Source organism: Pallidibacillus thermolactis, from assembly GCF_025660415.1.
Lineage (GTDB): Bacteria > Bacillota > Bacilli > Bacillales > Caldibacillaceae > Pallidibacillus > Pallidibacillus thermolactis.
In genome coordinates, this window is record NZ_JAOUSE010000010.1 from 1 (window position 1) to 57671 (window position 57671).

Consider the following 57671-nt stretch of genomic DNA (forward strand, 5'->3'; position numbering starts at 1 on the left):
TTCATGTTATTTGCTTATTAACTACCGCGCTTTCGCTTGGTGGCCCCCTCATTTGTTGAGCGTTCTAACGTTCCCTCAACAAATGAGGGGGTTAAATTTTGCCCACAATAATTTTACTCATACATTGACTTATTCATCATTATTATGTATGAGGCTTTTTATGTTCATCCATTCTCTCCCAAATTAAAATTTAAATTTCTGATGTATAAGATTGCTAGATTTGGTTAAGACTGTTTGACAGAAGGGAGAGGATTACATGAGAAAGAGACTAACCCATGCCATTGCATTTTTCTTTATATTACTTACTTTTGCTAGTATTTTAAGTTTATATATACCAAAAAGTTGGGCTGCCACAGAAAACGGTGATATTCAAATTATCCCCAACAATGCCATTCGTTTACGAATTTTAGCCAATAGCAATTCTGAAACAGATCAAGAGATTAAAAGGATGGTCCGTGACAGAGTAAACGAACAAATAACGGAATGGGTAAGTGATCTAACAAATTTAGAAGATGCGCGAACCATTATTGTTGAGAACTTAGATGAATTACAAGAAATTGCTTATGAAGTTTTAGAAGAAGAAGGTATAAACCAAACCATAGATATAGAGTTTAGTGAAGTTGCATTTCCTACGAAGTTATATGGAAATTTGTTATATCCTGCTGGAACATATGAGGCAGTTTTAATTACAATTGGTGAAGGTAAAGGTGCCAACTGGTGGTGTGTTCTTTTCCCTCCATTATGTTTTCTTGATTTTTCTAGTGGAACAGCAGTAAGCGAAGGGGTTGAGGAAGAAGCTAGCGTAGATAGTGAAATAGCGAAGGCAGAAAAGCGTTCGGAAAATGATGAGATTGAGGCAATAGATGTAAATGGTCAACCGGATAACGAGACAGATGCACAACCAGAAATCAAAGAGATTGTTGTTCACGAAGAGAAAGAAGTGGAAAAAAAGTTTTTCATCGTCGAATTATTTCAAAAAATCGTTGCTTTTATAGGTTCGATGTTTGATGGAATTTTGGGGTGACCAGGGAAGGCAAAGTTGCACTCTAGTTTCTTGGTTAAAATATAAGAAAAAGCTAACAAGCATTTTATAGACCTTGTTAGCTTTTATTTTTGTATAGGAGATACATATTTTAGGGAATTTATATGACTTAACCTGTTTTCCTCTTTAAATAAGTACATTTGAAAAAATAGCATTAGTATAATTTTCCATAGTTGTTCTCTCAGGATCGTTTCATCAACTGAATACAACTCGCTTTGATCAAAGGGATTTTGTGATTTGACAACTTTAAAGTTTATCTACCATGACTATTTTTGAAGACATTTTTGCTCAATTTCCTCCATTTTGTCCTCGCTCGCCATTCTCGAAGACATTTCACCACTTCATTAGGACAAACTAGTTCAGGAGAAACTTAAGACAAATTAAGCTTCCTTATCATCTTTGTTCAATCAACAATTTACTTTTGGCCTATCTCTATTCTATCCCTGGCCAATCTAAGACAAAATAATTGCCCATCTTAGCCTTACTCTACAAACGCAAAAACCATTCGTTCTTTCCCGTTAATATCCTGAACGACTTCAATATCTGCAAGGGGAAATTGTTCTTTCAGTAGGTTAGCTACGTCGTTACCTTGTCCGACTCCAATTTCAAAGCCAATTAAAGCCTGCTGCTTCATCACTTTCGGTAGTTGACGTATCATTTTTCTGTATAGTTCTAAACCATCAAGGCCACCAAATAAAGCCGATGCAGGTTCGTGATCCTTCACAACTTCAGATAAATCTTTTCGATCTGTTAACGGAATATACGGCGGATTAGATACGATCACATCAAAACGTTTTTTACCAATAAACGGCGTTAATAAGTCACCTTCTACAAAATGAATTTCAGCTCCTAGACGTTTTGCATTATCCCATGCAACCGTGAGTGCACCTTTCGAAATGTCTGTTGCTGTTACTTGTAACTCTGGCATCTCTAATTTTAATGTGATCGCAATAGCACCGCTGCCCGTACCGATATCGACACAGTCTAAATATGGCCTACTTTCTTCTACCTCAACATGTTCCTTCTTGTATGCAACGTTAAACCGTTTTTTCACTCGTTCTAGTATACCGTACACTAATTCTTCTGTTTCTGGACGAGGGATTAAAACATTCGGATTAACTAGAAACTTCCGACCATAAAATACCTCATAACCGATTAAATATTGAATTGGCTCCCCATTGGCATGTTTTAAAATTAAATTCTTAAAAGATCGCCACTCATCACTTGAAATTTCTTTTCGAAGATGGGCCAACAGTTGTGCTCGATCCATTCCCATAACATACCCCATCGCAATGTATGCCACATTTTCTTCTCGACCATGTTTCTTTAAAAAAGACGAAGCCCACTGGAGAGCTTCGTATACTTGTTTCATTTTATAATCCTTCATTTTCTAATTTAGCTGCCTGCTCATTCACAACAAGCGCGTCAATAATCTCATCAAGCTTTCCTTCTAAAATTTGGTCGAGTTTTTGAATAGTTAAGCCGATGCGATGGTCTGTTACGCGGTTTTGCGGGAAGTTATACGTACGAATACGTTCAGAACGATCACCTGTACCAACGGCAGATTTTCGGTTAGCATCATACTCCGCTTGTGCTTGTTGTTGATACATATCATAAATCCGTGCCCGTAATACTTTAAGTGCCTTTTCACGGTTTTTAATTTGAGAACGTTCATCTTGACATGTTACGACAATACCTGTTGGGATATGGGTAAGTCGCACAGCAGACATTGTCGTGTTTACGTGCTGTCCACCAGCACCACTTGCTGCATACGTATCAATACGGATATCACTTTCATTAATTTCTACATCAACATCTTCCATTTCAGGCAATACTGCAACGGTTGCTGTAGATGTATGAATACGACCGCCAGATTCTGTCGTTGGTACTCGTTGCACACGGTGAGCACCATTTTCATATTTCAATTTTGAATACGCACCATGACCATTAATCATAAAAATGATTTCTTTGTAGCCGCCAATGCCAGTTTGATTTGACTCAATGACATCAATTTTCCAGCCTTGAGATTCCGCATATTTTGTATACATACGGTATAAATCGCCGGCGAATAAAGCAGCTTCATCCCCACCAGCAGCACCACGGATTTCCATAATAACGTTCTTATCATCATTCGGATCTTTTGGAACAAGTAGTAGTTTCAATTTTTCTTCAAGCTCTTCAAGTTTCGGTTCTAACTCATGAATTTCTTCTTTCACCATTTCACGCATTTCCGCGTCCAATTTTTCGTCTAACATAGATTTAGCATCTTTTAACTGTTCTGAGATCGTTTTATATTCACGATAAGTTTCTACCGTTTCTTGAATATCGGATTGCTCTTTTGAATATTCTCGTAATTTTTTAGGATCACTCACAACATCCGGATCACTGAGCAATTCATTTAATTGTTCATATCGTTCCTCTACTGCTTGTAGTCGATCAAACATTGACAATGTTGTTCACCTCTTTATTCGATCATTTAAACATTATTCCACTGATTTTATCACTTTTCGTTGATTCATTTTATCTTCATTTGGATGGTCTGGTACATAATGATGATGACGACAACGAGGTTCGTAACTTTCACTGGCACCAACCATAATGACAGGATCATAATAAGAAGCAGGTTTACCATTTATTAAACGTTGGGTTCTGGAGGCTGGAGAACCACAGACTGTACAAACAGCTTGTAGCTTTGTAATCTGTTCTGCAATTGATAAAAGTACTGGGATCGGGCCAAAAGGTTCGCCACGGAAATCTTGGTCAAGACCTGCTGTAATGACACGAAAGCCACTATTTGCTAAATTCTGTGTAATCTCTATAATCTCTTTTTCAAAAAATTGTACTTCATCAATGGCAATCACGTCTGTTTCTTCGGTGATATGGTTATATATTTCACTCGCATTTGCAATGGGAGTCGCTTTAATGGATTCACCATTATGAGAAACAACTTCAACCGTACTGTATCGGTCATCGATTTTCGGTTTAAAAACAGCTACTTTTTGTTTAGCAAAATGACAGCGGCGTACTCGACGAATGAGTTCCTCAGACTTACCAGAAAACATACTGCCGCAAATAACCTCAATCCAACCAGATTGCTTCATTACATACATGGACGCCCTTCCTTCCAATAAGAAAAATTCTTCTCTATATTATACAAGTTGTTTTTCAACGACGATTTGACTGTACTATTATTTGTTCCATACTCTATCATAAACGATACGTGCAATCACGAAAACTATTTTTTTCATAATTAAATTTTCACAACATTTATTATAAGATATGTAAAACGATTTTTCACGAACCAGTATCCAATCGAACAATTGATCAAAATCGTATTTGTATCAACGTTTGTTAAAATTTCATGAACCAAGCGTTTAATACTAACGGCGTTTTTTTAATACGCTTGATTAACCTTTTCAACTAAAACTCATGTTATTATTATGGCCAATATAAAAGTATAGTGAATCGATGATAAAAATATATTTACAATTAATCGTAGATTCTCGCCATAAAAAAACAGGCAAGACTTAAGCATTCCTTGCCTGTTTTTATATAAAGTACAGATTGTTTTTGCTTCAATAAGCAATTAGTTCTTAATGCCGTATTTTTTGTTGAAGCGTTCAACACGTCCATCTGCTTTAGCGAATTTTTGACGACCAGTATAGAATGGATGGCATTCAGAACAAATTTCTACACGCACTTCATCTTTAACTGATCCACTTTCAAATTCGTTACCGCAAGCACATTTAACCATAACGCGTTTGTAATTTGGATGGATACCTGCTTTCATCCTTTTCAACTCCTTCTGCCCTGAATCATACTGAAACAGAGTTAATTTAAGTCTTTATTCAAAAAACACTGAGTCAATTATAGCAAGGTCAGTTTTAAAAATCAATATTTCTTTAAATTTGTCAAAAATTTCAAGTAAACATTTGCAAGTACAGTTTCATATCTTACATCTACGGAAACATGTCCACATTTCATTAACGACTTTTATGGACACCGTTGTTTTTTAGTTCATTTGTAACCATATCAATAAACTCATCATTTGTTTTTGATTGTTGCAGTTTTCTTAAAAATTTCTCAACAAAGTCTGGCGTGTCAGTCAATGATTTACGCAACGCCCATAGGATATCAAGGTGAGATTTTGGCAATAATAGTTCTTCTTTTCGGGTACTGGATCGTCTAATATCAATGGCTGGGAAGATTCTACGTTCAGCCAAGTTGCGATCAAGATGTAGTTCCATGTTTCCTGTACCTTTAAATTCTTCATAAATCACATCATCCATACGTGATCCTGTATCAATTAAAGCTGTTGCAAGTACAGTTAAGCTACCGCCTTCTTCAATATTTCTTGCCGCCCCAAAGAATCGTTTTGGACGGTGGAAGGCAGCCGGATCAATTCCTCCTGATAACGTTCTTCCACTTGGTGGAATCACTAAGTTATACGCACGAGCTAGCCTTGTAATGCTATCCATTAAAATGATAACATCCCGTTTATGTTCAACAAGACGCATCGCACGTTCGAGAACAAGTTCAGCAACTTTAATATGGTTTTCTGGTACTTCATCAAAAGTTGAGCTCACCACTTCAGCATCAACCGAACGTTCAATGTCTGTCACCTCTTCTGGACGTTCGTCGATGAGTAAAACAATCAATTCTGCTTCTGGATGATTTTTCGTGATACTGTTAGCTATTTGTTTTAATAGTGTTGTTTTACCAGCCTTTGGAGGAGCAACAATTAATCCCCGTTGTCCAAATCCAACCGGCGTAATTAAATCCATGATACGTGTCGAAATGATATGTGGATGTGTTTCTAATTTTATTTGACGGTCAGGATATAAAGGGGTTAATGCTGGGAAATGGACACGTTCTTTCGCAATCTCTGGGTTTTCACCGTTAACCGCTTCCACATGTAAAAGACCGAAATAACGTTCGTTTTCTTTTGGTGGACGAACTTTTCCCGAGACTTTATCACCATTTCTTAAATCAAAACGACGAATTTGTGAAGCTGATATATAAATATCCTCTGAGCTAGGTGAATAGTTAATCGGACGTAAAAATCCAAATCCTTCTGACTGAATAATATCTAAGACACCTTCCATGAAGAAGTATCCTTCATTTTCAGCCCGTGCTTTTAAAATCGAAAATATTAATTCTTTTTTTGTTAATTTGCTATAGTAGGAAACTTGATATTGTTTTGCAAGTTCATATAATTCCTTTAATTTCATATTTTCTAATTGAGCAATTGTTAAATTTGTATCTTCCAAATTTATATACACCACACTTTTTTATTTTTACAAAGGGTATGATCGAACTGGGTTTGTCAAAAGAGAAGGATAATAATAGAAGCTTTTTTAACAGGATGCTGTTGAGGCAGCTCACTATATTTTAACATTTTTAATAATCTAAATTCTCTCTATCTTACATGAAAACGTCCAACATAATATTAACACAATCTTCAATAGAGTAGAAGAGTAAATTTATAATGAATAAACAGAGTAAAGATATTGATATTGGTCAGTCCAATCAGTAGTGAAAAGTGATACGGAGTTAAAACACCCAATTATGTTCACAAAATGAACATAATTGGGGATGCATTGCGTTTTTATTATTTGATAACAAGGTTTGGTTTTTTCTTCAGACTATGTTGTCCTTCAATAAAGCGAACGGTACCCGATTTCGCCCGCATAACAAGAGAATGGGTAGTCCCATAAGTCCCTTTAAATTGGACACCTTTTAAAAGTTCGCCATCGGTAATACCAGATGCAGCAAAAATCGCATCGTCACCTTTTACTAAATCTTCCATTAACAATGTTCTTGTATAGTCTACGCCCATTTTCTTACAACGTTCAACTTCTTCATCGGATTGTGGGAGCAACTTACCTTGGAGTTCACCGCCGAGACATTTTAAAGCTACGGCAGCAATAACACCTTCAGGAGCACCACCACTTCCAAATAATATATCGACACCTGTATGATCAAAGGCTGTGTTAATTGCTCCTGCCACATCTCCTTCATTAATCAATTTAATTCGTGCACCTGCTTCTCGTATTTCATGTATTATTTTTTCATGGCGTGGTCGATTTAGAATGGTTGCTACAACATCTTCAATGTCTTTATTTTTTGCCTTGGCAACAGCTCTTAAGTTATCAATCACCGGTGCATTGATATCTATTTGACCTACCGCCTCAGGTCCGACAGCAATTTTATCCATGTACATATCTGGTGCATGCAATAAATTACCACGATCAGCAATAGCAAGTACGGCTAATGCATTCCAACCGCCTGACGCAACAATGTTTGTTCCTTCTACAGGGTCAACGGCAATATCTACTTCTGGTCCTACACCAGTTCCTAACTTTTCACCGATATAAAGCATTGGAGCTTCGTCCATTTCCCCTTCACCAATAACGACCGTACCTTTCATAGGAACAGTGTTTAATACGTTCCGCATAGCTGTAGTTGCAGCATCATCCGCCTCATTTTTCATACCTCTCCCCATCCATCTTGCAGAGGCTAATGCTGCGGCTTCAGTTACACGTACTAGTTCCATTGATAAACTTCTCTCCATATTTGCTCCCCCTGGCCTATTAGTTATACGTTATAATTCGTAAACCATTATAGCACAATATTTCCATCCTCGAACATCGGATTTTCAGTCATTGGAATTTTTATCTTGGGGTACGTCTAAAACTTGCCTTATGATTGTTCTACTTGTTTCATTTCCTGTTCAGTTAGTTTTTCTCGCCAAATATCAACACCAATCCCTTGTAGCTTCTCAACAACATGGCTATATCCTCGGTCAATATGTTCCACACCGGTAATTTCCGTTATACCATTGGCCATTGCTCCAGCAATTAGTAAAGAAGCACCTGCCCGTAAATCACTTGCCTTTACTTTTGCTCCTTCTAATGGAACTGGACCTGTAATGATTGCAGAACGACCTTCCACTTTAATGTTGGCATTCATTCGTCTCAATTCATCAATATGTTTAAACCGTGCAGAATAGATAGTATCCGTAACAACGCTTGTCCCTTCTGCCATTGTTAAAAGGGTTGTCATTGGTTGTTGCAAGTCTGTAGGGAAACCAGGGTATACTAACGTTTTCACATCTACCGGATTATATTGACTTGCCCGTGATATAAATACTTGATCAGCAGATGTTTCGACAAATACGCCCATTTCTTGTAACTTGGCAATGAGTGATTCTAGATGATTAGGGATTACATTATCAATTAATACGCCATCACCTTGTGCTGCAGCTAATATCATATATGTACCAGCTTCAATTCGGTCTGGGATAATCGTATGTCGACAACCACTTAAATGTTCAACGCCTTCAATTCGAATCGTATCGGTTCCTGCACCTTTAATTTTCGCACCCATATTAGATAATAATGTCGCCACATCTATAATCTCTGGTTCTTTTGCTGCATTTTCGATAATTGTTTTCCCTTTTGCCCGAACGGCAGCTAACATAATGTTGATTGTGGCACCGACACTAACGACATCTAAATATATACGCGCTCCCCTTAGTTCTTCTGCACGTAAATAAATGGCTCCTTGTTCATTCGTCACTTCTGCACCAAGTGCTTCAAAACCTTTTATATGTTGATCAATGGGACGCGGTCCAAGGTGACAACCACCCGGTAAACCAATGACGGCCTTTTTAAAACGACCAAGCATTGCTCCCATCAAATAATAAGATGCGCGTAACTTTTTTACCTTCCCATTTGGAAGAGGCATAGATGTCATCGTTGTTGGATCAATGGTCATTTCATGATTATTCAACGTTACACGTCCGCCAATTTCTTCTAGCAAATCTTTTAAGATTTCAACGTCAGAAATTTCCGGTAAACCTTCAATTGTTACTGGCGATTCTGCTAAAATACTTGCAGGAATAAGAGCTACGGCACTATTTTTTGCCCCGCTGATTTTAACAGTCCCTTTTAAAGGACGACCGCCTCGAATTTTTATTTTTTCCATTTGGACTCCCCTTTTCAGCATTAAAAGATATGTTTAACGTTTATTGCATTCATTTGTATTGCCAAGAGTATATATTCATATTTTAGCCATAATCTAGATCCATAAAATTAAGACTCATTTTGTTTATAACATTTCTTGCACTGTAGTTCAACTTATCCATTTTCTATTATCAACCGAATTCGTTGTTTGTACACAATCTTATAACAATTTTTACATTTTTTAGCAATTTGCTTGTTTACATGCGTTTTATTACCCATTTCATTTATTCGGGGTAGTCTTTCAATAAATAAATTTGGAATTTATGAGAAGGAGGAAGAAGATGGCTAAGGAATCAAAGATCTTTTCCATAAAAAAAGGTGAAAGCAAAAAAAGTCAAAAACGGAGCGACCTCGAGTTTACTCTATCGTTTGTTCCAGTCAGCTAAAAATTTTTTAATACCTTGATCGGTTAACGGATGGGTAAATAATTGATGTATAACTTTGTATGGACAGGTAGCGATATGTGCACCTCTTACTGCTGCTTCAATAACATGCATTGGGTGGCGGATTGATGCAGCAATAATTTCCGTTTCAATTTGATGGACAGCAAAAATTGAAGCAATGTCCGAAATTAAATCAAGACCGTTATGTCCGATATCATCGAGGCGTCCTAAAAACGGAGATACGTAAGTTGCTCCAGCTCGAGCTGCCAACAACGCTTGTCCTGCAGAAAAAATAAGCGTGACATTTGTTTTAATCCCTTCCTTCGCAAAGGTTGCAACAGCCCGTAATCCATCCTTTGTCATCGGAACTTTTATCGTTATGTTTGGAGCAATAGCAGCTAATTCTCTTCCCTCTCTTAACATACCTTCCGTATCAGTTGCAATGACTTCGGCACTAACGGACCCAGTTACAATTTCCGAAATTTCCTTAAGCCGTTGTTCAAAAGTAACATCTTTCTCTTTAGCCACAAGGGAGGGATTGGTCGTCACACCGGAGATAAAACCATATTCATAGACTTCTTTAATTTCGTCCAGATTAGCCGTATCAATAAAAAATTTCATGTTGACTCCTCCTATTTTCTCTGAAGTACCCATTTCTTTTTCTGTCAAAGGGACTGGTGACTCCCATTGAGAAGAGAGGGAAAAACGGGTTAAAAGTGCTTTGTTTCATGTTTAGAGTGAGTCAACATGATGCTTTTTATTCTAAAGATAATATTCGTGTAGATAAATCTTTTAAGATAAAGTTTCAATATTGATATAATTTTTTACTGCTTCTTTTACTTCATTTATATCAAAAGGTTTAGCAAAATAGGTCAGTGCACCCGTTTCAAGGGCTTCATTAATTAAGTCTTGTTCGCTGTATGCCGTCATGATAATCACTTGTATTGACGGATTAAACTCTTTCAGCTTTTTTAAAATTTCTAATCCGTCCATACCTGGAATTTTAATGTCAAGTAAAACTAGGTCAGGGTTATGGGTCTTCGCAAGTTCAATCGCTTTTGGACCATTGGCAGCTTGATACGTTTGATACCCTTCCAACTGAAAAACTTCATTTAATAAAATCCGTATCCCGAACTGATCGTCAACAATTAATATTTTGCCTTTGCTCATCACTTCATTCTCCCTTCAACCGTTTCAATAAATTTTTTCAAATCCTTTTTCCTGCCTACACTAACTTTTTCAATACAAAAAGGGAGAGACTCCGCTTTTCTTTATTTTTCCACCGTATACTAATTTCGACAATGTTACCTTAAATCCTTTTTAGATTTCAACAGTTTATGAACGAAATGACTTTTTCCTTATGCTTGAACAATTAAGTTGAAACGATCGTTCAAGTGTTTATGTTTTTGTCACATTCTGTACCATTTTGTTCCCTACGTCTTTTTGCTAGAATATAGATGAAGGAGTGGATTAACTTGGAAAAAATTTTCACTACCCAATTAATTGGGCGTTTACAAAAAATTGATCAACAGGAATTAGATATTGAAGATGGGGCAAGGCTATTAGCACAAGCAATCGTTGGCGAGGGTTCCATTTACATATATGCAGAAGAGGAATTAGAAGGGATTTATTTACAAGCAAAATACGGAAGAGATCCTTTTCCAAAAGTCGAACAGTTGACAGAGGAGAACTTGCCGAGTTTATCAACAGCTGATCGGGTTTTAATCGTGACCAAAAATGCACAAAGTGAGAAAGTTTTAAAACTTGCACAGGCATTACATGAAATGCAAGTCGGCTTCATGGTTATTGGGGTCAAGGATCCGAAACAGGAAAATCCTATTGAAGATATTGCCCAAGCTTTCGTTGATCTGAATTTAGATAAAGGACTTGTGCCGACAATGACCGGTGAACGAAAAGGATTCCCATACTTACTTGCTACTTTATATGTTTATCATCATATGAAATTAATCATTGATGATATGGTAGAGGATTATGAGTAGTATCTAAAATAAAGGGATTGACTCTATTTGTTGAAGAGCCAATCCCTATTAATTACCCGTTATTATGTTTAAATAGATCTTCAAATATATTCGTGGCAGACCATTTATTTATTTTCTTTATTTTTTAAAGAAGCACCAATGAAATCTCTAAATAAAGGATGTGCCTTTGTTGGTCTTGATTTAAATTCTGGATGGAACTGGGAAGCAACAAACCATGGATGGTCTTTTAGTTCAACTATTTCTACTAATCGGCCATCTGGGCTGATACCAGAAAAGACAAATCCTTTTGCCTCCATCATTTCACGATAATAATTATTAAATTCATAACGATGACGATGACGTTCATAAATTAGTACATCTTCATAGGCTGCATACGCTTTTGTACCTTCTTGTAATTTACAAGGGTATAACCCAAGGCGTAAAGTTCCCCCGATATCTTCTACATCTTCTTGTTCTGGTAATAGTGTAATGATCGGATTTTTTGTATCAGGTTTTAACTCACTGGAATGTGCATCTTCTAAACCTAGTACATGACGAGCAAATTCGACCGATGCCAATTGCATTCCTAAACAAATACCTAGGAATGGAACTTTGTTTTCTCTAGCAAATTTGATCGCGGAAATTTTTCCTTCTACACCACGATCACCAAAACCACCTGGCACGATAATGCCGTCTGCATCTCGAAGCAAATCAGCAACATTTTCATCATTTACATTTTCTGCGTTAATCCAATCGATATCAATATCTGTATCAAAACAATAGCCTGCGTGCTTCATTGATTCAACAACAGATATGTAGGCATCTTGTAATTCAACATATTTACCCACTAAGGCAATTTTTACAGTTTTTGATAGATTTTTTACTTTATTTACTAGATTTACCCATTCCGTCATATCCGGTTCATGAGTAACGAGTTTTAGGTGATTACATACAAGGGTATCTAATCCTTGTTCTTGCATTGCTAGCGGAATATCGTATAAGGTTTCTGCATCCCTTGATTCAATAACTGCATTCGCATCAATATCACAAAAGAGGGCAATTTTATCTTTCATTTCTTGCGGCATTGGCATTTCTGTCCGAACTACAATCACATTCGGTTGAATACCTAACTCGCGTAATTCTTTTACACTGTGTTGAGTTGGTTTTGTTTTCATTTCACCTGCCGCTTTAATATAAGGGACAAGGGTACAATGGATATACATAACATTTTCTGAACCTAACTCACTTTTTACTTGACGGATTGTTTCAAGAAATGGCAAGGATTCAATATCACCAACTGTACCACCGATCTCCGTAATAACAACATCAGCATTTGTATCTTTACCCGCGCGGAATAGATGTTCTTTAATTTCATTCGTGATATGAGGAATAACTTGAACGGTCGCGCCTAAATATTCACCACGACGTTCTTTCTTTATCACACGGGAATAAATTTTTCCTGTTGTTACATTGGAGTATTTATTTAGGTTAATATCAATAAAACGTTCGTAGTGACCTAAGTCTAAGTCCGTTTCTGCACCATCATCGGTTACAAATACTTCACCATGTTGATAAGGACTCATCGTTCCAGGGTCCACGTTAATATATGGATCAAATTTTTGAATCGTCACTCGCAAACCACGATTTTTTAATAGACGTCCTAAAGAAGCTGCAACAATCCCTTTTCCTAATGAAGAGACTACGCCTCCTGTGACAAATACATACTTTGTCATGTTAAAACCTCTCCTTAATAATTACTTATCTTATTTTTTACAAAAACATGAAAATGATACAGGGGGACAGGATCACTGTTATAACGTTAAATTTGTTTGAAACAGTTATCCATCGTCCCCTTTTAAAAACAAAAAAACTCCTCTTACAAATGTAAGGGAGCTGATTTTGTATTTTTCATTCATGTTATCCAATTTTACTGAGCCCAAGTAAGATAATACCGATTTAATGATAAAATGTCAAGCTACGATTTTCCTTCCGTTCGCTTTCAGTCAAATCAAACGTTAATCTTCTTCATTGATGTCTTCATCTAAATCTAATTCTTCATCATCAAATTCATCATCGATTAAAAGATCATCCTCTTCATCAAATTCATCGTCGACATCGTCTAAATCCTCTTCAAGGTCATCATCAAGAAGATTTTCATCATCTAATTCATCATCATATAGATCTAAATCTTCATCGTCCAGTTCATCAAATTCATCATCGAACTCATCATCCAAGATTTTCGCTTTTTTCTTCTTCCGTTTGACAGTTGGTACGATATCATCTTCGAATTGATCAACGGAGTACCAAGCTTTTATACCCCATGTATTTCCTCCAACATTTAAGAACCGTCCATCAATGTTTAAGTCCGTGTAAAATTGGGCAATTTTATCAACAATCTCTTCTTTCGTACTACCTAACAATTCAGCGATTTCATCTACTAAATCATTAAATGCCATTGGTTGTTTTTTTTCACTTAAAATATAATATGTAATTTCAATTAAAGACAATTCATGCAACTCTTCTTTCGTCAATTCGCTAAAATTCACTTTTGCACGTCCTTTCTATCTTAACAAAAGCTTTTGTTCTCTAATTATATCTAGGAATTCTTAATTCGAAAACATTTTTACCCGAAAAAATGACATATTATTCATTATAAACAAAAGTTTTCCATTTATGCTACATAAACTTTATAGAAACTATTTATTATTTTTTAAAGTCTTCACAGATTGGTAAATTAAAAAAACGGCAAGTAATAATAAAGGAATAGCACCGAGTTGTTTCTGATAAAAGAAAATTGTAATGAAAACTGTGATTATAAAAATACCTACGCCTAGAAGGTTTTTTTTCAAAAAACATTCACTTCCCAATTTAAAAGATTGGTTCATATTTAGCCCTTCCATTCTCAAAAGATTATTCAACATATAGTTTACATCATAAAGTTAAATAATCAAATGTTTTTCGAAACACCTTTTTCAAAATAACGACGATTATGACTGTCCTTTTGATACAATGAAAGAATAGGACACTGTCAAACAAACGATTGATCAGTGCCCACTTTGTATTAAATATTTCTTCGATATTGTCCGCCAACTTCATACAAGGCATTGGTAATTTGACCGAGGCTAGCTACTTTTACGGTCTCCATTAATTCTTCAAAAATATTACCGCCAGAAATGGCAACCTCTTTTAATTTGTTCAATGCAGCATCGACTTTATCTTTATGTTTTTCTTTAAATTCATTCAAGTTACGAATTTGAGTTTCTTTTTCTTCTTTTGTTGCCCGTGCAACTTCCATATTATCGATTTCTTCCTCAGAAGGAGGATTAGGATTTAAGAATGTATTGACTCCGACGATTGGCAGCTCTCCTGTATGTTTTTTCATTTCATAGTACATCGATTCATCTTGTATTTTTCCGCGTTGATACTGATGCTCCATTGCACCAAGGACACCTCCGCGGTCGTTAATCCGTTCAAATTCTTGTAAAACAGCCTCTTCAACAAGATCTGTTAATTCATCAATAATAAAGGAACCTTGTAAAGGATTTTCGTTTTTCGCTAAACCGTATTCCTTAGTAATAATCATTTGAATTGCCATTGCTCGACGTACAGATTCTTCCGTTGGTGTAGTAATCGCTTCGTCATAGGCGTTCGTATGCAAGGAGTTACAGTTGTCGTAAATGGCCATTAACGCCTGTAGTGTTGTCCTTATATCATTAAAGTCAATTTCTTGAGCGTGCAGTGAACGACCTGACGTCTGAATATGGTATTTAAGTTTTTGACTGCGCTCATTAGCACCGTATTTTTCCTTCATCACAATTGCCCAAATACGTCGTGCTACCCGGCCAATGACACTATATTCTGGATCAAGGCCGTTAGAGAAGAAGAAGGATAAGTTTGGTGCAAAATCATCAATATGCATGCCGCGACTTAAATAATATTCTACATACGTAAAACCGTTCGCTAGTGTAAAAGCCAGTTGGGTAATTGGGTTGGCACCTGCTTCTGCAATATGATAACCAGAAATAGAAACCGAGTAATAATTACGAACATTGTTGTCAATAAAGTATTGTTGAATATCCCCCATCATTCGTAAAGCAAACTCTGTTGAAAAAATACACGTGTTCTGGCCTTGGTCTTCTTTTAAAATATCAGCTTGGACCGTACCGCGCACCGTTGATAGTGTATACGCCTTAACTTTTTCATATTCTTCTTTTGTCAGTGGACGACCGAGTTCTTTTTCTTGAATTTCCACTTGTTGGTCAATAGCGGTATTCATAAACATTGCAAGAATGATCGGTGCAGGACCGTTAATTGTCATAGATACCGATGTTAATGGATGACATAAGTCAAATCCTTTAAATAGTTTCTTCATATCATCCAGTGTACAAACGCTAACACCACTTTCGCCAACTTTCCCAAAAATATCTGGACGCCAATCTGGATCTTCCCCATACAATGTTACAGAATCAAAGGCTGTACTGAGACGTTTGGCAGGATCGTCTTTTGATAAGTAATGAAAACGGCGATTCGTCCGCTCTGGTGTTCCTTCACCGGCAAATTGACGCTTTGGATCTTCACCTTTCCGCTTAAATGGGAATACACCAGCGGTAAACGGAAAAGAACCAGGGACATTTTCCTTATATACCCATTTTAAAATTTCGCCATAATCTTTGTATTTTGGTAAAACAACTTTTGGTATCAGTAAACCAGATAAACTTTTCGTTTTTAGTTCTGTAACAATTTCTTTATCGCGAACTTTTGTAACGATTTGATCTTGGTTATATTTTTCCTTTAACTCTTCCCATTTTTGTAAAATTTTCTTTGACTGCTCCGTTAGTTTTGCTTCCACTTCAGATTTTAACACTTCTAACGAGTGGATGATGGCTCCGCTATCACCTTTATCCTTTGCTAGATTAATAGCCCCTTCTATTTGGAATAAGTTGCGAGCATACTCAACCTGTTGTTCCGCCTTTTTATGATAGTTTCTTACCGTATCCACTATTTCACGTAAATAATGACTTCTGCTTGGCGGTATGATAACATCGCGTTTACCTGAAACTTCTTCTTTTGAATATTTTGTTTCCCAATCAAGATCGCATTTCTCATTTAATTGTTCAATGAGAGCAGCAAATAGAGCGTTTGTTCCTGGATCATTAAATTGACTTGCGATCGTTCCATATACCGGCATTTCGGAATAATCACGATCAAATAATTCATGGCTGCGTTGATATTGTTTTTGAACCAGCCGCTTTGCATCTTCTGAACCTTTTTTCTCAAATTTATTAATGGCAATTAGATCCGCAAAGTCTATCATGTCGATTTTTTCTAATTGGGAAGCAGCCCCGAATTCACTTGTCATTACATATAGAGCAACATCACTAATATCCCGAATTTCAGCATCCCCTTGGCCAATTCCGCTTGTTTCAACGATAATTAAATCGTAGTTCGCCGCTCTCACAACAGCAAGGGCATCTTTAATCGCAAGTGAAAGTTCACTTCTTGAATTGCGCGTTGCCAGTGAACGCATATATACTCGTGGTGAGAAAATGGAGTTCATGCGGATACGATCACCTAACAGAGCGCCCCCCGTTTTTTGTTTTGTTGGATCCACCGATAAGATAGCAATCTTTTTATCTGGGAATTCGTTTACAAAACGTCTGACAAGTTCATCTGTTAATGAACTTTTACCTGAACCACCTGTTCCTGTTATTCCAACTACTGGAATGTTTTTTGCACTTTGCTTGATCCTTTCTAGCGTTTGTTCTGCCGTTGTAGCTAGTTCCTTTTGCACTCCTTGTGAACGTTTATCTACTAAATGTTCAGCAAGGCTGATAAATTTGGCAACGGTATAACTATCAGCTTCCTTTAACTGTTCAATTTTGGCAGATAAATCCTCGGTTACTGTAGAAAAATCACATTCTTCTAGCATTTTATTAATCATACCTTGAAGACCAAGATTCCGACCGTCTTCTGGTGAGAAAATCCCAGCAATTCCGTATGCCTCTAGTTCTCTTTTTTCCCTCGGTAAAATGACACCGCCTCCGCCGCCAAAAATACGAATATGGCCGGCACCTTTTTCTTGTAAAAGGTCATACATGTATTTAAAAAATTCCATATGACCGCCTTGGTAAGAAGAAATCGCAATTCCTTGCACATCCTCTTGAATGGCCGCATTAACAATTTCTTCTACTGAACGGTTATGTCCCAGATGGATGACTTCTGCACCTGAAGCTTGTAATATGCGGCGCATTATATTAATGGATGCATCATGACCATCGAAGAGGCTGGATGCGGAGACAAATCGGATTGGGTGCTTTGCTTTATATACAACTTTACTCAACCTCACCACTCCTTCTCATACTTTCTAAAGCAGGGATTCGTTTTGAATATCCGTTAGGTAATTGTTTTATTTTGGCAAAATAAAATTATCTATTATATTTTTCTTAACTTCGTAGGTACGAACAGAACAGATTGGTCATTTATTCGCTATGGCAAAAGATTGAAGTGTTTGAATAAAAAATTCCGTTTGTAATTCCGTATATTGTTGTAATGAATATTCCTTGTGTAATGCCCAACGACGGAATCCCCACATTTGCCCTTGTACAAATAAATTGTGGGCCAATAATTTAATTTGATGTTCTTGTAATTCAATTCCAATGTAATGTGTGTATTCTTTTATTAATTGTTCAAATAACGCTACCATTTTTAATTCCTTTTTTAAAACATAAGGAAGTGCATCCTTTGATAACGATTTCGCTTCTTGATATAAAACAAGCACTTCATCTTGCATTTCATCCATAATACGGAAATAAGCAGCAATTCCTAACCGGATTGTTTCCGTTGTTACTTGTTTTAAGTTGAGAACGTTTTGAATTTTTTCCTGTACTTCATCATAAATTTGATCACAAACTAAATAGAGAATATCTTCCTTTGAACGGATATATTCGTATAGGGTACCAATGGAAAAACCAGCAAGTTTAGCTATTTCTCTAGTCGTGGTACGGTGAAATCCTTTTTCTTTAAATAGAGAAATAGCTCCTTTGACAATTTGTTCTCTACGTAATTGGATCAGTTTTTCATCTTTTACATTGGCATGAACCTTTTGTTTTTCGGACAAATAACCACCTCACATTCCTAGGTAGGTTGACAGACAAAAGGCCACTGAAAAAACTACCTACGATAGTTCTAAATTTTTAAGTCTTTAGGACAAGATTTTGTACATTTTTAATTTAAAATGAGCTTTTTCAAGTGGCTTAAAAGAGTTAGACCATCGTTTTTGTGCGAACTAGCCTATTTTTTGTGCGATTTCCATATTTTTTGTGCGAAATAGCCTTCTTTACGTGCGATTTCCTCATTTTTTGTGCGAAATAACCATTTTTGTGTGCGATCTCTTCATTTTTTGTGCGAATCGAACCTTTTCGTCCTTTATTGCAATCTTACAATCTATAACATTCTCGAAATAACCAAACGTTGAATTTCTTGTGTTCCTTCATAAATCTGAGTAATTTTTGCATCACGCATAAAACGTTCAACAGGGTATTCTTTTGTATAGCCGTAGCCACCAAATACTTGAACTGCTTCAATCGTTGTTTTCATCGCTGTATCCCCTGCAAATAGTTTAGCCATGGCCGATGCTTTTCCATAAGGCAGACCTTCTGATTCTAGCCAAGCTGCTTGATAGGTTAATAGTCTCGCTGCTTCAATATTCGTTGCCATATCCGCTAACTTAAAAGACACACCTTGATTTTTCATAATTGGTTTACCAAACTGTTCACGTTCTTTTGCGTAAGACACTGCTGCATCGAGGGCTCCTTGGGCTATGCCAACTGCTTGGGCAGCAATGCCGTTACGCCCGCCATCGAGGGTCATCATTGCAATTTTAAAACCATCTCCCTCCTCACCGAGTAAGTTTTCAGCTGGTACGATACAATCTTCGAAAATTACTTCTGTCGTAGGTGAGGAACGAATGCCGAGCTTTTCTTCTTTTTTACCGACTTTAAATCCAGGGAAACTACTTTCGACAATAAAAGCACTTGTTCCTTTATGCTTTAATTCTGGATTTGTTAGAGCAAAAACAATATAAATATCTGCTACACCACCATTGGTGATGAAAATTTTTGATCCATTTAAAACGTAATGATCGCCTTCTTTTCGTGCGATAGTTTTCATATTTCCAGCATCAGAGCCTGACCCTGGTTCGGTTAAACAATAAGCACCAATTGATTTTCCTTCAGCCATTGGTCGTAAATATTTTTGCTTTTGTTCTTCCGTACCAAATTTGTATACTGGCCATCCTGCCAGAGAAGTATGGGCGGATAACGTAACCCCTACAGATGCATCGACACGGGATAATTCTTCTACTGCGATTGCATAAGCTAAAAAGTCACTACCGATACCACCATATTTTTCCGGCCATGGAATACCGGTTAAACCAAGTTCACCCATTTTATCGAAAATTTCACGATCAAACCGTTCTTCTTCATCCCGCTCTGCTGCAGTCGGACCAACTTCATTTATGGCAAAATCACGAACCATTTTTCGAATCATTTCATGTTCTTCTGTTAGTTTAAAATTCATATCCTTTTCCCCCTTGATTGGTGCAAACTTACAAATATTGTTCTATACAATCATTGTTTATAGATGTCTTGCGATCACGATTTTTTGAATTTCATTTGTTCCTTCATAAATTTGAGTTACCTTAGCATCTCGGAAATACCGTTCAACATCGTATTCTTTTGTATATCCGTAACCCCCATGAATTTGAATGGCTTCCGTCGCCACATACATCGCCGTGTCCGAAGCAAACATTTTTGCCATCGAAGATTCTTTGGCACAACTTTTCCCTTGATTTTTCAATCCCGCTGCATGGTAAACTAATCGTTTAGCCGCTTCAATTCTCGTTGCCATATCCGCTAATTTAAAGCCAACACCTTGATTAACGATAATAGGTTTACCGAACTGTTCACGATTTTTCGCATATGCTAATGCCTGTTCAAAGGCACCTTCTGCAATTCCTAAACTTTGGGCAGCAATGCCAATTCTTCCAGCATCAAGATTGGCTAAAGCAATCTTATAGCCGTCCCCTTCTTCACCAAGAAGATTCGTTGCTGGTACACGCATATGATCAAAGGTCAGTTGTACGGTGCGTGATCCTTTCAATCCCATTTTCTTTTCATCCTTACCGATTACAAGTCCAGGTGTACCTTTTTCTACGATAAATGCAGAGACACCCTTGCTTCCGGCTTTTGAATTCGTTTTTGCAAAAACAATGTAAACATCGGCCTCTCCACCGTTCGTAATAAAAATCTTGCTTCCGTTAATGATATATTCATTCCCATCCTTTGTTGCTCTCGTTTGGAGAGAGGAAGCATCAGAACCAGCACTTGGCTCTGTTAAACAAAAGGCACCTAAATATTGACCTGTAGCAAGTTTTGGTACAAATTTTTGCTTTTGTTCCTCCGTTCCAAAAAATAAGATGGGATTCGTCCCTACCGAAGTATGCACGGATAAAATGACACCTAGAGCAGGACTGACTTTAGAAATTTCATAAATCGTTAAAATATACGACATAAAATCCATTCCTGCTCCACCGTACTTAGTTGGGATGGGAATCCCCATTAGGCCAAGTTCTCCCATTTTCTTGATTAAATGACGTGGGAATTCACCCTTCTCCATATTTGGAACGAATGGTACAACTTCGTTATTCACAAAATCACGTACCATCGCCATAAGCATTTGTTGCTCTTCCGAAGCTAAGTTATCTTGTTTAGTGTTAGAAAGTATTGATTCCATATATATAACCTCCTTTCTTTCAGAAGATTGCAGAAGCAATCCTTTTGTTAACGTTTCCTAAAAAATTTCATAAAGAGGAAAGATTTTTTATCTATTGATATACGTAAAAACCGCGACCTGTCTTTTTACCTAACCAGCCAGCATTAACGTATTTCCGTAATAACGGACATGGTCGATATTTATCATCTCCAAGACCTTCATGTAAGGTTTCCATAATGTAAAGACATGTATCTAAACCGATAAAGTCCGCTAATTGAAGTGGTCCCATCGGGTGATTCATACCTAGTTTCATAATGTCATCAATGGCTTCTTTCGTTGCCACCCCTTCATATAAAGCGTAAATGGCTTCATTAATCATCGGTAGAAGAATGCGGTTGGCAATAAAACCAGGAAAGTCATTCACTTCAATTGGTACTTTATTTAATTTTTCACCTAACTTATTGACGATTTCATACGTTTCATCACTCGTCGCTAGACCGCGAATGACTTCAATCAGTTTCATAACAGGTACTGGATTCATAAAATGCATTCCAATGACTTTTTCCGGACGATTCGTCACAGCAGCAATTTCCGTAATTGGTAAAGAAGATGTATTGGTTGCTAGAATCGTTTCTGGTCTTGTCATTTCATCAAGCTGTTTAAAAATATCTTTTTTCACATCTATGTTTTCCACTGCAGCTTCTATCACAAACTGGCAATCGCGAGCATCTTGTAAACTTGTGGACTGTTGAATTCGATTAATGATTTCTTTTCGTTCTCCTTCACTCAATTTCCCTTTGCCAACTTGACGAGAAAGCAAATTGTATATATTAGCAAGTCCTTTACTTACAGCCTCTTCTTGAATATCATATAAAACAACTTCAAAACCGCTCGTTGCACAAACTTGTGCGATTCCTGATCCCATTTGTCCTGCACCGACAACCATAATTTTTTCTATATTCATGTGTAAAAACCTCCTTGAGTTTGCTCGAATACGAAGTAATCCTTATGAAGTAATTAAATTTAAATATTTATAGAAAAAAACTATGAAATTCGTAAATGTAGAGAAAGGTAAGTTGTATTTCTAAAGAGAAGGCATTATGCTGGAAAAATCTATTTGATTCCACGTCTTGCCTATCACAGGAACATTTATTGTTTTGGCACTTCGATTAAAATCGCATCACCTTGCCCACCGCCTGAACAAATAGCTGCGATACCTAGCCCACCGCCTCTTCTTTTTAATTCATAGGCAAGTGTTAAAATTATTCTTGCACCGCTTGCGCCGATCGGATGTCCAAGTGCAACAGCACCACCGTTCACATTGACTTTCTCTGGATCAAGTTTTGCAATTTTTATTGAAGCTAAAGCTACTGCTGCAAAGGCCTCATTTATTTCAAACAAGTCAATGTCGTCAGCTGTCTTACCAACTTTTTCTAAAAGTTTATTGATAACAAGTCCCGGTGTTTTAGGAAAATCTTTTGCTTCTACTGCGATCGATTCATTAGCCAAAATTTTGGCCAGTGGTTTTCTACCTTCCTGTTCTGCTTTTTCTTCATCCATTAATACGAGCGCACATGCACCATCGTTGACACCAGGGGCATTACCAGCAGTAATCGTACCTTTCGGATCAAAGGCTGGTTTTAATTTTGCAAGTTTTTCAATTGATGTATCTTTTCTTGGTGCTTCATCTACCGAAACTATCATAGGCTCTCCTTTACGTTGTGGGATTTCAACTGGAACAATTTCTTCACCGAGCTTCCCAGATTCGATAGCAGCAAGTGCTCTTTGATGACTACGATAAGACCATTCATCTTGTTCCTCTCGAGTAATACCTAATTCTTCTGCTGTACCGTTTCCGTAATTCCCCATATGAGCTCCAGTAAAGCTACACGTTAATCCGTCATAAATCATAAGATCAACCAGCTCGCTATGCCCCATTCGATAACCTGTTCTCGCCTTTTTTAAAACATACGGAGCATTGGACATCGATTCCATTCCACCGGCAACAACTGTGCTCGCTTCACCTGCCCGAATGAGTAAATCGGCTAAGGCAACACTGCGCATACCGGATGCACAAACTTTATTAATTGTTTCAGTTTTTGTTTCCCATGGAATATTAGCATTGCGCGCAGCTTGCCTTGATGGTAATTGTCCTTGCCCTCCTTGTAAGACCGTACCTAATAGTACATGATCAATCGTGTCTACTCCTATATCCGCACGCTTGAGTGCCTCTGTAATGGCAGTTCCTCCTAATTGGCTAGCAGATAAAGAACTTAATCCCCCATTTAGTTTGCCAAAAGGTGTTCGTGCCCCTTCTAAAATGACCGTCTTTCCCATAACCATCCTCCTTAAATTGTTATCGCTTACATTTTGCGAAAATTTTTTAATAAACTTGTTATCTTTGCTCTTGATGGAATATTTCACCTATCTAAAAAACATTATTTCTTATATGATTTTAATTCTGCTTAAACTAGATGACTGGAATGCTTGTAAGTAGAACATAGAAGTAGAAGTGTGGAAATCCCTATAATGCCTTTTGATTGTTGACTGAACGCTCGCTCGGAGTTCGTGGTGAAAAATTGGGGGATCATCTTCCCCCATAGCTCTCTAATATTAGATTAACAGATTGTTATAAATTTTCAATATTTTTTCAAAGATTTTTATGATGCAATTTCCATTTTTTCACCGAAAACAGCTTTTTCTAATACTTCAGCGACATCATACGTATTCACGGAATCTTCTACTTCAATGGCCTTCGTACCATCAGATAGCATTGTTAAGCAATATGGACAACCCGAACTTATCGTTGTAGCATTTGTTTTTAGTGCTTGTTCTGTACGAGCAACATTTATCCGATGTCCTGTTTCTTCTTCCATCCACATGAGACCGCCACCGGCACCACAACACATGGCATCCTCGCGATTACGCTCCATCTCAACCAACTTGACTCCTTTGATAGATTTTAAAATTTCACGCGGTGGGTCGTATACATCATTATATCTACCTAAATAACAAGAGTCATGGAAGGTAATCGTTTCGTTCACTTCATATTTCGGTACGAGTTTACCTTCTTTTACGAGTTTATATAACAATTCTGTATGGTGGTAAACTTCAGCTTTAAAACCAAAATCCGGATATTCATTTTTAAAAATATTGTAAGCATGAGGGTCAATGGTTACGATTTTCTCCACGCCATTTTTCTCAAACTCTTTTATGTTCTTTTCAGCGAGTTCTTGGAATAAAAATTCGTTTCCTAAGCGACGGGCTGTATCGCCAGAGTTTCGTTCTTTATTTCCTAAAATGGCAAAGGAAACCCCTGCTTCATTTAATAATTTTGCAAAAGATAGAGCAATTTTCTGGCTACGATTATCATAGGAACCCATTGAACCAACCCAGAGCAAATATTCAAATTCTTTCTCTTCTTTTTTCAATTCTTTAACTGTAGGAATATACACATCATCACGAAGTTCGCGCCAGTTTTCGCGATCCTTTTTATTTAAGCCCCAAGGATTACCTTGTTTTTCAATATTTTGTAGGGCCCGCTGTGCATCGGGTCTCATTTTCCCTTCTGTCATAACTAAGTAACGACGCAAATCAATAATTTTTTCAACATGTTCGTTCATAACTGGACACTGGTCCTCACAGTTTCGGCATGTTGTACAAGCCCAGATTTCTTCTTCTGTAATTACATCACCAATTAAGCTAACATCATAGATCGAAGTTGCTGCAGATTCCTGTGCGCCTAGACCGCTTGCTTGCATAGCCAATTGATTACCTGTTGTATTATTGAACATAAATTGTGGTACCCAAGGTGACTGGGATGTAACAGCGGCACCATAATTTGTTAAATGATCGCGCATTTTGACGATTAAATCCATCGGTGAAAGCATTTTTCCAGTACCTGATGCAGGACACATATTTGTACAACGTCCACACTCAACACACGCATACAAATCAATTAGTGATAGCTGTGAAAATTCATTAATTTTACCAACACCAAAAGATTCAGCATCTTCATCCTCAAAATCGATTGGCTTTAATTTACCTGGTTTATCAAGTCTGTGTAAATATACATTCGCTGGTCCAGCAATTAAGTGCGCATGCTTAGATTGCGGAATGTACACTAAGAAAATTAACAGTACAAGTAAGTGAATCCACCAAGCAATATAAAATACTACAATGCTAGCTGCTTCACTCATCCAACCGAACGCTAAAGCGATTACAGAGGCAATCGGTTCAGACCAACTTAAATCTTCACCAAACCAAATCATGGTCATTCCGTTGCCAAGTAATACCGTTAACATTAATGTTCCGATAAAAATAAGCACGAGTCCATTTTTTAAACCGCGTTTTAAACGAACAAGCTTTTCAATATAACGGCGATAAAATGCCCATATGACAGAGACTAAAATCATTAATGTGACAAGCTCTTGGAAAAATGTAAACCCTGGATAAAATGGTCCGAATGGTAAATGAGCTCCAGGAATTAATCCTTTAATGATAAAGTCAATAGCTCCGAATTGTACAAGAATAAACCCGTAAAACATCATTACGTGAATAGCGCCACTTTTTTTATCTTTCAATAATTTTTTTTGTCCGAAAACAAAAACTGCAATGTTTTTTAAACGCGCTTTAATATTGTTGTCAAATTCTTCCTTTTTCCCTAATTTAATATATGAAACTCTTGTTTTAATTAGGTATGCAAACAGATATGCTGCGTAAGCAACTACAGCAATGGTTGCAATCCAATTTACAGCTAACAAGGATTGTTCCATTTGTTCTCCCCCTTTTTTCGTGTTCTCCCAATCCTCTTATTAAGCGCTAATACAAATAAAAAGACTGTCCGATTGAACTGTACCCCTTTCACCTTACTTTCTATTATATAATGAATGAGCATTCAGTCAATGTATTTGCTTAATTTTTAAAAGATTCCCATTTACATGATATATACGACATTTATCTCCAAATTCCTTCAAAACTAAATATTTTTATTTACTAATAAGGAGGAGCCAATTGCATAAGAAAAAGATCATTGGGTAAACTATTCTTCTAGTCTGGTGAAGGGAGGCCCTCCTTTGCTATATTTATTCGGTACGGTCATTATATTGTTGTTATTGATTTTGATCGATTATGTTTTCGGACGACTTTACCACTTAAAACATGTGAAAAAACATGATTTTCCTGTTCGCCATAGTCATATTACAATTTTTACGAGCGGTCCCTTATTGTTTGAAAAAATGTTGGCAGATATTACAGAGGCAAAGCATCATATCCACATGCTTTTTTATATATTTAGAAATGATGAATTTGGTATGACATTGTTAAAGCTATTAGAACAAAAAGCGAGCGAAGGAGTTAAAGTCCGTATTTTAATTGATAGGATTGGCAGCCATCGGTTTCCAAGAAAACTCATGAAGAAAATGAGTTTAAAAGGTGTGGAAATGGAATACTGTCACACGCCTAGTTTCCCGTTTTTCTTTTTTCATTTGCAAAATCGGAATCATCGAAAAATAACAGTTATCGATGGTAAGATTGGATACCTTGGCGGTTTTAATGTTGGCAATGAGTATATGGATCTTCATGAAAGGTTGAGCCCATGGCGCGATTGCCATGTTCGCTTTACAGGTGAAGGGGTATGGGATCTGCAAAAACAATTCATGACCGATTGGACCGAAGCTACTTGGCGGGGAATCGAGCTAACAGAAAAAGAATTGTACTATCCTGACTTACCAAGAGGAAATGTCCAGCATCAGTTTTTTGCCTTTGAAGGAGATTGTTGGGAAGACAAAGTAAGTGAAATGATCTCGTATGCAAAAAAGAGTGTTATTATTGGTTCACCTTATTTTATTCCGAGTAAAAAGGCATTTGGTGCCATATTAGATGCCATCAAGCGCGGTGTGGAAATCATATTAATTGTACCTGAAATGAGTGATCACTTGTTTATTCAAGAGGCTTCCTACCGCTTCTTACGAAAGCTAATTCGCTTCAATTGTTGTTCTGTATATCGGTATCGTAATGGATTTTATCATGCAAAAATCTTTATTATTGATGATCATATTTGTTCGATTGGTACAGCGAATTTTGATAACCGGAGCTTTTATTTTAACCATGAGTTAAATAGTTTGTTTAAGGACCCTGACATGGTAAATGAAATGCTAGATATCGCCAAAATCGATTTATCAAAGTCCACAAAACTAACTGCAAATATGTTACAACATCGTAACCTAAGTGGAGTTTTGAAGGAGTGGGTTGCAATATTATTATCACCGTTGTTGTAACAATCACAAGTTAATGGAACTTACACACGATTTGAATTCATTTCATTAAAATACGATCCTTCTAGATGACCTTTATTATTGTTTACAGTACAGAAATCTTACATTAGCAACCTTGCCCGAAACCTGTTACAAACAAAGATCTGCGGGCAAGGGATACCTTAAATCATATTAAAATGACAACGAGTAAATTCAATTCTATATACCAAAATAGGATGTCCTATTACCAGTCTATACTTACATTCTTTCCGGTGCACTAACACCAACTAAGCGTAATGCATTTTTCATTGTAATTTGTACAGCTTTCACTAATCCTAATCGAGCTTTTGTTAATTCTACATTGTTGGTATCTACGACTTTCACTGCATTATAGAAGCTATGGAAAGCAGATGCTAAGTCGTGGATATAATTCGTAATCCGGTGTGGTGCACGTTTTTCTGCTGCTTCTACGATTACTTGTGGGAACTCACCTAATTTTTTCAGCAAATCGAATTCTTTTTCTTCACCAATTAAAGCAAGATCCATATCCTCTCCTGCGATTTTCTCAATATTCATTCCCACTTCTTCACTTTGACGTAAAATGCTACAAATTCGCGCATGGGCATATTGTGCATAGTACACTGGGTTTTCGTTAGATTGTGAGACAGCTAAGTCTAAGTCAAAGTCTAAATGAGTATCTGAGCTTCTCATAGCAAAGAAGTAACGTGTTGCATCTAAACCAACTTCTTCAACAAGGTCACGCATTGTAACTGCTTTACCAGTCCGCTTACTCATTTTCATTTTTTCGCCGTCTTTATATAGCTGAACCATTTGGATAATTTCTACTTCTAACGCTTTCGGATCAAACCCAAGGGCTTCCATCGCTGCCTTCATTCGTGGAATGTAACCATGGTGGTCCGCTCCCCAAATATTAATAACCGTCTCAAAACCACGTTCAAACTTATTTTTATGGTAAGCAATATCAGGCATGAAGTACGTATATGAACCATCAGATTTCCGTAATACCCGGTCTTTATCATCACCATAGGCGCTTGTTTTGAGCCAGATTGCACCATCTTTTTCAAATACTTGGCCTTTTTCACGTAAGACGTCTAACGCTTCTTCGACTTTCCCATCTTTATAAAGAGAAGTCTCACTGAACCAGACATCAAATGTAACTCGGAAATCCTCTAAGTCCTTTTTCAACTTGTCCAATTCAGCCTTTAAACCATATTGACGGAAAAATTCAAATCGTTCTTCTTCAGAAACATGGACAAATTTATCGCCATATTCTTCAGCTAATTGTTTCCCAATTTCAATAATGTCTTTCCCGCGATAACCATCTTCTGGCATTTCTTTCTCTAGTCCAAGGGCTTCAAAGTAACGGACTTCAATCGATAAAGCTAGGTTGTTAATTTGATTTCCTGCATCGTTTATATAATATTCACGGGTAACATCAAAACCAGCCGCATCTAATATATTACATAATGTATCTCCTACCGCTGCTCCACGGGCATGACCTAAATGTAAATCTCCTGTCGGGTTCGCTGAAACAAACTCTACTTGGATTTTTTTATTTTGACCAAAATTTGTACGACCGTAATCGTCACCGGCTTTCAATATATTTGGTATTAATTCCGTTAAATAGCTATTGTCCATAAAAAAGTTTATAAAGCCTGGACCAGCAATTTCAATTTTTTCAACATGTACTTTTTCCTTTGCAAAATGCTCAATAACACTTTCTGCAATTTGGCGTGGCGCTTTTTTGGCAACTCGAGCCAATTGCATTGCAATATTCGTTGAGTAATCTCCATGGGCTTTCTCTCTAGGGGTTTCAAGTATTATTTCTGGAATTAATGCTTCTTCAGCTAAACCAGACTTTAAAACCGCTTGTTTAATTTCGTCTTTAATTGTCTGCTCTACAGCCTGTGCAATGTTCATTTACCCTTATCCTCCTTAAAGTTAAATTGAAGTTGATAGGAGCCGACCTCAAGCTCTTCCATATAAAAATCGTAGTTGATTTTAATGGTCCCTGTTTTCGCTTCATCATCCTGTTGAAACGTTAATTTTTTTGTGATTGTTTTGATTTTAAAATGACCTACTTCAGTTTTATATGTACCGCCCATTATCTCCTTTTCTTTAAAATACATCATCATATTCAATGAGCCTTTACGAATAATTTGGGCTTGAGGAATTTGACCTTCAGTAAATTTGACAACTGTATGTATCTTCCCTTTTTTTTCATAATATTCATCGTAAATTAAATACGTTGTTTGATCTTTCCTAAACCATTGACCAAAAACGATTAGTTCGTATTTTTCTCTTTTCCCATCTCGGTTAATTTTTATAGTGGTCGAAATTTTGACCGGAGTCCCATTGGAAGGCACTTCCTCACATCCTCTACTTGTACACTATATTAACTATACCATTTTAGCGATTTCAATGTCGGATTTCAATGTCAAAAATTGTATCTATATTCGTATTTACCATGTTTTCAATGCGCTTGAAACTTTCTGTTTGGTCCTTTAAACCTTTAAAAACTTTCCCACTTCTTTATGTTTAAATATTGGCACCTATTTCCATACTAACTAATATAAGGAAAATCCTTCGAATGGTAAACCCTTACGAATCCGTTTTAATTTAGAATACACTCATTTTCACATAGGGGGAATGCATCAATGGAGCTGACATCTAGTCTTTTTTCTAGACGTACGATCAAAATCGTCAAATTTATCTTAACGATCACGAGTCTATGCGTCATTATCTTATTTTTAAGTCTAGTTGGTTTGTATACCTTTGCAAAAATCGCTGGACCCCCACCTATAGAAGTTCCACAATCTACCATCTTTTTCGCTGCAGACGGAACGAAGATCGGTGAAACAAATCATGGTCAAAAACGCTACTGGGTAGAATTAGAAGATATTTCTCCACATTTAGTCGAAGCAACCCTCGCCATTGAGGATCAACATTTTTATACTCACTTTGGTTTTGACTATAAAAGGATATTAGGAGCACTTGTAGCTGATATTAAAGCATTGTCAAAAGTACAAGGGGCAAGCACCATTTCGCAACAGTATGCTCGTAATTTGTTTTTAAATCATGAAAAAACATGGTCACGAAAGCTAAAAGAGGCATTTTATACAATCCGGTTAGAAACGAATTTTTCCAAGGATGACATTTTAGAAGGATATTTAAATACGATTTATTACGGCCATGGTGTTTATGGAATTGAAGCTGCAAGTCAATTTTACTTTAATAAAAAGGCAAAAGATTTAAATTTAAGTGAGGCTGCATTGCTTGCAGGTGTGCCAAAGGGACCAAGTTATTTCTCACCACTTGTTGCCTATGAAAATGCAAAAAACAGACAAGAGCTTATTTTACATGAGATGGCGAAACAAGGACGAATAACAAAAAAGGAAGCGTCAATTGCAGCTACCCAACCAATTGAATTTGCAGCACAAGAAGCCGCGACAATCCCTAAAATAGCTCCTTATTTTCAAGATGTTGTCAAATCAAAATTAAAAGAAATTGGTTTAGACGAACAAACCATTAATCTTGGTGGGTTACAGATTCATACAACATTAGATCCAAAAATGCAAAAAATCGCGGAGGAACAATTTGAAAAAACATTCCCAAAAAACTCCCAATTACAAGGAGCTTTAGTCGCAATGGATCCAAAAACTGGATTTGTCAAAGCACTAATTGGGGGACGGGATTACAATGCATCGAGCTTTAACCGAGCAATTCAATCTAAAAGACAACCCGGTTCAACCATTAAGCCGATTCTTTATTATGCAGCCCTTGAGAAAGGATTTACACCTTCATCGACATTTCGGAGTGAAGAAACGACCTTTACGTTTAATGATGGTCGAAAACCTTATACACCTCATAATTTTAATCATAAATATGCGGAAGATGATATTACACTCATTCAAGCACTTGCCTTATCAGACAATGTATATGCAGTAAAAACTCATTTATATTTAGGTATGGATACACTGGCAGAAACAACAAAGCGATTTGGTATTAAATCACCAACTGCGGAAATTCCTTCCGCTGCTTTAGGTACATCAAACGTTCGTTTAATTGAAATGGCAAATGCTTATAGTTTACTGGCCAATGGTGGAAAAAACATTGAACCGGTCTTTATCACGAAAATTACAGACCGCAACGGTAATATTGTATATGAACATAAAAAAGAACGTACTCAAGTATTGGATAAAGATGTTGCTTATGTGACAACCCATTTAATGACGGGAGTTTTTGATGATCGGTTAAATGACTATACAACCGTGACAGGGCACAACATCCGTACAAAATTAACACAAATATATGCAGGAAAATCTGGTACAACAGATTATGATAGCTGGATGATTGGTTTCACGCCAAATCTTGTTACTGCTGTATGGGTTGGCTACGATAAAGGGAAAAAAATGAGTCGAACCGATGAAAGGCAGTATGCCAAAAATATTTGGGCGGATTTTATGGAAAAGTCACTTAATGGAACCCCAGTTCGATCCTTTAAACCCTCTTCAGGGGTAATCGGGGTTTATATTGACCCTGAGACTGGGCTACTCGCTTCAGATAAATGTCTTAACCGACGATTCACTTATTATGTTAAAGGGACAGAACCCACTGAATATTGTGATGGGAAAAGACCAGATGAACTTGACTTAGACAAGGAACCAAATCGAAAGGAAATAGAGACAGATGATACACCTTGGTATAAACGGTGGTTTGATTGGTTGAATTAAATTGATACAAGATAAATTTTTAAAAAAGCTCCTTGGCATTACACCAAGGAGCTTTTACTTATTCCACACCTAACTGTTTTTTCAGTTCAGCACTTGAATTTTCCCATAAGCCACCTTCTTGATTTTGTAAGAATTTTGCTAGAGTTTTTTTCGAAGGTTCGTCCATATGGTCTACGATAAAATGTCCTTTCAATGATTTATCCATTTTATTTACATGGTCAGGGAAAATCTTGTAACCACGTCTAGCCTCACGATCCGTTGCTAAATCACAAGCAGTTACTCCGTAATAAAACGGACCGTTTTCATTCCGTTCCACCGTTACCCAAACGAGCCAATACCATTTCGGATTCGGCAATTCCTCAATATTCGGTACAAATTTCAAGCCTTTTTCAACTTTACTTTTTGCATGCATCGCCCCAATATCAATAAAAGCTTCTTGTTCAGCAACATCAATAAAAACCGGTGTCACATTTTCCAAATTAAGAACGCCAGCATTATATCCTTTATGACCATCTAACGGGTCATTTTTAATAATATTGAAATGAACCGTTTTCTTCTTTTCTTCCAATTTTTACACCTCTTTGTTTGTATTTTCTCTTAAACCGTTTCTAAAAAAGATCGCCTCAGCAAAAGAACTCTATATGTATTCTATATATATCATATTACAATTAAGTAAATGATTAAAAGAGTCCGCCATAGAAGAGGATGATCCATTCTGTCAGCCGTGGAACAAGACCTAAAATTGGACCGATTGTAACATTATATAGTGGTTTAACAAGCACTAAAACTAAAAAGATAAGAACGCCGTAGATTTCATATTGACTCAATTTTGCCCGCGTTTCATTTGGTAATAAGTCAGAAACGATTCGATAACCATCTAATGGAGGAATCGGAATTAAATTAAATACAAATAATAGTACATTTAAATAAATGAACCAAAAACACAAACTAAATATAAAGTTTAGTATTGGACCGTCACCAAGACCAGCAATGACAAGTAAAATGAAACCACCGATAAATGCCATTAGTAAATTACTTAATGGACCAGCTACTGATGTCAGTATTCCTGCTAACCGTGGATTTTTAAAATTGAAACGGTTAACGGGTACAGGTCGTGCCCAACCAAATCCGAATAAAAGTAAAAAAATCGTTCCTAGCGGGTCAAGATGAACAGAAGGATTTAATGTCAGTCTCCCCTGTCTTTTTGCCGTCGGATCACCAAATTTGTATGCGACATAGGCATGAGCAAATTCGTGAACGGTAAAAGCGATCATTAACGAGATGATAATATATGGCAAAATCTGAATATCAAATGCTAAAAATGAATTAAAAAATTCCATACTTTATCTCCTTATAGATTTATTTTCCCTATATTTTACCACCTTATCACTGTGAGTACATCCTCCAAAATTCGTATTATGTTTTTCTAAAAATATTCTATCCGATAAAAAGGAAAATCGTTATAATAATATCAAGTAAAAATTTTCACTGCAAATGTCGGTTTTTTAATAGATACCAGATTTGTGAATTTTTACTAAATCATATACTCACTGAAATGTAAGGGTTTTAATTTTCTTAGAGAAGGAGAGATTTACATGCCATTAGTGACAGTTAAAATGTTAGAAGGACGTAGTGATGAGCAGAAGAAAGCTTTAGTTGAAAAAGTTACAGCTGCTGTATCTGAAACAACAGGCGCACCTGTCGAAGCGGTCACCATTGTTATTGAAGAAATGAAAAAGAATCATTATGCAGTTGGCGGCGTACGTGCGAGTGATAAATAATATTTTTTTGACGAAATACAAAATAAAAAGAAAAAGCATTTTGGAATATGTTCTCCAAGATGCTTTTTTCGTAGACTTGATTTATGAGCCAGCTTTTTCTTTTAATGATGCAATATAATCAAAAGCTTCTTCAATCTCATCTTTTGTATAGTTTTGCTTACTTTTCACTTTAGCAATCTTTTCATAAATGTCTTGTTTTGATAGATTATCAAAATAAAGAATAGTTGACACTAGTTCAAGGAAGCGGGAACTTTGCTCATTCATGTCACATAAACATGCTTCTAGTTTTTTATCAACATTAATGGCGTTCATCTGAAGAAATTCCTCACCGTTATCCGTCAACTTGTAACGATATTGAAAATAGCCGCCCTTTTTTTCCTTAACTTCTTCCAAAAAACCTAAATTGACTAACTCCTCTACTTGTAACGTTAATTCTTCGGAGTATGGCCCGTAAAAATGAAAACCGAATCTCTCTTGATAAGGAAAAGAAAGTCGTTTCGCAATATATATCATTTTTTGCAATTTTTTTCGACCAACGATTTCCTTCGCAGACCGGATTGCATACAGAATTTTCGCATGTTCCAAAAGCATTCGTTTCATCTCCTACTCAAATTACTGCACCTTCTTATCATTCATCTAACAACTATATATCCTTTTAAAATACTTTTTAATCAACATCATTCAACGAAATTCGACAAATTGCATAAAAACCGATTAGTATTTATCAGCTACACCGAGCAGTTGTTTTATTTGTCTTTTTGTAGGTTGATTTGTTGATTCATCACGTAATAAGTCTGCCGGATAATATAATTTGTGGTCAGTTCTTCGTTTTCCACTAATGGCCTCTACAATTTCTGACTCCCGGGACAATTCTCGGAAATCGCCGTTTGGCATGATCAATTGAATTGGAAGTCGTTCTCCTTCTTCACCTGGGCGATAAAAATCGTAAGGAAGATCTGAAGAAGAGTCTAATACTAAATAATAATCGGGGTCAATGCCGGCCATTTTAAATAGCGGAACAAGTTCCATAAACATTTTATATTCTTTGGCTGGATCAAATTCGATGTATTTAAATAAGTGGCGATTTAAGAAACGTCTACTTAAATCTTTTAAAATCTGATCGTCTTCTTCTTGCCAAACTTGGAAGTAATAAAGAACAATGGCTTCATCGAGTTTTAAATAGTCTTCAAGTGTTGGTTGTCCTTGGAAGAAACTGAGAAAGTGGATTGGTTCATGTTTAAATTCATATGAGTTTTCATATAATACTTTTACCCGTTGGAGAATTTTTTGTAGTATTACTTCCGCAGAACGAGATACCGGGTGGAAATATACTTGCCAATACATTTGGTAACGACTCATAATATAATCTTCCACAGCATGCATGCCACTCTTTTTAAAAACAACTTGATCTTCTGTCGGTCGCATCACACGCATAATCCGTTCAATATCAAAATGACCATAACTTACTCCCGTATAATAAGCATCACGTAGCAAATAATCCATTCTATCTGCATCAATTTGACTTGAGATAAGGCTAACAACAAGCTTCTTATCCGATGTTTTTGCGATGACTTCGGCAACTTTTTTTGGAAAATCTTTATCTACTGCAGATAAGACTTTATTTACTTCCGTATCACCTAAAATAATGGCCTGTGTAAAATGTTCATGGTCGAGCTGAAATACTTTTTCAAACGCATGGGAAAATGGACCATGACCTAAATCATGAAGCAGTGCTGCACAAAGGGAAAGTAAACGGTCTGACTCATCCCAACCTTGCCGCCCTTTAAAAACATCATCAACAATGCGGTGAACAATCTCATAAACACCTAACGAATGAGCAAAACGACTATGCTCTGCACCATGGAAGGTCAAGTATGTAGTTCCGAGTTGTTTAATTCTCCTTAATCTTTGAAACTCTTTTGTACCGATAAGATCCCAAATGACGCGATCGCGGACATGGACATAGCGATGAACAGGGTCTTTAAACACTTTTTCTTCTCTTAATTTTTCCGTCGCATAACTCATGTTATACCCTCTTCCTGACTGTCAGGTCTTCTTCATTATTACTTCTACATCAAATAAATAACACCTCTATTTTATTTTTTGGAATGAGGTGTTACATAAAGTGTAGGTTAATCCTAACACGCGCTGTTGTTTCATTATTTTAGTTTTGGTTTCACTTTTTCTATTAGATCTTCTTCTGTTTTTGCAAATTTCGGACGGTTGTTTACAACGACAAAGGTTTTCTTTAAACCTGGTCCACATAACGACTGACAACCGATTTTAATTTCTGCATTCGGGTCTAGTTCCTTTAATTTAGGAATTAATGTTTTTAAATTAACAGCATCACACTCATCACAAACCCGAAACTCGTTTGCCATGTTTTTTCAAGTCCTTTCATATTTCTTTGATCATAAAAAATTATGTTGTGATTAACGTTAATCAAAATGCTTCAATCTAACAGGAAATATAATAATATGTTTTCGTCAGTTTCTTTAAAGCCAAAACCGTAATCTGTTTTATAAATGCTAATTGGTATTTTACAACGAATAAATCATTATATCAAGTTGGCAAGTATGCAGGATCATGAAGATCCATGTGAAAATTAGTCGATTCAATATATTTATTGTCGGAAATTTTTTCAAAAAAACTATTATCCTTTTATCTTTCATTGTATAAATGGGAAAAAATCTGTCCATATTAATAGTAAACCTAGGTAATTAACGAAAATTTACAATAATGGGAGTTGAGAATATGAAGGTACGTCAAGATGCATGGACAGAAGAAAATGATTTATTACTAGCTGAAACCGTTTTACGACATGTTAGGGAAGGAAGCACACAATTAAATGCTTTTGAAGAAGTTGGTGACAAATTAAATCGAACAAGTGCTGCATGTGGATTTCGCTGGAATGCAGTTGTCCGCCATAAATATGAAAAGGCGTTGCAACTTGCTAAAAAGCAAAGAAAACAAAGACAAAGATTGTTAGGAAAAGATCATGGTGGAAAGAAAAAGCTGTTATATCAACCACCTATGCCATCTCCAGAAGAATTAGAATTGGGTGAGGAATTGCTTGCTACTGAATTATCTAGTGCATCTGGTGAGAAAGCTAGTTCGGAAGCGGAAAAAAGCAAATCCAGTTCTACCAATCAAGGAATTACGTTAGATCAAGTTATTCAATTCTTGCAAAACTTAAATCATTCCAATCTACAAGCAAGTGCTTTTAAAAGCGAGAATGAAAGATTGAAAAAGGAAATTGCCGAACTTCGTAAGCAAAATGAGGAACTAGAGAACAAAATAAAAGAGTTGGAAGAAAATGCCTCTACCATGCAAGAAGATTATGAAACTCTAGTAAAAATTATGAACCGTGCAAGAAAGCTTGTGTTATTTGATGAAGAGGAGAAGCCATCCACGACATTTAAAATGGATCGTAATGGGAATTTAGAGAAAGTAGCAGAGTAAATCCGTTTCGCTAGTAACAAAAAGTAATGACCGTTCTGCCCAGCATAAAGATTGGCAACAACAGTTCAGAAAAAAGAGGTCGTCCAATAAGTCATAAAAGCGGACTTTTGAAGGAAGAGTTGGCTGTGCATCCAGCGGGAACAACACACGATTCGAAGCTTCCGCAAAGGCGTTTGCAAGATGAGCGTCCGCCAACGTACCTATCAATATCAGACTTTTTGGATAGCCTCTTTTGTCTTGTGATAAATTTTTTACTTAGGGGAGCCATTTTTCATTTCGTTCAATGACCCGGTTGTAGTAATGATCATAAAGCTGAATTTCCTCTCCTTGAAGCTCACTACTATAAAATTTCCCCTTACTTACTTTCTGCAAAACTTGTAAAAAACGAAGCATACATTCATTTATTGTTAAGTTTGTGCCGAGTAGTTCGTTCAATGAAGCCATGACTTCTGGTTTGACATCGGGATAGGTGAATTTCGTTTTTTCTTGTTGAATAGATTGTTCGTAAAACTTCCGAATAATTTCAGCTCGCCTACTTCCACTTCCAGTTACACAAAGATAGATTTGAACAGCTACTCCTTTTTTTACACGCCGTTGAGAGATACCTGCAAATTTTTTCCCATTAATGCTCAGGTCATAACTTCCTGGACAATATGAGCCAACAATTTCGCCAGCTTTAATTTGATCGGTTAAATCAGCGAACATATCTTGTACAAGCTTGTACATCGCTTCATAACCGCTATCAATGTCGATTCCTTTTTCCTTTTCTGGAAATACGAGTGTTAAGTTAAGCACTCCTTCATCTAAATAAACAGCAAGTCCGCCTGATGTGCGCACGATATATCGTATACCTTCTGATTCTAAATATTGTAACCCTTCTTTTAAATGAGGAAGGCGGACATCTTGAATACCGAGGATTACAGAATTATGGTGTACCCATGAGCGGGCTACAGCCGGTGATTTCCCAGTCCCTACCACTTCACATAATGTGTCATCAATTCCAAAGGATTGTAATGGGTGAAACATTGGACCTAAGCTCGATTGATCGATAATTCGCCATTCATCTTGTTCGAGTAAATTGAGAATGTCTTGCATGATTTTCTCCTTTTTTTGTAAAAATCTTATGTTTATGATGTATTTCAACGAATTTTTAACTAATTTTTTTAAAAAATAGGTACAACTTCGTCTTTGTAGTGTGATTTTGTGCGAAATCTCGTAATTTATGTGCGGAAAATGAAATTTTTGTGCGAAATTAATTTTTTTCGTGCGAAAATGGAATTTTATGTGCGAAATCTATTTCTTTTCGTGCGAAAATAACACAAAACGTGCGAAATCCCACAACTCAAAAGGCCTTTTTTATTATAACACATAAAAAAGTTGACTTAATTAAACTCATTGTCTAATCAAGCCAACTTTTTAATTAAAGTTTGATCAATTCTTAGTCCATTAAGCTTTGTGCAGCTGTAATTAATGAAAGTTTGTAAACATCTTCCTCATTACAACCACGGGATAAGTCGTTTACTGGTGCATTTAACCCTTGTAAGATTGGACCAACTGCTTCAAAACCACCTAACCGTTGTGCAATTTTGTAACCAATGTTACCTGCTTCAAGGCTTGGAAATACGAATACATTCGCATCACCTTTGATGACAGAATCTGGTGCTTTTTTCGCAGCAACAGATGGAACGAACGCGGCATCAAATTGGAATTCTCCATCCACAACTAATTCAGGATCCAATTCTTTCGCTACAGTTACAGCGTTCATCACTTTTTCTGTTTCTTCTGATTTTGCTGATCCTTTTGTAGAGAAGCTCAACATAGCAACACGTGGTTCAATATCAAACATTTTCGCTGTTTTTGCACTTTCAACAGCCACTTCACCTAAACCTTGAGCGTCTAAAGTGATATTAATCGCGCAATCAGCAAACACATATTTTTCATCGTCACGAACCATGATGAACGCACCTGAAGTACGTTTTACACCAGGTTTTGTTTTAATAATCTGTAATGCAGGACGTACTGTATCAGCAGTGGAATGGGCTGCACCACTTACTAATCCATCCGCTTTACCTGTATAAACTAACATAGTTCCAAAATAGTTTTCGTCTTTTAATATTTCACGTGCTTGTTCTTCTGTTGCTTTACCTTTCCGACGTTCAACGAATTTTTCCACAAGCACATCAAATTCTGAATATGTATTTGGATCTAAAACTTCAATATCCTCTACAGAAACACCAAGTTCCGCTGCTCTTTCCTCTACTTTCGCTTGCGAGCCAATTAAAATAGGTTTAACTAAATCTTCTTGGTGAAGGCGTACAGCAGCTTTTAATACACGTTCATCATAACTTTCTGGAAAAACAATAGTTACGCCTTTTCCTGCAACTTTTTGTTTTAAAACTGAGAATAAATCCATGTATAAGTTCCTCCTTTTTTCCTACAGTTTTAGAATACTATTTGTGAAAAAAATTTCAAGCGTATGGGCCAATTTTGTTAAAATATTATCTTCTGTTTTTTCGTTAAGAAATTACTTTATCCTAATTTATTATTTCATTTAAATGGTAAATTATGAATCGATTGATTCCCCCCCTTAAGTCTTCAAATAAATCCAGTTTTTTCCATTCACAAAATTGTCACGACCATTTCAAGAGCATTCAAGAATGGGGTATGCTATATTAAAGAAAAAGAGTGATTAAGGAGTGTACATATAATGAGTGAAGCAGCTCAAACTTTAGATGGTTGGTATTGTTTACATGATTTTCGCTCCATTGAATGGTCTAGCTGGAAAATGTTAAGTGAAGAAGAGCGGAAAGCAGCAATTGAAGAGTTTCAAGCTATTTTAGATCAATATGCTTCTGTAGAAGCTGAAGAAAAAGGGAGCCATGCTTTTTATTCGATCGTTGGACAAAAAGCAGATTTAATGCTGATGATTTTACGTCCGACGATGGAAGAACTCAATGAAATTGAAACTGAATTAGCTAAAACAAAATTAGCAGATTTCTTAATCCCTACATATTCTTTTGTTTCTGTAGTGGAATTGAGTAATTATTTAGGTCAGTCTGAAAATCCTTATGAAAATCCACGCGTGCGCGAACGACTTTATCCAATTCTTCCTAAGTCAAACCATGTATGTTTCTATCCAATGAACAAACGCCGTGAAGGAAATGATAACTGGTATATGCTCACAATGGACGAACGAAAAGAGTTTATGAAACAACATGGTAAAACGGGGCGTAAATATGCCGGCAAAGTAAAACAAATCATTACCGGTTCTGTTGGCTTTGATGACTGGGAATGGGGTGTAACATTATTTGCAGATGATGTGTTACAATTTAAAAAGTTAGTTTATGAAATGCGCTTTGACGAAGTAAGTGCTCGCTACGGAGAATTTGGACCATTTCTAGTAGGAAATCTGTTAAATCATGAAAAACTTGAAAAGTTATTAAAAATTTAAATCAAAGGAGCATCCTTTAGATGTTAAAAGGATGCTCTTTTTTATTTATAAAACTAATAGGAAAGTTTTAGGAAAAATCCTTCCATTCTAGGATATAAAAAATATTGTAATAGCTTTAAAAATTTCACATATATATTAAAGTGTAGTTATATCCTGTATCCTCCCATAAATATTTTGTAAATAGAGAACAGATACAAGGCGTTTCTCATACATTAACAATTAGAGCCTAATTCTTTTCGAAATGGGGGGATTTTCTTGGCCGTTATTCCATTTACAGAAGCTGAAGTAAAACTACTTGCAAGACTTATACGAGCCGAGGCTGAAGGAGACGGGGATCTTGGTATGTTACTTGTTGGTAATGTTGGGGTGAACCGGGTCAGAGCGGATTGTTTAGATTTCAAAGATATTCGCTCCATTAAGCAGATGGTTTTTCAAAGACCAGGTGGATTTGAAGCCACACAAAAAGGATACTTTTATCAACCAGCTCGAGATCATGAAATTCGGTTAGCCCGGCGAGTCATTAATGGTGAACGATTCCATCCTGCACAAAATTCACTATGGTTTTTTAGACCTACGGGTGATTGCCCTGCCCAATGGTTTAACCAGTGGAACTCGGGCCGATATAAGTCTCATTGTTTCTACTCACCAACACAATCGGACTGTCCAACAGTTTATTAAACACGATTGTTTCAAAGTGAAGGCGTTCCCTTCGTCCACTATAGAGAGATTTTTGTGAAGATTCAAAAATGGAAGAGGAGGATTTTATTATGAGTACAAATTACGGTAACCAAGGCGCATGGCAACCAATTTATCGACAACAAATGATGCCATTCCAACAAGGTGGAGGCTTCCAATTTAGTCAGCCGGCAGGATTTCAACCCGCTTTCCCACAAATGCCTTCTGGATCTACAATTCAAACACCAGGAGCAGGTTCAACAGGCATTAATCCACCGGGAATGTTGCCAATTGAACAATCATATATTGAAAACATATTACGATTAAACAAAGGAAAGCTTGTTACAGTTTATATGGCGTTTGAAGGTAGTAATGAATGGAATTCAAAAGTATTCCGAGGCATTATAGAAGCAGCTGGAAGGGATCATTTAATTTTAAGTGATCCGGAATCAGGATACCGCTACTTGTTACCAATGGTTTACTTTAATTATGCTGTATTTGAAGATGAAATTGAGTATGAATATCCACTTGGTGGGTTTACACAAGGGCAAGCCACATATCAACCAAGATAAGTCCCCAGTTTCAATATGTATTCGTCGAATAAAAACCATCAAAGCAACGAAATTTGTTGTTTTGTTGGTTTATTTTTTTATAAGTTCCTGGCTTCATACTTAAAAATGGGTCTGCCAGGAACTTTTATCCATTGTACTACTTTTTCAGTTTATAACTAGCAATCATAAGTAGGATCCACGCGGATAAGAACATGACGCCACCAAATGGTGTAACAAGTCCTAAATTGATATCTGTAGGTGCCATAATATACAAACTACCTGAGAAACAAACGATACCAATAAGGAACAACCACCCAGCCCCATTTAGCAAGTTGCTATCTGGATATTTATCTTTTAAAATCCCAACAACAATAAGAGCAACGGCATGAAACATTTCATAGCGGACTCCTGTTTGCCAGGTTGAAATGGAGGCCGTATCAAGTATTTGTTCTAACCCATGGGATCCAAATGCTCCCAAGGCGACAGCAATAAAACCATTTAACGCACCTAAAAATATAAAGATATTCATGTGATCCTCTCCTACCAAATTGATATTAAAAATCGAAAATCGAATCACCGTTTGCTCCGTCATCAGTTTCTAATCGTTTTTCCCCTAATATAGATGAAGTTGACGGATTCGTAGGATTAATAACCGTTGGTTGTGATTGATATGGAACAGTTTTTGGTTGTACGGTTCGTTGGTATGACGTTTCAGATTGCCCCTCATCCATCAATATAACTTCACAAAGCGTTTTAATCGCTTGTACATGTTCTCTTATATGAGCATTCGAGTTTGTTGATTTTGCCTCTATTAGTTTTTCCTCCATTTTTTTTAAAATGGTATGATATGAAATATTCATTGAATCACCTTTTCCTTAAAACGGCATAGTTTATGGAACCTCATTCTTATTTTACATAAAATAAGTGAAAGAAGCGAATCGCTTCCTTAGATTCTAAAAAGATTCATAAATTTGTCAACTTCTCTTCAATTGTCATTCAAACGTTTGATCGAAGTTTTACTTGAATTTGTTTCCCTATATTTAACTCATTTGGTAAAACCATCGTATCATAAGCATGAAGATGGACCCCTTCTTTAGAAGCCAACTTTAGAGCCTTTGAAAAGGCTGCATCCATTTCCATATTTGGTGTGAAAGTGTGACAATCTTCCATTTGTATTAAGAAAAAAATATGACCAGAATAACCCGCTTTTACAGCTTTCATCATTTCAAAAATATGTTTTGTCCCTCGTTCTGTCGGTGCATCTGGAAACATGGCAACACCATCTTTTTCCAAAGTGACTCCTTTTACTTCAATAAACCCTTTTCTATTTTCCTTTTCAAAATATAAATCAAAACGTGAGTCACCGAATTTCACTTCCCTTTTTACGTTTGTAAGGCAGCCAAATTCCATTATTTTCCCTGTTAATAATGCATCATAAACAACGGTATTCGGTGCTTGAGAATCAATATTGACCCATCTTGTATCTTTTTGAACGGCTACGAGAGAATACTTCGTTTTCCGGTTCGGATTTTGGCTTTCTTCAAGAGCTATTTTTGCACCTTCAACTAACAATTCTTTTAATCGACCAGTGTTTTTTACATGAACCTTTTCATAATGACCATTAACATATACTTCAGCAATAAATCGATTCACACGCCTGATAAAAATTCCCTGTACAACGTGTTTATATTTCATCATTCCTTCACAATCCTCTAAAAAAGTTTGATTACATTATATCAATAAACTTACTCACAAGTGGTATAAATACAAAAGGACAAAGATATATTGGCGAAAAAAACTCCCCAACTCTTAGCGCAAGTGGGGAGAAAGGATAAACATCTATTTTTCTATTTCGATGGTCTGATTGTTACTAATCGTATACGGTTTGTTATAAATAAATAAATCAACGGTTGGACCAATGTTTTGAATAGATAAACTTTGTTTTGTTATATTTATGTGTAATAAACGCCCTTTATATTGTAACGTGCATTCGTAGCCGGACCATGCTTTTGGCAATATAGGTGATAAATATAAACCCGATTCTTTAATTCGTAATCCAGCAAAACCGAAAACAATAGCTAACCATGCACCACCCATATTGGCTAAATGAAGACCATCTTTCGTGTTACCTTGTATATTATCCAGATCCATTCGAACCGTTTCACGGAAATATTGATATGCTTTTTCCGAGTCTCCAATTTTTGCCGCCATAATACTAAAAATACACGAAGATAAAGAAGAATCATGGGTTGTTATTTTTTCATAGTAGTTATATGAGTTTTTTATAGTTGAAAAACTCTGCTCATCTTCAAGTAAAAAGTGAGCTAAAACCGTATCTGCCTGTTTGCACACTTGATATCGGTATAGCGTCAATGGATGATAATGAAGGAGTAGTGGATAATGTTCTCTAGGTGTTCCTTCAAAATCCCAAATTGCCTTTTGTAGGAAAGTATCATCTTGTGGGTTTATATCTAACCTTTCATCATAAGGTAGATACATATTTGCTGCTGCATGACCCCACTCCATAACTTCTCTTTCCAATAGTTGTAACCGGCCGACTAATTGATCAAATTGAGCTTTATTTTTATTCGCCAAATCTTTGTAAACTTTTGCTGCCCACATTAAATTGTATTTCGCCATGACATTCGTGTAGTAGTTATTATTGACAAGAGCAGTATACTCATCCGGACCCGTTACACAGTCAATCCGAAACTTCCCGTCACGGAAATGTCCCGTTTCAATCCAAAGTCTTGCGGTTTCAAATAAAACTTCTGCCGCGTATTCGTGTAAAAATTCTTCATCACTAGTGGCTAAATAATATTGAATAAAGCTATAAGCAATATCAGCACTAATATGATATTGAGCTGAACCTCCTGGGTAATATGGTGAGCATTCCGTACCTGAAATCGTCCGCCATGGATATAAGGCACCTTTGCGATGCCCCATTTCTTTTGCACGCACTTTTGCCTGTTCAAGTTTTGAATAACGATAAAGTAAAAGCCCACGGGCAATTTCCGGTTTCGTCATAATAAATAACGGGAGCATATAAATTTCCGTATCCCAGAAATAGTGCCCTTCATAGCCCTCACCGGATAAACCCTTAGCCGCAATAAAAGAATATGGATCACGTCCAGCCGATTGAAGCAGTTGATACAAGTTAAATCGAATTCCTACTTGAATTTCTTCGTCACCATATATTTTTATATCGGCCGTTTTCCAAAACTGATTTAAATAGGTTTGTTGTTCTGTCAACAGTTGCTTAAAGGTTAATTCATGAATTGTTTGTTGAATTTCCTTACCAACTGCAACTATATGATCACCATGACGAAGGGTATCAACGTAAACATTCCGTTTTTCAAAGGTTACGGTTGTTGTTAAATCCATCGTTACTACTGTTAACACTTGCTTTTCCTGTACCACATCATGCCGCTCACCAGTTGAAAAAATATAATCCGTCACACATGCTGTCTCTAAATTTGAACGTTTTGTCCGGTTTAAAACATATGTTAATCCGTCTTCACTTTTCGTACTAACGGTGAAGAGTAGCGGTTCCCGATGATTCCCAACCCGTGGATCGTTTTCATTAACATAATTTAAAACGTCACCATTGACAGCAGAACGAATTTTTACTTTGCCTGTGAAATTGACAGGGGTTATCGTTACTCGTATGGCAAAAAGTTCTTTCCGTTCAAAGGATACAATTCGCTCAAACGTTAGTCTTAGTTCCTTCCCATTTGGTGAGCGCCAATGAATATTACGCTCTGTATACCCTTTATCTAGATGGAGATGGCGGTCATAGGAAAGGACTTCACCCTCAAACAGGGAAAACTTTTCCTCAATTCCACCACTCGTTATAAATAACTCAATTGTTTGTGCATCCATAATATTGACGATTTTTTGTTGAGTTTCTGGATAGCCAATAAATTTTTCACCGTACGATATATCTACAATATCATGATATGCATTTATATATGTGCCGCGAATCGTTGGCAAGTTTTTTTGATAGCCTTCTTCAAAATTCCCGCGTACACCTAAATACCCGTTTGCTAGCGCGTATAAACTTTCCTCAACGGCAAGTTGTTCTGGTTGTAAGCTCGTACTTGTAATCTTCCAAGACATGTTTATTCACTCCTAGCTATTCCTACCATTTTGTTTCTTAAATTCTGTAATCGATTTTACAAAGTCCTGTAAAAGAACGCGCTTATTTGCTTCCTCATCTTCCATAAAGGTTGTTTCTCTCTTTATTCCTTAACTCCTCCGGAAGTTAGACCAGAGACAATTTGTTTTTGGAATAAGAGAACAATAATTAATGTTGGAATTGTTACGATGGTCGTTGCTGCTGTTACTTCTCCCCATAATATTTCAAACTGGGTACGTAAGAAGGAAATTGCAACTGGAACTGTATGATAAGCTTGATCAGCGTTCAATGTTATCGTAAGTAAAAACTCATTCCATGCTGCGATAAATACAATAATTGCCGTTGTAAACACACCTGGTGCAGCAAGGGGAAAAACAATTCTATATAAAATTTGAAACGGTGATGCTCCGTCCATTTTGGCCGATTCTTCAATGGCTAACGGAATTTGGTTAAAATGGGTCACTAATATCCAAACTGCTGTCGGAAGCGTAATAACAGAATAAGGTAAAACAATTGCGAAACTGTTCGTTAACCCTAATTCATTAAATAAGTTATAGACTGGTCCCGTTACAATCATTTGTGGAAACATGGAAACAGCCAATATCAAGCCGAGTAACACGTTTTTTCCACGAAAATGAAATCTTGAGATTGCATAGGCACAAAGTGTCGCAACAAAAATGATATAAATCGTTGTTACTGATGAAACAATGAAACTATTTTTAACGGCATTTAAAATTCCTTTTTCAAATAAAACAGAAACATAGTTTTTCGTTGTTGGGTTGTCTGGAATAATATTGAATGCACCTGTAGGACTATATATCTCACCTGTCGTTTTAAAGGATGTAATGAACACCCAAAGAAACGGAAAGATCATCGCAAATAAAAAAGCTACGATAAGGAGAATCGTCAATATTTTCAAACTCCGATTTCCTTTATACATGTGTTACCACCTTCTCGATAAATATTAGTTTTTATCCATTAAGTTTGTACCAAGAATTCTTACAAAGATTATGGCAATAATAGCTACACAAACGAACATCAACATCACAACAACCGAACCATAACCGAAGTTGGTTTGTCCGAACATGAGTTTATAAGCGTAAACGGATAATGTTTCCGTTGCACCACCAGGACCACCGCTTGTTAAAACAAAGATTAAGTCGAATACACGAAAAGCATCAAGTGTACGGAACAGTAATGCAACAAGAATCGCTGGTTTCAATAATGGCAATGTAACACGGAAAAATTGTTGGATTTTATTTGCACCGTCAATTGAGGCCGCTTCGTACAATCCCTTAGGAATATTTTGCAATCCAGCAAGTAATAGCAATGCCATATATGGTGTCGTTTTCCAAACATCAGCAATAATTGTGGCAGTCATCGCCCAACCAGGAGATTGTAAAAGATCTGTTGCATTTTCAATAAATCCAAGATACTCAAACAATTTCGCCACAATACCATAGCTTCCATCATATAAGTACCCCCACATAAGGGCAGCAACTGCTGTTGGGATAGCCCAAGGAATTAAAGAGGTAGCACGGATCATTCCTTGACCAAAAATCGCTTTGTTTAAAATTAATGCCAAGCCTAGACCGATAACAAACTCAAAGAAAACTGAAACCACGGTAAATACAATTGTATTTTTCAAGGCTAATCCAACACGATCATCGGATAAGGCCTTTTTATATCCATCTAATCCAATAAAGTTTGATGGAATAATACTATTATTGATGTCATCAATAAGTAACGGTAAATTTTCACCGTTTGCCAATTCATATTTATCATTGAAATCGTTAATTAGAGCTGAAGCATTTTTGTAAAAACTTAAAAGTTCTTCTTTTTGCTCATCACTGATTGTAATGACACCTTCTTGGTCTTCGTATTGGCCACTTATAGCACGAAGTTGATCAATCGTTTGTTTAAGCTTAGAGGTGTCTTTAGGATCTGTAATATTTGGAATTTCTTGTTCTAAAAACATTCCAACATAAAAGGCAGTTTCATTATATAAATCTGTGTTAAATCTTTCACTTAGATAAAGTCCACTTTTTTGTTGGTCATTTAATCGATAGTCAAAAAAGGTATAAGTAAAGGATTGAATCACTGGCCATAAGGAGAAAATACCTATTAATATTAAGGCAGGTAGAATAAATAAAAATCCTTTAACCCCCATTTTTCTCTTCATGTAATACCCACTCCTTTCTTAAAGGATTACTCTTTAAAGCATTGGTTGTATCGCTAATATACAATAGCTTTTGATGTGAAAAAGGCTGCCCTCCACTTGGCAGACCCCACTGAAAAACACCTGAATTTCTTTATGAAATGTGAGTGGAGGTCAGCCTCCTATTGGGCAGCCTCTTTTCATGTAAATGAGTGTGTTTGGATGAATGATTTTATTTTAATAATAATTATTATTCATTGACAGCTGCTTCAATTTGACTAACGGTGTCTTCTAAACCTTCTCCTGTACTTAAATATTTATGAGTTGCGATTTGAATCGAATCGGAAATTTTAGAATACTCTGGAGAAACTGGACGAGCTATTGTTGTGCTTAAAGCTTTTTGAAATGCTTCTGAAGCTAGCAAAGCATTTGATTGTACAACTTCTTCATCCTCCAATAAGGCATTATAACCTGGTAAGTAACCACCTTTTGTGGCCATAATTTTTTGCCCTTCTGGTCCAGCTAAGAATTGAACAAATTCCCAAGCACCTTCGATATTTTTAGATTTGCTATTAATACCAAGTAACCAACCACCTACAGCTCCACCGTTTGGAAGGGGTGCAATTCCTACTTGATCAGCAGAGATCTCAACACCGTCTTCTTGTGCAGTAATACGTCCTAACGCATATGGCCAGTTTCGTTCAAAGACAGCTAAACCTTGTTCAAACGCTGTATGCGCCTCACCTTCTGTGTAAGTTAAAATATCTTCAGGTGTTGCATTCGATTTTGTAAATTGATACAGTGTTTCTAGTCCACCTTGAATATCTTCAAAGGAGTTTGTAAACTCTGTTAAGTTCACTGTTAATCCTTCGTACTGTCCGGATTGATATACGAAACCTGTTGTTGTTCCGCCTTCACCCATATATTTTTCAGACATCGCTAATAAATCTTCATAAGTGTAGTTGCCATTTTGTAATTTTTCAGCATCTTCGTCACTTACAATATCGCTACGATAGTAAAGTAGACCTAAGTCCGGGAAAAATGGAAGTGTATATTGTTTTCCTTTATAGTTACCAGATGCCATAGACCCAGCATTAAAGTCATCTTTATTAAGACCCGCTTCATTCATCATGACATCAATCGGTTCTAGATAACCAGCACCGGCAAATTCCCCAGCCCATACTACGTCCAATGAAAGAATGTCATATTCATCAGAACCGCTAGATAGAGAAGTTAATAACTGATCGTGCATTTGTGCTGAGTCATTTGTCATTTCAACCCATTCCACTTGATACTTTTCTTGACTTTCGTTAAAGGCATCAATGGCTGCTTGAGTTGCAGGTGTATTATCATTTTGTGCTGCAAATTTTAGTACGATTTTATCATCTGAATTTTTCGAATCTTTGGAGCCGTCTTCTTTATTAGAGCTTGTATCAGAATCTCCACCTGAACAAGCAACCAATAAGATACATGCTAAAAATAAGAAAAATAATAACTTAATAGACTTTTTCATCTTTTAGCCCCCTATTATTTTTTTGCCTTTCAATTGCATCTTACATTGCAATCGCTTACAATTATATTAATATTTTTTATAATTTATTAATTTTTTATGATATTAGGCGGTGGAAATGATGGAAACGATTGTTCGTGATCATATTCTACATGATTTTTATAAGGCAAGGATGGAGAATAGACAAAAGGAATTTTTACATCCTTCATACCAACATGAACAAAAATTATTAACAGCGATTCAATTGGGCAATCGAAAAGAAGCAATTACTGCATTAAATGAAATTAATCAACTTCAACGCGCAAAATTAGCAAGTACACCATTACGTTCACTAAAAAACTCATTAATTTGTTCATGTACTTTATTTACACGAGCGATTATTCGTGGCGGAGTAGATCCCGATACTGCATATAATTTAAGTGATGTAATTATTCAACAAATCGAAAAGTTTGAGGACTATAATAAATTACAAGACTTTGAAGTAAAGATGGTCCATACTTTTATTGATACTTTAGAAAAGGAACATTTGAATCGTTATTCCAGCATTGTGAACAAAGCCATTTCATATATCCATAATCATATATTGCAAGATTTATCGCTTCAGTCGATCGCAAAAGAACTATATGTAAGTCCCAGTTATTTATCTGATATTTTTCGGAAGGAAACAGGAACGACGTTAATTGAATTTATAAATCGGAAGAAAATTGAAGAATCGAAGTATTTTTTATTACACACAGACTTACCCTTATCTCAAATTAGCAGTTTATTTCAATTTTGTAATCAAAGCTACTATACCTATTTGTTTAAAAAATTCACAGGTGTCACACCGAAGAAATTTCAAGAAATAAGTGAAAGTTAAGACGGCTATCGTAAGAATAAAAGGGAAAACCCTTATTTTAAAAGTCAGGCAATTTGTGAAAATTGGCGTAAGGGATTTTTGTATTCATTTATAATGTGTTTTATTAACGAAATGTGCTCTCGGGAACATTTCTCAGTGAATTCAACATATCTTGACAGAAAGACTTGTTCTCAGAGACATTTCTTCCTAATATTGGCTTCCTAATTTCCACGAGCATCGTTCTCATAGACATTTTTACCTATTATCAGCTTACTTTTCCCGCGAGAACTTCTATTTTGTAGTTTTGTCTTTATCCAAAAGGATTTCCAGCAACATCTCTCCTAAATTTCAATTCTCTATTTGTCATAAACGTTATTGAAAAACAATTTAGGTACAATTTTTTATTCGTTCTACGACTTTAGTGTTATAATAAAGCATAAGATTTTTTTACAATTTCAATTATTCACAGCTTCGGTCTAAGGGGGAATTTTGACAATGAAAAAAACATTGACACTTGCAGGTTCTGATACAAGTGGTGGTGCAGGTATCCAAGCTGATTTAAAAACATTCCAAGAACATGGCACATACGGAATGAACGCGTTAACTTCCATAGTTGCAATGGATCCTAACAATGGGTGGAAACATAATGTATTTCCGATTGATGCAGAAATCGTCGATAAACAATTAGAATGTGCCTTTTCTGTTGGATTAGATGCAATGAAAACTGGAATGTTAGGTTCTGTTGCCATTACTGAATTAGGTGCAAAATATATTGATCAATATAAATTGGAAAAAGTGGTCATTGACCCGGTTATGGTATGTAAAGGAGAAGATGAAGTACTTCTACCTGAAACGGTTGATGCGGCCCGTGAATTACTTTTACCGAGAGCGCTAGTGACTACTCCTAATCTTTTTGAAGCATGGCAATTATCGAAAGTCGATGGACCTATACGAACAATTGATGATATGAAAAAAGCAGCGGAAAAAATTCATGATTTCGGTGCTAAACATGTCGTTATTAAAGGTGGACGTGCATTAGAAACGGATAAAGCAGTCGATTTATATTATGATGGAAAAGAATTTATTCTTTTAGAAACAGAAAAATTAGAAACAACTTATAATCACGGTGCAGGTTGTTCCTTTGCAGCAGCAATTACGGCAAATCTTGCAAATGGTGAAAATGTATTTGATGCGGTTGTTCGTGCAAAGGAATTTGTAGCAGCTGCTATTAAACACGGTTGGAAGTTAAATGAATATGTTGGACCTGTTATGCACGGCGCTTATAACGTATTCCCTGAAAACCGTCCTACGATCACAACATCAAAGGTATGATCTAGTTACATTAAAAACGCTAAAACGTAATAAGAAAAGGGCTGTCCAATAAGTCATAAAAACAGATGGTGGTGAATCTAACGGGGACAGTAAAAGCTTATGTGCCGGAACGCTTAATCGTCAGACACACAATCCAAAGCCCCGTAAACGGAATTGTACGCTTAAGGTGGCTGTGGCCGTGGATGCACATCCGCCAACGTACAATCAATGATCCCTAAAATCAGACTTTCTGGACAGCCATTTCTTTGTCAATATGGAATTATTGGGCAGCGCTAGTATTTTTATAGGCTGGTAAAATTGTTTCTAAAGTAAGCTCATTTGTTGAAGATAAGATAATATCTGCTTCCTTAAGTTCTGTTCGGGAGCCGATACCAACGGCAAACATACCAGCGCTCTTTATCGCTTTGATCCCTGCAGCAGCATCTTCTATACCAATACAAGTACAGTAATCAACCCCTAATTGATCTGCTCCTTTAAGAAAGATTTCTGGATCTGGTTTTCCTTTTTCTACTTTTGCTGCATCGACGATAATATCAAAATAATCTCCTACTTGAAGATAGTCAATTACACGGAAAGCATTTTTACTAGCGGAAGCAATCCCTGTTTTCAAATTAGCTTGCTTGACTTCTTCTAAAAATTCCTTGATGCCAGGCAGTAAATCAGCAGGTGTAATATTGGTAATCATCTTTTTATAAAGCTCATTTTTCTTATTAGCTAACGCTTCCTTTTCTTCCCTCGTAAAATCTTGTAGCCGGTTGCCGTATGCTAAAATCTTTTCTAACGAATCAATTCGGCTAACACCCTTTAACTGCTCATTAAATGTACGGTCGATCTCAATCCCTAATTCACGGGCCAATTTTTTCCAGGCCAGATAATGATATTCCGCTGTATCAGTGATTACTCCGTCTAAATCAAACAAAATTGCTTGAACCTCTTTCACTTAGACTCCCCCTAATCCATCATTACACGAACAGAACCATTTAATGCTTCGTTATTTCAGTAAATATACCCTTGTTTCATAAGGTTCTAAAATAAAATCATTCGGTAACTCTTCGGTTGCGGCTTGATAGTTATTAAGCAATAATTTTGACTCGCTAAATGATAATTCTCCCGGACGTATGAATGTCACTTTTTCCTTGCTAAAATTACAAATGACAACGGCTTTCTTGTCTTCCAATGTTCTTGTATATATAAATAACCGTGGGTGTTCCTGCATCAACAAGTCATACGTGCCGTAAACAAATACTTCGTGTTCTTTCCGAACGCGTATCATTTTTTTATAAAAGTTCAAAATGGAATCCGGATCCTTCAGTTGCTCCTCAACATTAATTTGTTTATAGTTTGGATTCACACCTAGCCAAGTTTTATCAGCGGTTGTAAAACCCCCATTGTTACCGCTATTCCATTGCATTGGTGTCCGGCTATTATCACGGCAATTGCGCCATAGAACAGGCATAATTTCCTCATGGGATCGTCCTTTTTTTCGTTCGGCTTCGTAATAGTTTCTCATACTAATATCATCATAATCTTCAATATTTGGAAATTGGACATTTGTCATCCCAATCTCTTGACCTTGATAAATGTAAGGTGTTCCTTGCATTAAAAAGTAGAGAGCGCCCAACATCTTCGCGCTTTCTTTCCAATATTTCTTATCGCACCCAAGAACGGATACACTACGGGGCTGGTCATGGTTTTCTAAAAATAATGCATTCCAACCTTTTCCTTCTAATCCCTTTTGCCATTTTGTTAAAATTTTCTTTAATTTGACTACATCGACTGGTCCACGTGTATCTTTATCCCAAAGACCTAAATGCTCAAATTGAAAAATCATATTCATAAATCCATTTTCTTCACCAACCCACTTGTCAGCATCCTCAACTGTTACACCATTTGCTTCGCCTACGGTCATAATGTCATACTTTTTAAACGTATCTTTCGAAAAATCATCGAGCCATTCTTCAATTCCTTTTACATTTCGGGTATACTTCATTGCATCAACAAATTCTTCATTTTTCGGGTTTGGTAAATCAGGAAACCCCGGTTCCTTTTTTATATGGGAAATCGCATCAATGCGGAAACCGTCTATCCCTTTATCAAGCCACCAACAAACCATTTCTTTTAGCGCCGCTCGAACCTCTTCATTTTCCCAGTTTAAATCTGGTTGTTTTTTCGAGAAGAGATGGAAGTAATATTGATCTGTCTTTTCATCATATTCCCATACAGACCCTTCGAAAATTGATTTCCAGTTATTTGGTCGTTCACCATTTTCTTTGCCATCACGCCAGATATACCAATCTCGCTTCGGATTATCTTTCGAAGAGCGTGATTCAATAAACCACGGGTGTTCATCTGATGTATGGTTAGGCACTAAGTCCATAATAAGCTTCATCCCCCGCTTATGGACTTCTTCAAGCAATTCATCAAAGTCGTCCATTGTACCGAATTCATCCATTATGTCTTGATAATCAGAAATATCATAACCATTATCATCATTTGGTGATTTGTACACCGGGCACAACCAGATAACATCTATTCCTAAATCATATAAATAATCAAGTTTTTCTATAATCCCTCGTAAATCGCCAATACCATCGCTGTTACTATCTTTAAAACTACGAGGATAAACTTGATAGACCACACTTTCCTTCCACCAAGTTTTTATCATAAACTCCCACCTCTTTAACCTTTTATTTCCTTAATAAATAATTACTTCCCAACCATTCTAATTTTCAATTTAATACCTGCTCTGAACAAACTTCATCGGACAAAGAACGCACTTAAGCATTACTCCAGTTTGTAATAGTTTGACGGTAAACCCTTACATTTTTCTATCTATTAGCATAAAGTATAAAAAGTCATTTGAGATATTTCTATCTTAATTCCAATTCATCACCTATAATCATAACAGGGAAAATCCATGACGCCTCAAACACGTAAATGGGGTAATGAAATACCTTTTTGATTGTCATTATTCACCTAGAAATTGTTTGTCGAATAACCTTACTGCTGCTTACCCTTCAACAACTTAAGAAATAAACGATAAAACGCAGAAAAGGATAAGAAAGCAAACAAAGATCCTGCAAAAAAAGTAAGCACATACCAAGCTTGACTACAAATATAAACCAGAAGTACTCCACAGATTATAATTGTAATAAAAAGTAGCGGACTGCCGAACGTGATAGCAAATGTATTTTTCATTAAATCTTTTATACCGAGGTGATAATGCGCCATTACAGAGAAAAAATTTACTGTAAAAACAAATAATACAACCCCTAAAAATATTAAAAGAAACATAAGAAGAGCGTTAGATTGACTAAAATAAACAATATTTGTTAATAAACCTAACCAAAGCGTGGTCATAATGAAACCAGCTATTGTACTTTTTCTATAGTTTTTCTTATAGTGGTGCCAATATGACTTTATTAAACTATTACTTTCATGACCTAAAATCCATTCCCGTACCACAGCAAACATCGCTTGAGTTGCAGGGAAAAAGACTATTGGGGCCAATAGTACAATAAGAATAAAGAAAATGATCAATGAACTCCAATCGTTGGCAAAAATCAGATTCAGTACTAGCCAACTTATTGGAAAATTAAAGATTATCCATAAAATATTAATGACTGAAAACCTCATAATCCATTCACATACAGCGGTAATGCCGTACATAATGCTCGTTTGTTTCATTCATCTCTGCCTCCTAAACACCTATAAACATAAGGCAAAGGTTTGCATTATGAACAAATAGGAATCCCTTTTAATTCTCTTTTTCATGATTTCGACTCGAACAGGATTCACGTTCTTTTATTATACAAGGGATAATGACACTTTTTTTAATATGATCTGGCTCATTAATTTGTGTAACTAATAATTTTGCAGCTTCATATCCAAGTTGATAAATTTGAATATCTACAGATGTTAACTTCGGAAACGTAACCTCTGAAATAGGGGAATTGTTAAAACTAATCAAACTAACATCTTTAGGTACCTTTTTATTTAGTGCTTGTAGCGCTGATAAAACAATTAATGCGTTAAAATCATCTGTAATAACAATACCCGTTGGCGGTGCTGATAAAGACATTAACTTTTGTACAACTTGAAAACCTTGATTATATTTATTTTTTACATGGTGAATATATTCATTAGGAACATTTAAATAATTGTTATTCATCGCTTGTTTATAACCAATTAAGCGATTTTGGGCAACTTCATACGTTGGATCATCACTAATAAAAGCGATTTGTCTATGGCCTAATTGGATTAAATAATTCGTTGCATCCATTGCAGCTTGAATATTATCATTATCAACGTACGAAATTTTATTTGGATTTTTTTCAGGTTTGCCAATAATCACAAATGGAAATTCACATTCCATTAAATATGGGACAACTCGGTCAGTCCTTTTTGAATACAAGACAATAATCCCGTCAACTTGTTTCCCACGTACCATTTTTACAACTTCTTGATAAATCTCTTCCTCTGATGCCCCAGTCGTTAGGCGAATATTATAATCATATTTGCTGCAAGTGGCACTAATCCCTCTTAAAACTTCAGGAGCAAATGTAGAATGGAGCGCTTCTTTATCGGAGTTTTTCAAAACAATACCAATCGTTTGAGTCGTTTTACTAACAAGTGACCTTGCGTTTAAGTTCGTATGATAACCTAACTCTTCAATGACTTTACGAACATGTTGTTTCGTTTTCTCACTTATTTTTGGACTATCAGCTAATACACGGGAAACTGTTGAAGGCGATACATTTGCTTTCCTAGCAACATCTTTAATTGTGACACCCATTTCTTTATTTTTTCCTCCTCTTGTTGGCAAATCGGGAATATCGTACTCTATTTTACCGCACCTTCAACAACACCTTTAATAATATGTTTTTGGGAAACGAAATAAAAAATGATGACAGGAATAATGGCAAGCGTCAATCCAGCAAGAGCTAGATGCCACTGTTTCGTATATTGCCCAAAGAAATAAAACATTCGTAGTGGAATGGTTTCATTTGCCCCACTTAAAACAAGGGATGGTAATAAGTAATCATTCCATATCCAAATTAAGTTTAATATAGCTACCGTCACAGAGATCGGTTTTAATATTGGAAATATGATATGCCAAAAAATTTGCAATCTGTTTGCACCATCCATTATTGCTGCTTCATCTAATGATTTTGAAATACTGGATAAACTACCGTGATATAAGAAAATAGATAAACTACAGCCAAATCCTAAATACATAAAAATTAAACCTGGGCGATTCAACATATCTACACTACCGAAAATAGATACAAGTGGGATCATCACCGATTGGAACGGAATTAACATTGCTGCTACAAATACCAATAGTAATGTCTTACTTAATTTACTATTGTTTCTTTGTAAAGCATATGCTGCCATTGCTGAGAAAACGATAATAATCATTACGCTAATGGTCGTAACCAGCACTGAATTAAACAGCGCATTCAAAAAGTCCAAATCGATAAAAGCATTTTTAAAGTTTTCAAATGTTAATTCTTCAGGAAAACCTAATACATCTGAAAATATCCCTTTTTTCGTTTTAAATGC

50 protein-coding genes (1 of these 50 running past the window's edge) are annotated in these 57671 nt (G+C 36.3%); 11 read left to right on the plus strand and 39 right to left on the minus strand.

The window, feature by feature from the left end:
* Window positions 1–256: 256 nt before the first annotated feature.
* Entirely contained in the window at window positions 257–1024 is a 768-nt protein-coding gene (gene spoIIR, locus OEV82_RS05375; RefSeq protein WP_263061271.1) for a stage II sporulation protein R, read from the plus strand.
* Window positions 1025–1523: 499 nt separating this feature from the next.
* Here spoIIR and prmC read toward each other — a convergent pair whose 3' ends face one another.
* The 9 genes from prmC to OEV82_RS05420 form a co-directional block, all read right to left on the minus strand.
* Window positions 1524–2414, minus strand: a complete 891-nt coding sequence (prmC, locus tag OEV82_RS05380) for a peptide chain release factor N(5)-glutamine methyltransferase (protein ID WP_263061272.1) — start codon at window positions 2412–2414, stop codon at window positions 1524–1526.
* A gap of 1 nt (window position 2415) precedes the next feature.
* Window positions 2416–3486, minus strand: coding sequence for a peptide chain release factor 1 (gene prfA, locus OEV82_RS05385; protein ID WP_173658085.1), 1071 nt, complete (start codon window positions 3484–3486; stop codon window positions 2416–2418).
* 39 nt (window positions 3487–3525) lie between these two features.
* Window positions 3526–4152, minus strand: a complete 627-nt coding sequence (locus OEV82_RS05390; RefSeq protein ID WP_173658083.1) for a thymidine kinase — start codon at window positions 4150–4152, stop codon at window positions 3526–3528.
* A 476-nt stretch (window positions 4153–4628) separates the two neighbouring features.
* Window positions 4629–4832: a 50S ribosomal protein L31 gene (rpmE, locus tag OEV82_RS05395; RefSeq protein ID WP_161919150.1), complete on the minus strand. Its 204-nt coding sequence runs from the start codon at window positions 4830–4832 to the stop codon at window positions 4629–4631.
* A gap of 193 nt (window positions 4833–5025) precedes the next feature.
* Entirely contained in the window at window positions 5026–6312 is a 1287-nt protein-coding gene (gene rho / locus OEV82_RS05400; RefSeq protein WP_377701423.1) for a transcription termination factor Rho, read from the minus strand.
* A 341-nt stretch (window positions 6313–6653) separates the two neighbouring features.
* A complete protein-coding gene (gene glpX / locus OEV82_RS05405; RefSeq protein WP_263061273.1) occupies window positions 6654–7616 on the minus strand; it encodes a class II fructose-bisphosphatase in 963 nt (320 codons plus the stop codon).
* Between the two features lie 128 nt (window positions 7617–7744).
* A complete protein-coding gene (locus OEV82_RS05410) occupies window positions 7745–9031 on the minus strand; it encodes a UDP-N-acetylglucosamine 1-carboxyvinyltransferase (RefSeq protein WP_263061274.1) in 1287 nt (428 codons plus the stop codon).
* Window positions 9032–9431: 400 nt separating this feature from the next.
* Complete coding sequence (fsa, locus tag OEV82_RS05415; RefSeq protein WP_263061275.1) at window positions 9432–10073, minus strand: fructose-6-phosphate aldolase; 642 nt, start codon at window positions 10071–10073, stop codon at window positions 9432–9434.
* A 171-nt stretch (window positions 10074–10244) separates the two neighbouring features.
* Window positions 10245–10622, minus strand: a complete 378-nt coding sequence (locus OEV82_RS05420; protein ID WP_263061276.1) for a response regulator — start codon at window positions 10620–10622, stop codon at window positions 10245–10247.
* 305 nt (window positions 10623–10927) lie between these two features.
* On the opposite strand from OEV82_RS05420, the gene OEV82_RS05425 reads away from it, so the two are divergent.
* A complete protein-coding gene (locus OEV82_RS05425; protein ID WP_263061277.1) occupies window positions 10928–11452 on the plus strand; it encodes a DUF2529 domain-containing protein in 525 nt (174 codons plus the stop codon).
* Between the two features lie 104 nt (window positions 11453–11556).
* On the opposite strand, the gene OEV82_RS05430 is transcribed toward OEV82_RS05425, so the two are convergent.
* The 9 genes from OEV82_RS05430 to OEV82_RS05470 all read right to left on the minus strand — a co-directional run bounded on the left by OEV82_RS05430 (window position 11557) and on the right by OEV82_RS05470 (window position 25977).
* On the minus strand, window positions 11557–13164 hold the full coding sequence (locus OEV82_RS05430; RefSeq protein WP_173659739.1) for a CTP synthase: 1608 nt from the start codon (window positions 13162–13164) through the stop codon (window positions 11557–11559).
* Window positions 13165–13446: 282 nt separating this feature from the next.
* The gene (gene rpoE, locus OEV82_RS05435; RefSeq protein WP_263061278.1) at window positions 13447–13977 is read right to left on the minus strand and encodes a DNA-directed RNA polymerase subunit delta; all 531 of its coding nucleotides are present in this window, start codon (window positions 13975–13977) and stop codon (window positions 13447–13449) included.
* A 515-nt stretch (window positions 13978–14492) separates the two neighbouring features.
* The gene (icmF, locus tag OEV82_RS05440; RefSeq protein WP_173661115.1) at window positions 14493–17771 is read right to left on the minus strand and encodes a fused isobutyryl-CoA mutase/GTPase IcmF; all 3279 of its coding nucleotides are present in this window, start codon (window positions 17769–17771) and stop codon (window positions 14493–14495) included.
* Between the two features lie 135 nt (window positions 17772–17906).
* On the minus strand, window positions 17907–18548 hold the full coding sequence (locus OEV82_RS05445; RefSeq protein WP_263061279.1) for a TetR/AcrR family transcriptional regulator: 642 nt from the start codon (window positions 18546–18548) through the stop codon (window positions 17907–17909).
* Window positions 18549–18874: 326 nt separating this feature from the next.
* Entirely contained in the window at window positions 18875–20008 is a 1134-nt protein-coding gene (locus OEV82_RS05450) for an acyl-CoA dehydrogenase (RefSeq protein ID WP_263061280.1), read from the minus strand.
* Window positions 20009–20065: 57 nt separating this feature from the next.
* Window positions 20066–21223 carry an acyl-CoA dehydrogenase gene (locus OEV82_RS05455; protein ID WP_263061281.1) on the minus strand — a complete coding sequence of 386 codons (1158 nt, stop codon included), beginning with the start codon at window positions 21221–21223 and terminating at the stop codon, window positions 20066–20068.
* Between the two features lie 91 nt (window positions 21224–21314).
* A complete protein-coding gene (locus OEV82_RS05460) occupies window positions 21315–22166 on the minus strand; it encodes a 3-hydroxybutyryl-CoA dehydrogenase (RefSeq protein WP_173659600.1) in 852 nt (283 codons plus the stop codon).
* Between the two features lie 185 nt (window positions 22167–22351).
* A complete protein-coding gene (locus tag OEV82_RS05465; protein ID WP_263061282.1) occupies window positions 22352–23539 on the minus strand; it encodes an acetyl-CoA C-acetyltransferase in 1188 nt (395 codons plus the stop codon).
* 323 nt (window positions 23540–23862) lie between these two features.
* Entirely contained in the window at window positions 23863–25977 is a 2115-nt protein-coding gene (locus tag OEV82_RS05470) for a (Fe-S)-binding protein (RefSeq protein ID WP_263061283.1), read from the minus strand.
* 300 nt (window positions 25978–26277) lie between these two features.
* On the opposite strand from OEV82_RS05470, the gene cls reads away from it, so the two are divergent.
* Window positions 26278–27480 carry a cardiolipin synthase gene (gene cls / locus OEV82_RS05475; RefSeq protein ID WP_173659606.1) on the plus strand — a complete coding sequence of 401 codons (1203 nt, stop codon included), beginning with the start codon at window positions 26278–26280 and terminating at the stop codon, window positions 27478–27480.
* A gap of 234 nt (window positions 27481–27714) precedes the next feature.
* On the opposite strand, the gene argS is transcribed toward cls, so the two are convergent.
* Window positions 27715–29397, minus strand: a complete 1683-nt coding sequence (argS, locus tag OEV82_RS05480; protein WP_173659608.1) for an arginine--tRNA ligase — start codon at window positions 29395–29397, stop codon at window positions 27715–27717.
* On the minus strand, window positions 29394–29843 hold the full coding sequence (locus tag OEV82_RS05485) for a DUF1934 domain-containing protein (RefSeq protein ID WP_263061284.1): 450 nt from the start codon (window positions 29841–29843) through the stop codon (window positions 29394–29396). Before OEV82_RS05485 ends, argS begins: the two co-directional genes overlap by 4 nt.
* A 291-nt stretch (window positions 29844–30134) precedes the next feature.
* Here OEV82_RS05485 and OEV82_RS05490 point away from each other — a divergent pair, with 291 nt between their 5' ends.
* Window positions 30135–32210, plus strand: a complete 2076-nt coding sequence (locus tag OEV82_RS05490; RefSeq protein ID WP_263061285.1) for a transglycosylase domain-containing protein — start codon at window positions 30135–30137, stop codon at window positions 32208–32210.
* Between the two features lie 58 nt (window positions 32211–32268).
* On the opposite strand, the gene OEV82_RS05495 is transcribed toward OEV82_RS05490, so the two are convergent.
* Together OEV82_RS05495 and OEV82_RS05500 are read right to left on the minus strand one after the other, a co-directional pair.
* Complete coding sequence (locus OEV82_RS05495; protein WP_263061286.1) at window positions 32269–32778, minus strand: YwhD family protein; 510 nt, start codon at window positions 32776–32778, stop codon at window positions 32269–32271.
* Window positions 32779–32890: 112 nt separating this feature from the next.
* Window positions 32891–33550 carry a site-2 protease family protein gene (locus OEV82_RS05500; protein ID WP_173659613.1) on the minus strand — a complete coding sequence of 220 codons (660 nt, stop codon included), beginning with the start codon at window positions 33548–33550 and terminating at the stop codon, window positions 32891–32893.
* A 255-nt stretch (window positions 33551–33805) separates the two neighbouring features.
* On the opposite strand from OEV82_RS05500, the gene OEV82_RS05505 reads away from it, so the two are divergent.
* Window positions 33806–33991 carry a 2-hydroxymuconate tautomerase gene (locus OEV82_RS05505; RefSeq protein ID WP_173659614.1) on the plus strand — a complete coding sequence of 62 codons (186 nt, stop codon included), beginning with the start codon at window positions 33806–33808 and terminating at the stop codon, window positions 33989–33991.
* 81 nt (window positions 33992–34072) lie between these two features.
* Here the strand turns inward: OEV82_RS05505 and OEV82_RS05510 are convergent, their stop codons facing one another.
* The 3 genes from OEV82_RS05510 to OEV82_RS05520 all read right to left on the minus strand — a co-directional run bounded on the left by OEV82_RS05510 (window position 34073) and on the right by OEV82_RS05520 (window position 36372).
* Complete coding sequence (locus OEV82_RS05510; RefSeq protein ID WP_173659615.1) at window positions 34073–34582, minus strand: YwgA family protein; 510 nt, start codon at window positions 34580–34582, stop codon at window positions 34073–34075.
* A gap of 123 nt (window positions 34583–34705) precedes the next feature.
* Window positions 34706–36016 carry an HD domain-containing protein gene (locus OEV82_RS05515; protein ID WP_173659617.1) on the minus strand — a complete coding sequence of 437 codons (1311 nt, stop codon included), beginning with the start codon at window positions 36014–36016 and terminating at the stop codon, window positions 34706–34708.
* Between the two features lie 134 nt (window positions 36017–36150).
* Window positions 36151–36372 (minus strand): DUF1450 domain-containing protein, encoded by a 222-nt coding sequence (locus OEV82_RS05520; protein ID WP_173659619.1) that lies wholly within the window; start codon window positions 36370–36372, stop codon window positions 36151–36153.
* 373 nt (window positions 36373–36745) lie between these two features.
* Between OEV82_RS05520 and OEV82_RS05525 the strand changes: the two genes are divergently transcribed.
* Window positions 36746–37453 carry an RsfA family transcriptional regulator gene (locus tag OEV82_RS05525; protein WP_173659621.1) on the plus strand — a complete coding sequence of 236 codons (708 nt, stop codon included), beginning with the start codon at window positions 36746–36748 and terminating at the stop codon, window positions 37451–37453.
* A gap of 255 nt (window positions 37454–37708) precedes the next feature.
* Here the strand turns inward: OEV82_RS05525 and OEV82_RS05530 are convergent, their stop codons facing one another.
* Window positions 37709–38548, minus strand: coding sequence for a lipoate--protein ligase family protein (locus OEV82_RS05530; RefSeq protein ID WP_173659625.1), 840 nt, complete (start codon window positions 38546–38548; stop codon window positions 37709–37711).
* Window positions 38549–38891: 343 nt separating this feature from the next.
* On the minus strand, window positions 38892–39866 hold the full coding sequence (gene pta, locus OEV82_RS05535) for a phosphate acetyltransferase (RefSeq protein WP_173659627.1): 975 nt from the start codon (window positions 39864–39866) through the stop codon (window positions 38892–38894).
* Window positions 39867–40160: 294 nt separating this feature from the next.
* On the opposite strand from pta, the gene hemQ reads away from it, so the two are divergent.
* From hemQ to gerQ, 3 genes are all read left to right on the plus strand, one after another.
* The gene (hemQ, locus tag OEV82_RS05540) at window positions 40161–40904 is read left to right on the plus strand and encodes a hydrogen peroxide-dependent heme synthase (RefSeq protein ID WP_263061287.1); all 744 of its coding nucleotides are present in this window, start codon (window positions 40161–40163) and stop codon (window positions 40902–40904) included.
* A gap of 255 nt (window positions 40905–41159) precedes the next feature.
* The gene (locus OEV82_RS05545; protein WP_173657750.1) at window positions 41160–41582 is read left to right on the plus strand and encodes a cell wall hydrolase; all 423 of its coding nucleotides are present in this window, start codon (window positions 41160–41162) and stop codon (window positions 41580–41582) included.
* A gap of 89 nt (window positions 41583–41671) precedes the next feature.
* On the plus strand, window positions 41672–42151 hold the full coding sequence (gene gerQ / locus OEV82_RS05550) for a spore coat protein GerQ (protein ID WP_263061288.1): 480 nt from the start codon (window positions 41672–41674) through the stop codon (window positions 42149–42151).
* Window positions 42152–42287: 136 nt separating this feature from the next.
* On the opposite strand, the gene OEV82_RS05555 is transcribed toward gerQ, so the two are convergent.
* The 7 genes from OEV82_RS05555 to OEV82_RS05585 all read right to left on the minus strand — a co-directional run bounded on the left by OEV82_RS05555 (window position 42288) and on the right by OEV82_RS05585 (window position 49939).
* A complete protein-coding gene (locus OEV82_RS05555) occupies window positions 42288–42659 on the minus strand; it encodes a DUF423 domain-containing protein (protein WP_173657748.1) in 372 nt (123 codons plus the stop codon).
* A gap of 25 nt (window positions 42660–42684) precedes the next feature.
* Window positions 42685–42990 (minus strand): YwdI family protein, encoded by a 306-nt coding sequence (locus tag OEV82_RS05560; protein WP_263061289.1) that lies wholly within the window; start codon window positions 42988–42990, stop codon window positions 42685–42687.
* 136 nt (window positions 42991–43126) lie between these two features.
* Window positions 43127–43828, minus strand: coding sequence for a DNA/RNA nuclease SfsA (gene sfsA / locus OEV82_RS05565; protein WP_263061290.1), 702 nt, complete (start codon window positions 43826–43828; stop codon window positions 43127–43129).
* Between the two features lie 141 nt (window positions 43829–43969).
* Window positions 43970–46249 carry a glycoside hydrolase family 65 protein gene (locus OEV82_RS05570; RefSeq protein WP_263061291.1) on the minus strand — a complete coding sequence of 760 codons (2280 nt, stop codon included), beginning with the start codon at window positions 46247–46249 and terminating at the stop codon, window positions 43970–43972.
* A gap of 122 nt (window positions 46250–46371) precedes the next feature.
* The gene (locus OEV82_RS05575) at window positions 46372–47208 is read right to left on the minus strand and encodes a carbohydrate ABC transporter permease (RefSeq protein WP_173657745.1); all 837 of its coding nucleotides are present in this window, start codon (window positions 47206–47208) and stop codon (window positions 46372–46374) included.
* Window positions 47209–47232: 24 nt separating this feature from the next.
* Window positions 47233–48450 (minus strand): carbohydrate ABC transporter permease, encoded by a 1218-nt coding sequence (locus OEV82_RS05580; RefSeq protein ID WP_263061292.1) that lies wholly within the window; start codon window positions 48448–48450, stop codon window positions 47233–47235.
* Between the two features lie 226 nt (window positions 48451–48676).
* Window positions 48677–49939, minus strand: a complete 1263-nt coding sequence (locus OEV82_RS05585; protein WP_173657743.1) for an extracellular solute-binding protein — start codon at window positions 49937–49939, stop codon at window positions 48677–48679.
* A gap of 118 nt (window positions 49940–50057) precedes the next feature.
* Between OEV82_RS05585 and OEV82_RS05590 the strand changes: the two genes are divergently transcribed.
* A complete protein-coding gene (locus tag OEV82_RS05590) occupies window positions 50058–50795 on the plus strand; it encodes an AraC family transcriptional regulator (protein WP_173662447.1) in 738 nt (245 codons plus the stop codon).
* A 468-nt stretch (window positions 50796–51263) separates the two neighbouring features.
* Entirely contained in the window at window positions 51264–52106 is an 843-nt protein-coding gene (gene pdxK / locus OEV82_RS05595; RefSeq protein WP_173662446.1) for a pyridoxine/pyridoxal/pyridoxamine kinase, read from the plus strand.
* Window positions 52107–52365: 259 nt separating this feature from the next.
* Here the strand turns inward: pdxK and pgmB are convergent, their stop codons facing one another.
* From pgmB to OEV82_RS05620, 5 genes are all read right to left on the minus strand, one after another.
* Window positions 52366–53046: a beta-phosphoglucomutase gene (pgmB, locus tag OEV82_RS05600; RefSeq protein ID WP_173662445.1), complete on the minus strand. Its 681-nt coding sequence runs from the start codon at window positions 53044–53046 to the stop codon at window positions 52366–52368.
* Window positions 53047–53097: 51 nt separating this feature from the next.
* The gene (locus OEV82_RS05605; protein WP_263061293.1) at window positions 53098–54771 is read right to left on the minus strand and encodes a glycoside hydrolase family 13 protein; all 1674 of its coding nucleotides are present in this window, start codon (window positions 54769–54771) and stop codon (window positions 53098–53100) included.
* Between the two features lie 335 nt (window positions 54772–55106).
* Complete coding sequence (locus tag OEV82_RS05610) at window positions 55107–55793, minus strand: YesL family protein (protein ID WP_173657955.1); 687 nt, start codon at window positions 55791–55793, stop codon at window positions 55107–55109.
* 70 nt (window positions 55794–55863) lie between these two features.
* Window positions 55864–56901 (minus strand): LacI family DNA-binding transcriptional regulator, encoded by a 1038-nt coding sequence (locus tag OEV82_RS05615; RefSeq protein WP_173657956.1) that lies wholly within the window; start codon window positions 56899–56901, stop codon window positions 55864–55866.
* A 47-nt stretch (window positions 56902–56948) separates the two neighbouring features.
* Window positions 56949–57671: the 3' portion of a carbohydrate ABC transporter permease gene (locus OEV82_RS05620; RefSeq protein ID WP_173657957.1), read on the minus strand. The gene runs 99 nt beyond the window's last position; 723 of the gene's 822 nt are visible here — the last part of the coding sequence; the start codon falls outside the window, past its right edge; it ends in the stop codon at window positions 56949–56951.

Coding starts and splice junctions, on each gene's coding strand:
- pta (WP_173659627.1), bottom strand. CDS start 39,866: ATGGATTTATTCTCAGTTTTAAAACAAAAAGTTGCAGGAAAAGGCGTA.
- OEV82_RS05505 (WP_173659614.1), top strand. CDS start 33,806: ATGCCATTAGTGACAGTTAAAATGTTAGAAGGACGTAGTGATGAGCAG.
- OEV82_RS05610 (WP_173657955.1), bottom strand. CDS start 55,793: ATGAAACAAACGAGCATTATGTACGGCATTACCGCTGTATGTGAATGG.
- OEV82_RS05510 (WP_173659615.1), bottom strand. CDS start 34,582: ATGCTTTTGGAACATGCGAAAATTCTGTATGCAATCCGGTCTGCGAAG.
- OEV82_RS05605 (WP_263061293.1), bottom strand. CDS start 54,771: ATGATAAAAACTTGGTGGAAGGAAAGTGTGGTCTATCAAGTTTATCCT.
- gerQ (WP_263061288.1), top strand. CDS start 41,672: ATGAGTACAAATTACGGTAACCAAGGCGCATGGCAACCAATTTATCGA.
- OEV82_RS05465 (WP_263061282.1), bottom strand. CDS start 23,539: ATGGGAAAGACGGTCATTTTAGAAGGGGCACGAACACCTTTTGGCAAA.
- glpX (WP_263061273.1), bottom strand. CDS start 7,616: ATGGAGAGAAGTTTATCAATGGAACTAGTACGTGTAACTGAAGCCGCA.
- OEV82_RS05410 (WP_263061274.1), bottom strand. CDS start 9,031: ATGGAAAAAATAAAAATTCGAGGCGGTCGTCCTTTAAAAGGGACTGTT.
- prmC (WP_263061272.1), bottom strand. CDS start 2,414: ATGAAACAAGTATACGAAGCTCTCCAGTGGGCTTCGTCTTTTTTAAAG.
- OEV82_RS05555 (WP_173657748.1), bottom strand. CDS start 42,659: ATGAATATCTTTATATTTTTAGGTGCGTTAAATGGTTTTATTGCTGTC.
- OEV82_RS05500 (WP_173659613.1), bottom strand. CDS start 33,550: ATGGAATTTTTTAATTCATTTTTAGCATTTGATATTCAGATTTTGCCA.
- OEV82_RS05470 (WP_263061283.1), bottom strand. CDS start 25,977: ATGGAACAATCCTTGTTAGCTGTAAATTGGATTGCAACCATTGCTGTA.
- OEV82_RS05615 (WP_173657956.1), bottom strand. CDS start 56,901: ATGGGTGTCACAATTAAAGATGTTGCTAGGAAAGCAAATGTATCGCCT.
- OEV82_RS05420 (WP_263061276.1), bottom strand. CDS start 10,622: ATGAGCAAAGGCAAAATATTAATTGTTGACGATCAGTTCGGGATACGG.
- OEV82_RS05530 (WP_173659625.1), bottom strand. CDS start 38,548: ATGCAAGACATTCTCAATTTACTCGAACAAGATGAATGGCGAATTATC.
- OEV82_RS05430 (WP_173659739.1), bottom strand. CDS start 13,164: ATGACAAAGTATGTATTTGTCACAGGAGGCGTAGTCTCTTCATTAGGA.
- OEV82_RS05570 (WP_263061291.1), bottom strand. CDS start 46,249: ATGTCTTGGAAGATTACAAGTACGAGCTTACAACCAGAACAACTTGCC.
- sfsA (WP_263061290.1), bottom strand. CDS start 43,828: ATGATGAAATATAAACACGTTGTACAGGGAATTTTTATCAGGCGTGTG.
- OEV82_RS05585 (WP_173657743.1), bottom strand. CDS start 49,939: ATGAAAAAGTCTATTAAGTTATTATTTTTCTTATTTTTAGCATGTATC.
- spoIIR (WP_263061271.1), top strand. CDS start 257: ATGAGAAAGAGACTAACCCATGCCATTGCATTTTTCTTTATATTACTT.
- OEV82_RS05455 (WP_263061281.1), bottom strand. CDS start 21,223: ATGGAATCAATACTTTCTAACACTAAACAAGATAACTTAGCTTCGGAA.
- hemQ (WP_263061287.1), top strand. CDS start 40,161: ATGAGTGAAGCAGCTCAAACTTTAGATGGTTGGTATTGTTTACATGAT.
- OEV82_RS05520 (WP_173659619.1), bottom strand. CDS start 36,372: ATGGCAAACGAGTTTCGGGTTTGTGATGAGTGTGATGCTGTTAATTTA.
- argS (WP_173659608.1), bottom strand. CDS start 29,397: ATGAACATTGCACAGGCTGTAGAGCAGACAATTAAAGACGAAATTAAA.
- OEV82_RS05515 (WP_173659617.1), bottom strand. CDS start 36,016: ATGAGTTATGCGACGGAAAAATTAAGAGAAGAAAAAGTGTTTAAAGAC.
- OEV82_RS05580 (WP_263061292.1), bottom strand. CDS start 48,450: ATGAAGAGAAAAATGGGGGTTAAAGGATTTTTATTTATTCTACCTGCC.
- OEV82_RS05590 (WP_173662447.1), top strand. CDS start 50,058: ATGGAAACGATTGTTCGTGATCATATTCTACATGATTTTTATAAGGCA.
- OEV82_RS05575 (WP_173657745.1), bottom strand. CDS start 47,208: ATGTATAAAGGAAATCGGAGTTTGAAAATATTGACGATTCTCCTTATC.
- OEV82_RS05525 (WP_173659621.1), top strand. CDS start 36,746: ATGAAGGTACGTCAAGATGCATGGACAGAAGAAAATGATTTATTACTA.
- OEV82_RS05560 (WP_263061289.1), bottom strand. CDS start 42,990: ATGAATATTTCATATCATACCATTTTAAAAAAAATGGAGGAAAAACTA.
- OEV82_RS05450 (WP_263061280.1), bottom strand. CDS start 20,008: ATGAATTTTAAACTAACAGAAGAACATGAAATGATTCGAAAAATGGTT.
- fsa (WP_263061275.1), bottom strand. CDS start 10,073: ATGAAATTTTTTATTGATACGGCTAATCTGGACGAAATTAAAGAAGTC.
- OEV82_RS05390 (WP_173658083.1), bottom strand. CDS start 4,152: ATGTATGTAATGAAGCAATCTGGTTGGATTGAGGTTATTTGCGGCAGT.
- OEV82_RS05490 (WP_263061285.1), top strand. CDS start 30,135: ATGGAGCTGACATCTAGTCTTTTTTCTAGACGTACGATCAAAATCGTC.
- prfA (WP_173658085.1), bottom strand. CDS start 3,486: ATGTTTGATCGACTACAAGCAGTAGAGGAACGATATGAACAATTAAAT.
- rpmE (WP_161919150.1), bottom strand. CDS start 4,832: ATGAAAGCAGGTATCCATCCAAATTACAAACGCGTTATGGTTAAATGT.
- OEV82_RS05460 (WP_173659600.1), bottom strand. CDS start 22,166: ATGAATATAGAAAAAATTATGGTTGTCGGTGCAGGACAAATGGGATCA.